We start from the raw sequence: 45,419 nt of genomic DNA on the forward strand, positions 1-45,419 counted from the left end.
CGCCGCCGGGCTGGTACGGCGCCGTGGTCGTCGCGCCGGTGGTCGTGGCCCCCGCGCGGGTCGACGTGCGCCCGGCCCGGGTCCGGGCCGGCGTCGAGGTCCACGTGCCGGCGCCGGTGCTGCGGGTCGAGATCGGCGTCCCGTCGGTGCAGATCGGCATCGGCGGCGGCGTCGTGGTCCACGAGCACCGCGGCCACGCCAAGTACAAGGGTCGCAAGCACGGGCGCGGTCACCGATGATCGACCGCGCGCGCCTCGGCGCGCTGCTCCTGCTCGTGGCGACGGCCTGCGGCGGCAGCGAGGCCAAGCCCGCCATCAGCGACGACGCGCTGGTCGCGGCGTGGCGCGCGGACAAGCTCGAGGTGTCGGCGCTGACCACGGTCGACGGCGAGGCCTACGCGTCCAAGGCCTGCCGCGGCGGCACGGTCAGCGGCGTCGACGTGGTGGTGTGCACCTACGGCAGCGGCGAGGACGCCCAGGCCGCCGAGGAGCTGGGGCTGGCGGTGGTCGCCGACGCGACCGGCTCGGCGATCGCGCGCGGCACGCGGCTCCTGGTCGTCGTCGACCGGCGCAAGGCCGACCCCAGCGGCCGCACGATCGACGCGATCACCCGCGGCTTCCGCAAGTAGCGCGGGCCGGCCCGCTCACCGCGGCCCGAGCAGGTCCTCGAGGAAGAACGCCGCCAGCTCGGCGCGGCCCGCCAGGCCGGCCTTGCGGTAGAGCGACGTCGCCTGCTGGCGCACCGTCGCCTCGGACGCGTCGCGCACGCCGGCGATCTCCTTGTGCGACAGCCCCTTGAGCAGCAGGCGCGCGACCTCGGCCTCGCTCGGCGTGAGCTGCCACGCCGCGAGCTGGCGATCGATCGCGTCGGCGAGCCCGCGCACGAGCTCGCTGGCCTCGGCCCGCCAGCGCGCGGCGTCGGCCTGGGCGGCGGCGACGTCCCGGGTGAGCCCGACGACCGCCGCCTCGGCCGCGTGGATCCGGCGCCCGAGGCGCCACACCCGCCGCGCCATGACGCCGGCGCCGGCCGCGCCGATCACCGCGATCGAGCCCTCGACCACGACGTGCAGCGCGGTGGTGCCGGCGCGCAGGTCGCCGAGCAGATCGAGCGCGGCCAGGACCGCGACCGCGGCCAGCGCCGCGCCCGCGATCAGCAGCGGTCGCCGGGCGGCGCGCGGGTCGAGCGGCGCCGTGCCCCCGCGATCTTCCTCGTCATTCACGGACGTGACCCGCCCGATCACGAACGTCCGATGGACAGCATGGGGCCACGGCCGCATCGTCGCTCGAACACAAGGAGCTCATCGCCATGGATACGCTGCCACTCCATCCCAAGCTCGTCCACCTCCCCATCGCCCTCGCGGTGCTGATGCCGCTGATCACCATGGTCGTGCTGGTCGCGTGGTGGCGCGGCCGATTGCCGCGGGTCGCGTGGTGGGGCGTCGTCGGCCTCCAGGCCGTGCTGCTGGCCACCGGCCTGTACGCGCGCGAGACCGGGGAGGAGGACGAGGAGCGGGTCGAGGCGGTCGTGCCCGAGGCCGCGATCGAGGCCCACGAGGACGCCGCCACCGGGTTCGTGATCGGCGCCGGGGTCGCGCTGGCGCTCGCGGTAGCGGCCGGGGTGGTGCGGCCGCGCGGTCCAGCCCTGGCCGTCGCTGGCGCGGCGGCGCTCGGCACCATGGTCGTGCTCGGCCTCGGCTACCGGGTCGGCCAGGCCGGCGGCGAGCTGGTCTACCGGTACGGGGCGGCCGCGGCGTGGGCGGCGCCGACGACGGGCTCCGGCCCGGGGGCGCCAGGGGTCGCCGCCCCGCGCGACCGCGACGACGACGACGACTGATCCCGGAGGGCCTGTCGCCAGCCAGCGCCCAGGTTCGTGGGTTCAGGTCGGCACTTCGACAGGCGAGCCTCGATCGGCCACGACGCGAGACTCCGGCGCGGGGACCGGTGCTCGACCGAAATACTCGCAAGCGCTGAGGGCCCGGCCGGCGCGGTGCCCGTGGTATGCGATCGCGATGGGCCGGTCGTCGCGCGCCTGGCTCGCCACCCTCGCGGTCACCGTCGCCTGCGGCGGCGGCGGCGCCGCAGGCGATCCGGTGGCCGAGGCGATCCGGCGCGACCTCGAGCGCTCGCTCGGGCAGCCGCTCGCGTCGGTCCGGTGCCACGCCGGCGCCTGCGTCGCGACGACGGCCGCGGGCCTGGCGGTGCCGGTGGCCGTCACCGGCACCGCGCCGGTGACCTGGACTACGGCCGAGCTGCTCGATCCGGCGCCGATCGCCGCCGAGGTCCACGCCGCGCTGCGCACGCTCGACGCCGACGGCAGCGTCGACTGCGGTCCGCTGCGGCTGGCCGCCGACGTCGGCCCGGTCGTCGAGTGCGCGCTGGCCGACGGCGGCGTCGCGTTCGTGCGGATCGAGGCCGACGGCACGCTCGACGTCGAGCTGGCGCTGACCGCGACCATCGCCGCCGAGCGGCGCGCCGGGGCCGCCGACGACGAGCTCGAGCGCACCTCGCGGGCGCTCGACAGCGACGAGGCCGAAGGGGACGACGACGACACCGACGCCGGGCCCGCCGACGACGGTGGCCTCGACGCCGGCCTCGACGCCGCCGGCCCCGGCCCCGGCGGTTGATGACGATGCCGCGCGCGACGATCATGGGGGCGCGCTACCATCTCGACATGCCAGCTCGCCCTCGCGGCGGTATCGCGCTCGCCCTCGTCACCGTGGCCTTCGTCGCCGCCTGCCCGAGCGGCCAGCGCGCCCCCGTGGACCGACCGCCGCCGCGGCCGCGCACCGGGACGATCACCCTGTCGATCCTCGGCACCAACGACCTGCACGGCGCCATCGACCGGCTGCCGATCCTGGCCGGGTACGTGGCCAACCTGCGGGCCGCGCGCGCCGACGACGGCGGCCAGGTGCTGGTCGTCGACGCCGGCGACATGTTCCAGGGCACGCTCGGCTCGAACCTCAACGAGGGCGTCGCGGTGGTCGCGGCCTACAACGCGATCGGCTACGACGCCGCCGCGATCGGCAACCACGAGTTCGACTTCGGCCCCAGCGGCCCGGCGGTCACCGCCAGCGGCCCCCACGACGATCCGCGCGGCGCCCTGCGGGCCCGGGCCGCCGAGGCCGCGTTCCCGTTCCTGATGGCCAACGTCCTCGACGTCGAGACCGGCAAGCGCCCGACCTGGGACAACGTCCTGGGCTCGTTCATGCTCGAGAAGGGGCCGGTCGTGGTCGGCGTCATCGGCGTGACCACCGAGGCCACGCCGTTCACGACCATGCCGGCCAACTTCGTCGGCCTCGCCATGGCCAAGCCGGTGCTGGCGATCGCCGCCGAGGCCGCCGATCTGCGCAAGCGCGGCGCGCAGGTCGTGGTCGTGGCGGCCCACGTCGGCTCGAAGTGCGCCGACCTCCACGATCCCTCCGACCTGTCCTCGTGCGATCAGGAGGAGGAGCTGTTCACGATGGTCGACGCGCTGCAGCCGGGCGCGGTCGACGTGATCGTCGCGGGCCACACCCACGCGGCCATGGCCCACCGGCTCGGCGAGGTCGCCGTGATCGAGTCCTACTCCAGCGGCCGCGCGTTCGGGCGGGTCGACCTGCGCATCAACGAGCACGGCGTCATCACCGGCAAGACCATCCACCAGCCGCGCGATCTGTGCCCCGAGGCCGGCGGCGAGCCGGTGCCGGCGGCGGCGTGCGTGGTCGGCGACTACGAGGGCCGCCCGGTCATGCCGTCGGCCGCGATCGCCGCGCTGATCGAGCCGGCGCAGCGCACCGCGGCCGAGGTCGAGCGCAAGCCCCTCGGCGTCACCTTCACGACCGCGATCCCGCGCGCCTACGATCTCGAGTCGGCCGAGGGCAACCTGTTCGCCGACCTGATGCGCGCGGCGGTGCCCAAGGCCGACCTCGCGCTGACCAACGGCGGCGGCCTGCGCGCCGACATGCCCGCCGGCCCGCTGACCTACGGCGCGCTGTACGAGGCGATGCCGTTCGACAACCGCTTCGCGCTGGTGACGCTGACCGGCGCCCACGTCCGCAAGATGATCAGCAACAACCTGCAGTCGGGCAGCGGCATCTTCTCGTGGTCGGGCCTGCGCGTGACCGCGAGCTGCACCAGCGGCACGCTCGAGGTGTTCATCAAGGACGAGCGCGGCAAGCCGATCGCCGACGACCGCACGCTGACCCTGGTGACCAGCGACTTCCTGGCGTCGGGCGGCGACGGCGTGATCGGCCGGCTCAAGCTGCCCGACGGCGCCGTGACCCTGACCGACACGATCATCCGCGACGCGATCGCCGCGCAGCTCACCGCGCGCGGCGGCGCGCTGGCGGCGTTCGACGTGTTCGACCCCGACCACCCGCGCCTCGCCTACCCGCCGCCGCGCCCGGTCCGGTGCGGGGCCGCGGCGCGCCCACGGCCCTGATGGTCCCGTCGCTGTCCGCCTGGCTCGCCGGCCTGGGACCGCCGGGGCCGCAGCCGCTCGATCGGCTGACCGCGTGCTTCCTGCGGTTCGTGCGCCGGCACGCCGGCCCGCTGCGCGAGGCCCGCTCGGCCGGGCTCGATCGCTCGGTCGCCGGGTGGCGCGCGACCCTGACCGACGCGCTGCGCCTGGTGCTGCGCACCACCGTCGCCTCGCTGGCGCACCTCGAGAGCCGCACGCCGCTGGAGATCCTGTGGACCCGGCTGCACGCCGGCCTGCCCGAGCGCCCCGACATCGCCGCGGTGCTGGTGGCGCGGGTGTGCGCCGACGCGCTCGACGAGGCGGTCGGGCACCAGTTCGTGGCCGCGTTCCGCGAGCGGCGGCAGTGGCACGTGCCGCCGGGCGAGCCGTTCCCGATCAGCGAGCCGCCGCTGCGCGAGGTGTTCGGGCGCCACCTGACCACGCACCCCGACACCCGCGATCTGCCGATCGATCGCACCACCCGGCTGGCGCTGGCGCCCGACGCCGACGGCGTCGAGCTGGTGCTCGATCTCGACGGCGGCATCGCCGCGCCGGCGCCGAACGCGACGATCGCGGTGTGCCTGCCGATCGGCGGACCGATGACCGAGCTGGCGTGGGACACCGACCGCGCCGCCGGGCGCTTCTTCGGCGTGCGCCCGCGCGATCCCGGCGCCGCGAGCGCGGCGGTGCGCGCGCTCCTGGCCGAGGCGCTGTCGGCCGAGGCGGCGATCGTCGTGTTCCCCGAGCTGGCGGTCGACGGCGCCGCCCTCGCCGACGTCGAGCGCGCGCTGGCCGACGCCGAGCACCGGCCGCTGGTCGTGGCCGGCACCCGCCACGCGCTGGTCGACGGTCAGCCGCGCAACCGCGCCACGGTCGTGTGCGGCGACGCGCGGTTCGAGGCCGACAAGTTCAACCCGTTCGCGCTCGGCGACATGGTCGAGGGCATCACCAGTGCGCCGGCGCGGCTGGCCATGCGCGGCGCCGTCGACGGCAGCGGCCGGTTCGCGTGGTCGGTGGCGGTGCTGGTGTGCAAGGACTTCCTGTCGCTGGGCGCGCACCAGCTGCTGACCGTGGCGCGGCCGTCGCTGGTGATCGTGCCGGCGATGACCGAGCGCACCGCGGTGTTCGAGACCGACGCGCTCGGCCTGACCGGCACGACCCAGGCGACCTGCGTCGTCGTCAACCAGGTCGACGCGCGCGGCGCCGAGCACGAGGACGCCGCGGTCGCGATCGTGACGCGGCCGGTGCCGTGGGCGCTGACCGAGGTGGTGCGGCGGTCAGAGGTCACCCCGCCGGTGTGCCTGCTCCTGTCCTTGCGGCCGGATCCGCCGTGACCGCGCCGGCCGTGACGCGCGCCGCCGCCGCTCGTGCCGCCGTGACGCGCGCCGGCGACGCTCGTGCCGCCGTGACCGCGCCGGCCGTGACGCCCGCCGCTGACCGCGCCGGCCGTGACGCCCGCCGTCGCCGGATCCGGCCGGCCCCGACCGAACAACCATTGCGCAACCGTTGCATCGCCGCTAGGTTGATCGTGAGCGCATGGACCTCACCGAGCTGATCGCCTGGTTCGAAGAAGCGCCGACCGACGTCGCGCGGTTGCGGGCGCTGGGCGGCTCGCTCGGCCTCGAGCTGACCCGACGCCGCCTCGATCACCTGGCGCGCGCGATGGCCGCGCTGGCCGACGCCGCCCGCGCGCCGGCGCTGGCCCGGGCTCAGCTCACCGCCACCGCCGACCCGACGTTCCAGGCCGGCTACCTCACCGCGGTCGAGGACATGGTGCGCGCGTACCAGGCCGAGCTCGGCGAGGAGGACACGGAGCGCGAGATCCTCCACTACGCCAAGACCGAGCCGTACAAGAGCGCGCTCCTCGCCCTCGCCGACGGCGCCGAGACCCCGACCGAGGTCGCGCTGACGATGGGCCGCCACAAGTCGAGCGCCAGCCGCGCCCTCGCCGCCCTGCGCGAGGCCGGCCTCGTCGCCGGCTACGCCGCGCCCGACAGCAACGAGCGCCAGCGGCCCCACGCCCTCACCCGCCGCGGCAAGAACATCGTCGAGGGAGCCCGCGCCGGCGGCGCCCGGCGCGGCGACGTCACCCGCTCGCGCTCCAGCTCCAGCGAAAAGGCCGCCGCCAAGAAGCGCACGCCCGGCAAGGGCAACCGCGCCCCCGTCGCCGCCCGCCGCACCGGCCGCTAGGGGACTGGGTCCCAACTGCATGGGATTGCTATTGATTTTCGGGGCGCCGGCCGCCAGCGCGGCGAGCTCCATCGCCTATCGCGTCAGAACTTGCGACGCAGCGAGTCACGGATCCTGACGCGGTAGCTCAAGATTCTGCAGCAATTCCAGTCCTCTAAGACCCAGGATCCGGGCCCCCACGATCTGGGCGCCGCCACCAGCCGCTGATCAAGGGGACCGGATCCTGGGTCCCAACTGCATGGGATTGCTTGAGATTTCTGGCCCACCGCGTCAGAATTCATGACGCGGCGAGTCACGGATCCTGACGCGGTAGCTCGAAATTCTGGAGCAATTCTAGTCTCCTAAGACCTAGGATCCGGTCCCCGGCGAGTTCTGGGCGGGGATGTCGTCATGTAGGTGACGAACGCCGTCGACGACTCGACAGGGGATGGGCGGTAACTAGCTGAGATGCCGCTGGTCGAACCAGTGGCATGCGGGGTGCTCATGCTGGGGGCATGGAGACACTTCACCAGCTTCGTGTGCGGCTCAAGCCGCTCGCCGGCGCCGCGATCGGCGGCCTCGCGGGCACCGTGGTCGACGTGGTGATCCTGTCGATGCTCTGTCATCGCGGGGTCGCGGTGGCCTACGCCGCGTTCGCCGGCGCGATGGCCGGCGCGGTGCTGTGCTTCGTCGCCAACAAGTACGTCGCGTTCGGCGATCGCCGGCGCCCCGATCTGCGCCAGGTGGCGGCGTTCGGCGGCGTCGCGCTCGCGACCGCGGTGCTGATGGCGGTCGCGATGCACCTCGCGTGCGACCGCGCCCACCTGCCGTACCTGACCGCGAAGGTCGTGTGCGCCGCCGTCATCTTCGTCTGCTGGAGCTACCCGGCCCAGCGTCGCCTCGTGTTCGCGCCGGCCTGATGCCGCGCCGCACCGTCCCCCAGGAGCCTGTCATGTCGATCCTCACCACCGTCCTCGACCTCTCGATCGTCATCCCCGCCTACAACGAGGAGCTCCGCATCACGCCGACGCTCGAGGCCACCGCGCAGTTCCTCGCCGCCCACCCCGGCACCTGGGAGATCGTCGTCGTCGACGACGGCTCCAAGGACGGCACCGTCGCGCTGTGCGAGCGGCTGGCCGCCGAGCGCATCCCGCAGCTGCGGGTGATCGCGTCGAAGCCCAACCGCGGCAAGGGGGCGGCGGTGCGCACCGGCATGCTGGCCGCGCGCGGGCGCATCCGCGTCATGTGCGACGCCGACGGCTCGATGCCCGCCACCGAGCTGCCCAAGCTGATCGCGCCGGTGCTGGCCGGCGCCGACGTCGCGATCGGCTCGCGCTACGCCGCCGGCGCCGCCACCAACACGACCCAGCCGCTGTACCGCCGGCTGTGGAGCCGGCTGTGCAACCAGGTCATCCAGAAGACGCTGGTGCCGGGCGTGCGCGACACCCAGTGCGGCTTCAAGGCGTTCACCGCCCGCGCCGCCGATGATCTGTTCGCGCGCGCGACGATCGACGGCTGGGCGTTCGACCTCGAGATCCTGGCGCTCGCCAAGCGGCGCGGCTACGACGTGCGCGAGTGCGGCGTCGTCTGGCACGACGACCAGCGCTCGAAGGTCTCGCCGTGGAAGGACATGTGGAAGGTCATCCGCGAGGCGGTCGTGATCAAGCGCAACCTGCGCCGCGGCCGCTACGGCGAGCTGGCGCCGATCGCCGGCTGAGCCGCGGACCTGGTCATGCGCCGAGCGGTGCCGAGCGCATCGGCGAACTCGATCAGCCGCTCGCCTTCGAGTCGGCGATCCCGGCGGTCGCGGCGGCGTTCCTGTCCGAGTCGGTGCGGGCCGCGGCTCACGCGGCCGGCGGCGGCTCGTCGGCGGGCGGCGGCGGCGGGTCGAGCATCTCCTGGCGGTAGATGATCCGCGCGCAGCGCTCGCAGGTCTCGATCGTCTCGAGCCGCGCCAGCTTGTTGTTCTGCTGCGGCAGGATCCGCACCCGGCAGCCCTGGCAGATGCCGCCGAGCACCGGCGACACCGCGACGCCGCGCACGATCAGCGCGTCGTAGGCCTTGCGCCAGTCCTTCTCGATCCTGGCGCGGATCTCCTCGCGGCCGGCGCTGGCCGCGGTGATCTGCTGGTCCAGCTCCGCGAGCTGCGTCGCGATCCGGGCCTCCTCGGTCGCGAGGTCGTCGCGCAGCTTCTGGATCGACGCGTCGCGCTCGCCGATCAAGGTGGTCGTCTGCCCGAGCCCCTCGGCCATCTTCTTGACCTCGGCCTCGCGCTCGCTGATCGACTTGCGCTTGAACTCGACCTCGCGGGTGGCGGCGTGGAACTCCTTGCCGGTGCGCGTGCCCTGCAGCTTCGACTTGGCGGTGCGCAGGAGCTCTTGATCGCGCTGGATCATGGCCTGCTGCTGCTTCTGCCAGGTCTCGGCGTCGACCAGCTTCTGGCGCTCGACGTTGAGCATCGACTCGAGCTTGGCCAGGTCGTTGCGCAGCGGCTCCGTCCGCGCCGGCAGGATCTTGCGCGCGGAGGCGAGCTCCTTGACCTTCATGTCGATGGTCTGAAGTTCAAGCAACAACAGGAGCTGATCTTTCACGGCGTCCTCGCGAGGCATCGAGACCAAGTTGTCAACCACGGGTCGTGGGCCCACCTGGGTTTGAACCAGGGACCCACCGGTTATGAGCCGGCCGCTCTGACCGCTGAGCTATGGGCCCGTGTGGCGGAAGTTACAACGCGCGGCACGTTAGCCCCGTGCGCCGGGGACCGCAACCGCGGAGGTGGTACCTTTGCCCCGATGCCTGCCCCCGCCACCGCCGCCCGCGTCGCCCTGGCCGCCCTGGCCGCCGCTGTCCTCGCCGCCTCGGCCAGCTCGAAGAGCACCGCGCCGCCGCCCGCCACCGCGGGCGCCTGGAACGCGGCGCCCCCGGCGACCCAGACGATGGCGACCAGCGACGCCGCCGGGTTGTGGAAGACCACCTTCGGCGCGGTCAAGATCGAGGACGACGGCGCCGGCGGCCTCCACGGCGCGTGGGTCTACCAGAACGGCGGCAAGGACGTCGTCGGGTACTTCGGCGGCACGCTCGACGGCAACGTCCTGCGCCTGTCCTGGCGCGAACCGGCCCAGGCGCAGCCCGGCGAGAGCCAGCTCGCCGGCGAGGGCTGGCTGGTCTTCGACGCGGCCGGCGGGCGCTTCTCGGGGCGCTGGTGGACCAGCAACCGCGATCGCCAGGGCGACTGGAGCGGCTCGCGCGATCAGGCGGGGATGGCGCCGGCGATCGATCAAGGCGGCGCCGGCTACGGCGGCGCGCTCTACGGCGGCGCGCTCTACGGCGGCGTCGACTACGACGGCGACGGCGTCCCGGACCCGCGCTGATCGCGCGTTGCGGCCCCGCTGATCCGCGCTGATCGCGTGCTGCGCGCCGGCTGCCCCGCGCTGATCGCGCGCGGCGGACCCGCGCTGATCGCGGGCTCGCTCAGGCCGGGCCCTCGGCCGCGGGGTAGCAGCCGAGCACGCGCAGCTCGACGGTGAGCTCGCCCAGCTCGGCGAGCACCGCCTGCACCGCCGCCCCGGCGGCGTGGCCGAGCAGGTCGAGGTAGAAGCGGTACTGCCAGCGGGTGCCCCGTAGCGGGCGCGACTCGAGCTTGGTCAGCGACAGCCCGCGCGCGGCGATGCGCGACAGGATCTCGCCCAGCGCCCCCGGGCGATCGGCCAGCGCGAACGTCAGCGAGGTCTTGGCGGTCGTCGCGTCGGGCACCGGGGTCGGCCGCAGCCCGACCTCGACGAACCGGGTCGCGTTCGAGCGCTCGTCCTGGATCGTGGCCGCGACGATCGCGAGGCCGTAGGTCGTGGCCGCGGCGGCGCTGGCGATCGCCGCCTGGGTGACGTCGCCGGCGTCGCGCACCGCGCGGGCGGCGCCGGCGGTGTCGAGGTCGACGACCGCGCGCAGGTGCGGGTGCGCGGCGAAGAACTGGTGGCACTGCGCCAGGGCCTGCGGGTGCGAGCGGACGATCGTGAGCTGCGCGAGCGCGACGCCCGGCAGCGCGAGCAGGCAGTGCTCGACCGCGCTCACGACCTCGCCGGTGATCGTCAGCGGGCCGTGGGCCAGCAGATCGTAGGTCTCGTTGATGCTGCCGGCGGTGGAGTTCTCGATCGGCAAGAGCGCTAGATCGGCCGCGCCGTCGATCACCGCCGCCGCCGCCGCGCGGAAGCTGTCGTGGCCGGTGAGCAGCGCGCCGCCGCCGCGGCCGCCGTAGCGACGCTGCGCCGCGAGGTGGCTGTAGCTGCCCTCGACGCCCTGGTACGCGACCCGGCGCGGCACGTCGGCGCGCGCGCGCACCGCGGCCTCCTGGTGCGCGACCGACATGTCGAGCACGACCCGGTACATGCGCTCGACCTCGTGCGGGTCGAGCCCGAGCCGCACCGCCTGCCCGCGCAGGCGTCCGAGCAGGAGCTCCTCGCGCCCGCGGTCGCGCACCGGGCTGGCCGCCGCCAGCTTGGCGGCGAGCACGTCGTCGACGATCGCCAGCCGCGCCGCCAGCAGCGCCAGGAGCTGGTGATCGATCGCCTCGATGCGCGCGCGCAGCGCGGACAGGTCGGCGGGCGCGGACATCGCGGACGGCGCGGACGGCGCGGACGGCGCGGACGGCGCGGACGGCGCGGACGGCTCGGCGGGCGCGGACAGGTCGGCGGGCGCGGACAGGTCGGCGGGCGCGGACAGGTCGGCGGGCGCGGACATCGGCGCCATCGTGCGCGCTGTATCGGACGGCTCGGACGGCTCGGGCGGCTCGGACATCGGCGCCATCGTACGCGCTGTAACCGCGCCGCGCCGGCTCGCCACTACCCGACCATGCGCCGCCTCCTCGCTCTCGCGCTGGTCACCTCGGCCTGCGCCCACGCCGCCCCGCCGCCGCCCCACGCGCTCCGCCTCGATCGCGTGGTGCTGTTCCAGAACGGCATCGGCCACTTCGAGCGCCGCGGCGCCCTGCCCGACCGCCACCTGCGCCTGGTGCTGCGGCCGCACGAGGTCGACGACGTCATCAAGACGCTGACCGTGGTCGATCGCGACGGCCAGGCCCAGCAGGTCGCGGCGGTGCTGCCGACGCCCGACCAGGCCACCGGCGATCGCGTCGTCGTCGACATCGAGCTGTCTCGGCCGGTGCGCGATCTGATCGTGTCGTACGCGGTGCCGACCGCGGCGTGGAAGACCACCTACCGCGTCGCGATGCCCGAGCGCGCCGGCGGCCCGCTCCTGTTCCAGGCCTGGGCGATGATCGACAACGTCTCCGAGGAGAGCTGGGACCACGTGCAGCTGGCGCTGGCCACCGGCGCGCCGCTGTCGTTCGCGACCGACCTGCGCACGCCCCACTTCGTGCCGCGCCCCGACGCCACCGGCGCGCTGGTGGCGCCGACGGCGACCGCGGTCGTGACGGCGGCGCGCACCCGCGGCGGCGCCAGCGACGAGGACCACGACGGCATCGCCGACGTCGACGACCAGTGCCCGCTCGGCGCCGAGGACCGCGACGGCTTCGATGAGGACGACGGCTGCCCCGACCCCGACAACGACCGCGACCGGATCCCCGACGTCGACGACCGCTGCCCCGACGAGCCCGAGGTCTGGAACGGCTACGAGGACGACGACGGCTGCCCCGACCGCGGCCGGGTGATCGTGACCGACGCCCAGATCCAGATCCTCGAGCGCATCTACTTCGGCGCCGGCGCGACGACGCCAGCCCCGTCCTCGGCGCCGATCCTTGACGCGATCGCCGCGACGCTGGTCGGCAACCCCGAGATCCAGACGGTCCAGCTAGCCGGCCACGCCGCCGCGGGCGAGGCCGATCCCTGGGGCCTGTCGGCCCGCCGGGCCGCGGCGATCCGCGCGGCGCTCGCCGACCGCGGGGTGCAGCAGCAGCTGACGGTGCGGCCGTTCGGCGACACCAGCCCGATCGATCGCGATCCCAGCCACAACCGCCGGGTCGAGTTCGCGGTGATCGAGCGCCGCGCCGAGCGCGGGCCGTCGGCGCCGACGCGCACCCTCGACCAGCGGGCGCTCGCGAGCACGGCCGGCGCCGCCGGGACCTCGGTCGAGGTCGCCGGCACCGCGCGCTGGCAGCTCGCGGATCGCGTGACCGTGCCGCGCGGCGCGTCGACGCTGGTGTCGGTGCTGTCGCGCGAGGTCACCGGCGCCGGCGTGCTGCTGTTCCGCCCCGACGCCGGCACGCCCGGCTCGGCCCGTCACCCGTACCGCGCGGCGCGGATCGCGCTGCCGGCCGAGCTCACGGTCGAGCCGGGGCCGGTCGCGGTGTTCGCCGAGGGCAGCTTCGCCGGCGAGGGCGTGCTCGCGCGCACCCCCGGCGGTCAGGTCACCTACGTCCCGTACGCGGTCGACGGCGGCACCAGCGTCACGGTCGAGGTGTCGGGCGACGAGCGGCCGCAGCGCCTGGTCGCGGTCGCGCGTGGGATCGCGCGGGTGCAGAACGCGCGCGTGCGCACGACCCGCTACACGATCGCCGCCAGCGCCACCGCGCCCGCGACGATCTACCTGCGCCACGTGCCGACCGTCGGCTACCAGCTCGGCGAGCTGCCGCCTGGCAGCGAGCGCGGCGACGACGACGTCCTGATCGCGCTGCCGATCGTGCCCGGCGGCGACAGCGTGCTGGTGGTCGAGGAGCGGCAGCCGGTGACGCGCGAGCTGCAGCTGCTCGACGCCGCCACCGACCTGGCGGCCTACGTCGACGGCGCCGACCTGCCGCCGGCGGTGCTGGCCGCGGTCGGGGCCGTGGTCAGCGCCCGCGCGGCGCTGGCCGACGCCGAGGCCGCCACCGCCGCGGCCCAGACCGCGCTGGCCGACGTCACCGAGCACAACGGCGACCTCGAGCGCTCGCTGACCACCGTCGCCAAGCTGCCCGGCGCCGAGGCCGCGCAGCTCCGCGCGCGGCTGCTCAAGAGCCTGACCGAGCTCACCGCGCGCGCCGATCAGCTGGCGCGCACGATCGCCACCCACCGCGCGGCCGAGGTCGAGGCCCGGGTCCGGCTGCAGACCGCGATCGAGGCGCTCGGCCTCGAGCAGCTGACGACGCCGTAGCGATCACGGCGCGGGGCGATCGACGACGTCGATCAGCCACGACTCGCAGCCGCCGGGCCCGCGGGCCGGGCCGATCTTCGGCGCGCCCGGGCAGGTGGCGTCGTGCAGATCGGTGCGCAGCACGGTCGCGCCGACCGCCGCGAGCGCCGCGATGACCTCGTCGTCGGGCAGGCGCACGCCGCCGTAGAGCTTGGGCCCGGCGCTGACCAGCGCCAGGGTCGGCGACACCGCCGCCAGGAACGCCGCGCGGCTCGAGGTCTTCGAGCCGTGGTGGCCGACCTGCAGGATGTCCGCGTCGATCGCCGCCGCGAACTCCTCGACCAGGTGCGCCTCGATGTCACCGAGCGCGGCCGACGGATCGGCCCGCGGCCCCGACTCGGCGTCGCCGGCCAGGAGCAGGCGCGTGCGCCCCAGCTCGACCGCGAGCACGATCGTGTTCTCGTTGGGATCGGGCCGAGCCTTGGCCTCGGCGTGCAGGATCGTCATGGCCGCGTCGGCGCCCAGGACGATCCGATCGCCCTCATCGAACACCTCCCAGGTGACCGTCGTCGGGATGATCACCGGCAGGCCCTTGACCTCCAGCGTGCGGTCGGCGGGCGGCAGCGCGGCGGTGTGGTAGCGCGCGCCGCTGGCCTCGGCCACGCCGGTCAGGAAGTCGCGATAGAACACCGCGTCGTTGATGCGCCCCGAGTCCCAGATGTCGTCGACCTGGTAGCAGTGCAGCACCAGGTCGAGCGCCGAGCCGTGATCGAGGTGCGGGTGGCTGAGCACGACATGATCGATCGTGCGGCGGGTCGGCGCGGCGGAGCCAGCGCTGGCGCACTGCCCGTCCCCTGACGGCCCGATCGCGGCCGCGAGGTAGTCGAGCACGCGCACCGGCCGCTCGCCGGGGTCGCCCGAGCCGGCGTCGTACAAGAGCCTGAAGTCGGCGCCCTGCACCAAGAGCGCGAGGCCGGTGCCGACGTCGATCAGGTGTACGCGCCAGGTCCCGGGCGCCGGCGGATCGCGCGGCAGGTCGGCGACCTGGGTGATCGGCCGCCACGTGACCGCGGGCGGCAGGTCGACCGGGCCGGGGCCGTCAGGCCCATCGGGGGCGTCGGGCTCGTCGGGGCGGTGCGGCGCGACGACGACCGACGGGCCGGGGACCGTCGGCGCCGGCGGCCGACACGCCGCGATCATCGCGAGCGCCGCGCCCATCAGCGGCCCGCGCGGGTGCGTCGTCACCGCCGCATCATGCCACGCGCGCGCGTGCGCGACGTCGCCGCGACCGATCGCCCGGCGTCACCCCGCGGCGGTGATCGCGAGCGCGCCGGCTCCGGTGGTATCCATGACCTCCACCTGGAGGACCCATGTCGATCACGACCGGACTGGGCGATCGCCTGCGCGACGCGCTCGACGCCGCCGAGGCGCGCACGCCCGGCATCAAGCACGAGGTCTCGGCGCTGTTCGCGGCCGCCCACGCCGAGGCCAGCGCGGTGCTCGACGGCCAGGCCGAGCACGCCGGCCTCGCGTCCGCCGCCGGCGCCTGGGCCGCGCTCCACGACGACGTCGCCAGCCTCGATCAGCGCGCGGCCCTGACCGGCGCGCGCGTCGAGGGGCGGCTGCCGGTCCACGTCAGCGCCGACGGCGAGCTCTGGGGCGTCGGCACCTACGAGAACCTCGATCCGGGCTGGACCGAGGCGCTGATCCACTACCTCGAGCACCGCCACGACCGCGCGCCGTTCGTGCGCGCGCCGCGGGTGGTCGACATCGCCGACGACGCCACGCTGGCGATCGTCGGCGACTGGGGCACCGGCTACTGGCGCGCGGGCACCGGCGCCGAGGGCGTCGCCCGCCAGGTCGCCGCCGGCGCCCCCGACTACACGATCCACCTCGGCGACGTGTACTACGCCGGCACCAGCGACGAGGAGCGCGCCAAGCTGGTCGCGCTGTGGCCGAGCGGCCGCCTCGGCTCGGTCACGCTCAACTCCAACCACGAGATGTACGACGGCGCCCGGGCCTACTTCGCCGCCCTCGCGGCGCCGGCGCCGTTCGCGCTGCAGGGCGGCTGCTCGTACGTGGCGCTGCGCAACCGCGCCTGGCTGATCATCGGCCTCGACACCGCGTACTTCTCGACCAGCCACCTGTACCTCGACGGCGCGCTCGACGAGGGCCAGCTCGCGTTCCTGCGCGCGCAGGCCGCCGCCGCCGGCGATCGCAAGATCGTCGTGGTCTCGCACCACGAGGGCCTGAACCTCGCGGGCACCGCGACGACCGCGCTGTGGCAACAGGTCGTGCTCGGCCTCGGCAAGCCGCCGGTCGCCTGGTACTGGGGCCACCAGCACAACGGCGTGGTCTACGCGCCGCACGAGGGCTGCCGGCCGCGCTGCGTCGGCCACGGCGCGATCCCCTACGGCGACGCGACGATGTTCCACGGCTCGAAGGCCGCGCTGTGGTCCGAGTCGGTGTCGGCCCACGACGCCGACCTGCCCGAGCGCGTCACCAACGGCTTCGCGCGCGTGCGCCTGGCCGGCCCGACGCTGACCGAGGAGCTGGTGGCCGAGGACGGCGCGGTGCGCTGGGCCGGATCGATCGGCGGCTGACCGCGCCGACGCGGCGACGGCTCCGCGCGGCGCGCGGGTCCGGATCGAGCGGCGCCTGACCGCGCCGACGCGGCGGCGGCTCCGCGCGACGCGCCGGTCCGGTTCGAGCGGCGCCCGCGCTGCGGCGAGGCGACGCGCGGCGCGCGGGAGCTACCCCGCGCCTCACCCGCGATCACCCCCGCGCGGTGCATGGTCGACGGGTCGCCGCGTCCAACGCCCGCGCCCCACGTCGACGGGGGCCGGTGCTCGACCGACGCAACCGTCGACGCAGGCGCGCACGCCCCGCGCCACCGATGTCTCGACGACAACTCGCGCCGGGCTCATAACCGACGCTTACCCAGGTTCACCGCGACGCTCACGCCCCTGGGGTGACTAGATAGGAAGCAGCCTCGATCATGGTCTTCGATATCGACGCCACCCCGCTCCCACCGCCGCCGGTCGACCTCGCGCGCCCGGTGGTCGCCGGGCGCTACATCCTCGACGGCGCCCTCGGCGAAGGCGGCATGGGCCGCGTCTACCGCGCGTACCACCGCAAGCTCGGGCGCGCGTTCGCGCTCAAGGTCATGGCGCCGACGTTCCGCGAGGAGGAGCGCCTCCGCGCCCAGTTCATGGACGAGGCCCGGCTCGCGAGCTCGATGACCCACCCCAACATCGTGTCGGTGACCGACTACGGCGACGACGTCGAGCTGGGCGCGTTCATGGTCATGGAGCTCCTCGAGGGCGCGCCGCTCGACCCACGCGCGCGCCTGCCGTTGATCCGCGCGTGCGAGTACCTGCGCCAGATCGCAGATGCGCTCGAGCACATCCACCAGCGCGGCGTCGTGCACGGCGACCTCAAGCCCGAGAACATGATGGTCGTGACCGAGACCCACGACGGCCGACGCCGCGCCGTCGTCAAGCTGCTCGACTTCGGGCTGGCCCGTCGGATCGGCCGGAGCGATCGCGACGAGCCGCTGTCGGGCACGCCGCCCTACCTGGCGCCCGAGCGGATCACCGGCGGCCCCGCGACCGTCGCCGCCGACGTCTACGCGCTCGGCGCGGTCGCGTTCGAGCTGCTCACCGGCGCGCCGCCGTTCACCGGTGAGCTGCGGCAGGTGTTCGAGGCCCACCTGCAGCAGCCGCCGCCGACGCTCGCGGACCGCCGCGGCGAGCCGGTCGACGAGCGGCTCGAGGCGCTGGTCGTGCGCGCCCTCGCCAAGCGCCCGACCGCGCGCCACCAGCGCGTCAGCGAGTTCCGCTACGAGCTCCAGACCGCGATGGCGATGCTCGGCCTGCGCCAGCGGCGCCACACGCCCGGCGCGGGCGCGCAGCCGTTGCTCGACGCGTTCTTGCAGTCCGCGGTCCCGCTGGCGGTGATCTCGCTCGATCACAAGGTGACCGCGGCCAACGCGGCGTTCTGCAAGATGCTCGCGGTCCCGGCCGAGCAGATCGAGCACCTCGACCTCACGACCTCGACCCTGGGCGAGGCGTTCCCCGACCTGGCCGAGGTGCTGGACCAGGCGCTGGCCGCGCCGTACCCGGTCGAGCGCCGCGCCATCGTCGGCACGGGCCGGGCGCGCGTGCAGGTCGTGCTTTGGATCAGCCGCGGCACGATCCCCGACCGGGCGCTGCACCTGTTCGCGCGGCTCAACCGGGTGTGACGGCGGGCGACGACGCATGAGCCGCCGCAGCCGCACCGCGTCGACCGTCCCGACCGCGCACCGCGACCGCGCGGCCTCCGCCGCGCCCGACGACGACGCCGCGCCACCGCCCGGGGAGCCCGGCACCGGCTGCGGGGTCTGCCGCCGCGACCTCACGGGCGCGCTGGTGTGCCGGCGCTGCCTCCGTCGGCTGACCGTGCCCGCCGGCATGTCGAGCGAGCAGATCGCGGTCGTCCACGCCGAGTCGACCGGCGCCGCGCTGGTCGACGTGTGGGGCAACCACCACGCCCTCGCGCGCACGACCACCATCGGGCGCGCGCTCGCCGCCGAGCTCCAGATCCTCCACGGCACGATCTCGCGCTACCACGCCACGATCGCGTGGACCTCCGGCGGGTGGTGGCTGACCGATCTCCGCAGCACGAACGGCTCGGGGCTCGGCGCGACGTCGGTGACCGGCCCGGTCCAGCTGCGCCCGGGCCAGCGCGTGGCGTTCGGCGACGTCGCGATGTTCTTCGTCGAGACGGCCCGGTCGACCGCCGGCCTCCCCGGCAACCGCGACCACGCGACCGCGACCTTGCACGCCGCGGCGCCGCCCGAGGCGCTCGGCGATTCGCTCGAGCTGGTCGAGACGCCCAGCGGCGCGGGCCTGATCGTGTTCGCCGATGGTCGGCCCGAGGTCTGCCTGACCTGGATGCAGCTCGAGCTCCTGCGCGCGCTGTGCCGCCGTCGGCGCGAGGACGCGCAGGCCCCACCCGAGCGGCGCGGGTTCGTCGCGACGACCGCGCTCCTCGGCGCCCTGCCGTGGGACTCGGTGCGGCCCCACGCCGACCACGTCAAGCAGCTGGTCCGACGGGTCCGCCGGCTGCTCGCCGACGCTCGCGCCGATCTGGAGATCGAGTCGCGCCGCCACCTCGGCTACCGGGTCGGTCCGCGCGGATGATCGGTTCTGTGCGAGCCCCACACGCGCTGGCGCCCGCGCTGGCCGGGCGCGTGACGGTCGTGCGCGTCCGGCGTTGTGCGCCGGGCTGTGTCAAAGCGCCTCACGTGGGGCGCGCCTGCCGGCGCTCGCTGGCCGCGGCGGACGAACCTTGTGCCCGCATGACCTCGTGATGGCGCAGGCCTTGCGCGCGAGGCCACCTCGCCGCGTCAGGGCTGCGCGGGCCCGTCCGCCACGATGTCGCGAGGCCCGCTCGACCGAGCGGCATGCGCCGATGCGCCCGGCCCACGTCGTGCTTACGTGTGTGGCTGCACCATGCCAGCGTCGCCGTTGATGATGCCCCCACGCGAGCGACGCCCGCGGCGACCGTCGAGGGCGCCGACGTGAGCGACCCGCCGAGCGGCTCGCGGGACGCGCGCGGCCCGGCCGTCGCCGACGTGCTCCAGCTCGAGGACCTCGTCGGCCTGTCGGAGGCGGACGCGCGCGCGCGGCTGGAGCAGGACGGACCGAACGAGCTGCCGGCCCAGCAGCACCGCAACCTGCTCGCCATCGTGCTCGAGGTGGTGCGCGAGCCCATGTTCCTCATGCTCGTCGCCGCGGGCGTCGTGTACCTGCTCCTCGGGGAGCCGGCCGACGCGCTGATGCTGCTCGGCTTCGTGTTCGTGGTCATGACGATCACGATCGTCCAGGCCCGCCGCACGGAGCACGCGCTCGAGGCGCTCCGCGATCTCTCGAGCCCGCGCGCCCTCGTGATCCGCGACGGCCACCGCCGGCGGATCGCGGGGCGTGAGGTCGTCGCGGGCGACCTCGTGGTCCTCACCGAAGGCGATCGCGTGCCGGCCGACGGGCTGCTCCGGCAGACGCTGCACCTGGCCGCGGACGAGTCGCTGCTGACCGGTGAGTCGGTGCCCGTCCGCAAGGTGGCTGCGGCCGAGGCGCGCGCCCTCGAACGCCCTGGCGGTGACGACTTACCCTCGGTGTTCTCGGGGACGCTGGTGACCTCGGGCCAGGGCATCGTCGAGATCGCCGCGACCGGCCCGCGGACCGAGCTCGGCAAGATCGGCAAGGCGCTCGCGCAGACCACCGAGGAGCCGACGATGCTGCAGACCGAGACGCGGCGCATCGTCCGGATGCTCGCGATCGCCGGGCTCGGGGCCTGCGGCGTCGTGGTGGTGGCCTTCGCGCTCACGCGCGGCGGCGGCGCCGGCGCGTGGGAGCAAGGCTTCCTCGCTGGCATCGCGATGGCGATGGCCATCTTGCCCGAGGAGTTCCCGGTCGTGCTCACGATCTTCCTCGCGCTGGGCGCCTGGCGCCTGTCGCGCAGCCGGGTGCTCACGCGCCGGATGCCGGCGATCGAGATGCTGGGCGCCGCCACCGTGCTCTGCGTCGACAAGACCGGCACCCTCACGCAGAACCAGATGACGCTGCGCACGCTCGCGATCGGCGGCGAGGCCACGGATCTCGCCGGGCTCGCCGCGGAGCTGCCGGAGGAGCTGCACGGGCTCCTCGAGCACGCGATCCTGGCGAGCAAGCGCGACCCGTTCGATCCGATGGAGCGCGCGCTCCACGAGGCGGGCGATCAACTGATCAAGGACACGGAGCATCTCCATCCGAGCTGGTCGCTGGCGCGCGAGTACCCGTTGACGCCGGGCCTGCTGGCGGTCAGTCACGCCTGGAGCAGCGGCGACGGCGACGACGTCGTGGTGTCCACCAAGGGCGCGCCCGAGGCCATCGCCGACCTCTGCCATCTCGGGCCCGCGCAACGCGACGCGCTGGCGGGCCAGGTGCTGAGCCTCGCCGCGCAGGGCCTGCGCGTGCTCGGCGTCGCCCGCGGCGCGACCCGCGTGGACCGCCTGCCCGACCAGCACCACGATCTGGCCCTCGAGCTCGTCGGCTTGCTGGGCTTCGAGGACCCGCTGCGGCCGGCGGTGCCCGGCGCGGTCGCCGAGTGTCTGACCGCCGGGGTCCGCGTCGTGATGATCACCGGGGACTACCCCGCGACCGCCCAGAGCATCGCGCGCCACGCGGGCCTCACCGCCTGTGAGACGGTGCTCACCGGCGCCGATCTCGACGGCATGGCTGACGACGAGCTCGCGCGGCGGGTCGCGCACGTCCAGATCTTTGCCCGCGTCGTGCCGGAGCAGAAGCTGCGCATCGTCAACGCGCTCAAGGCCAACGACGAGGTGGTCGCGATGACCGGCGACGGGGTCAACGACGCCGCCGCCTTGAAGGCGGCGCACATCGGCATCGCGATGGGCGGGCGCGGGACCGACGTCGCCCGCGAGGCGGCCTCGCTGGTGCTCCTCGACGATGACTTCTCGTCGATCGTCGCGGCCGTGAAGCTCGGACGGCGCATCTACGACAACATCAAGAAGGCCATCGTGTTCATCGTGGCCGTGCACGTCCCCATCGCCGGCCTGTCGATGCTGCCGGTCTTCTTCGCCGACTGGCCGCTCCTGATCCTGCCGGTGCACATCGCCTTCCTGCAGCTGATCATCGACCCCGCGTGCACGCTCATCTTCGAGGCCGAGCAGGCCGAGGCCGACGTCATGCGCCGGCCGCCGCGCGAGCGCGACGTCGGCCTGTTCTCGCGCGAGACGCTCGGCATCGCCCTGCTGCAGGGGTTCAGCGTCCTCGCGGTGTGCCTGGGCGCCTTCCTGCTGGCGCGGCGGGACCACGCGGATGACGCGGCGCGCGCGCTGACGTTCGTCACGCTGGTGGTCGCGCTCGTCGTCGTCATCCTCGTCAACCGCTCCTGGGTCCGGTCGGCCGTGGCGATGTTCCGGGTCCCGAACCCGGCCGTGCGCTGGGTGCTGCTGGGCGCGATCAGCTTCCTCGGCGTCGCGATCCTGGTCCCGGTCGCGCGCCGCTTCTTCCACTTCGCGCCGTTGCACCTGACGGACCTGCTGCTCAGCCTCGGCGCCGGCCTGGTCTGCGTGCTCTGGTTCGAGGTCGTCAAGCAGGTCCGCCGCGCGCGCGCCGGCCACGGCGTCGCGCCGGCGTGATGCTCACGTCGCTGGCGGGTGTCCGCGTCAGCCGCCGTAGTGGGCCAACCACCGACGTGCATCGAGTCGCTGCTCGAGGACGGTCGCGCAGCACAAGGGGTGAGCTTGATCTGCTTTCGTGGACACCCCTTGCTCGCCGTGAACGCCGCGCGCACGTGCGTCGTGAGCACCTGGTCGCGCCGGGCGCGGTCCGAGACCGGGCGCGCGCGCCACTCGTAGTAGCCCGACGGAGCCACGCCCAGCACGCGGCACATGAACGCGACGGCGTACTCGGCGGCGCACGCGGTGATGACGGCGTACTTCACGATTGGTTCCTCGCGAAGTACGCAGCCGTGTTTTTGAAAGTCGCGCTCCATCTCGACAGCGCGCAACTCGCGTCGCAAGCGTGTCAGCTCAGCGCGCTCGTCGGTCGTGAGCGCACCACGCGGGTCTTGCTTCTCGTCGACCCCAGCCTGCTGGACCCAGGCGCGCAGGCAGGTCTCGTGAGGTCGAGCTCGCGGGCCACGACGTGCACGCTCTTGCCGGTGGTGCGCACGATGCGCACCGCCTCGGCCTTGAACTCGGGCGTGAACGCGCGCCGCGGGCGCTTCTGCTTCTTGGTCGGGCTCATGGACACCTCATGCATCATGGCGGGAGAGGGATGATGGGTGTCCACAAGATCGGGGGAGGCTCACCCATCACCCGCTCCCATCTCGCCCAGCCAGCGTGTAGACCGCGTTCTTCCGCGCCCCGCGCTTGGCGAGCACCCCGTCGCTGACCAGCTTCTGCAGCCGCCGCTGCACGGTGCGCAGAGGCGGCGCGTTCTTCCCGAGCCCCGCCACGATCGCCGCGCTGCCCGCCTGCCCGAACCGCTCGACCACCTCGTAGAGATGCGCGTCGAGCGCGTCGGGCGGCGCGACGACCTTCCATGGCAGGTGCGCTTCGTTGTCCCGCACGCGCCCGAGCGCCTCGAGCCGCTCCCTGAGGACGCGCAGCAGCGCCGAGGTGAACAGCTCGAAGTACTTCGTGAGGTCGCCTTCGTCAGTCTCGAGCAGATTGATCCGCGCCGTGTCGAGAAGCTCGCGCTGCGCCACCGTCGCTTCGGTCAGCATCAAGAGCCCGTTGGCGTCGACGCGCCCCGCGCGTAGCTCGTGGTGCAGGACGACGCCGACGGAGCGCCACGCGGGATACAGCAGCTTCAGCCCCCAGTAGAACGTCGCGGCGCGCAGTACGGCCGACCTGGACACGAGCGGGTCCTGGTTCGTCCAGTCGAACATCGCCTTTATCGATGGCGGCACTTTGCTCGCATCCTTGTTGAGGTCGAGGAGCTTGCCCCGCTCACGCATCGAATACGCCAGCCAACGCGCCTCCCTCAGACTGGACGTGCCCTGGCTGGCGCGCTCGTACGCCATGGCTAGCTCCGGCGTGAGCCGGTTGTCGGAGCTACCTCGCGCTGTCGAGTAGTGGGCGAGCGCATCCTCGACGATCGCTGCGCGACGGATCGCCTCGGCGATGGGCTCGCGCTTGTCGACGAGGCGCGCGCCGCCGAGCACAGCCTCGACCTCTTCGGCCTTCACGCTCCTCCAGCTCCAACCGACGACCCAGAGGATGCGCATCGCCTTGGCCCGCGCCTCCAGCTCCTTGCGCCGGTAGAACGAGAGCGGGGCCGCCGTCATCTGGCCCGCGGCGTCCGCGATGCGGACCAGGCTGTCGACGAGGTTGGGCGTGATGGTGTACCGCCAGGGCTGCGGTGGCAGCTCGGTCGGCCGCGTGAGGAGGCGGACCTCCTCCTCCGAGAGGGTGGACGGAAGGCGTCGATCGCGCGGGCGAGTCACAGCCCCAGCTCCCTGCCGAGCACCTTCGTCACGAAGCGCTCGCCCGCGCCCTCTGCCGCGACCATCTTTCGAACGCGCTCCCTCACCTCGGCCGCGCTGCCGTGGCGCTCCGCGGCCGCGAGCGTCGCCCGGTACGCGTCCCACACGTCGACGCTCGTGATCTCGTAGCCGTATCCCTGCACCAGCCAGTACAGCGACAAGAGCCCCGCACCGACCGCGAAGGCCGGCTGCTTCTCGGTGTAGTCGCGTGCAGCGCGCGCGAGCGTCTTCGGATCACACGGCGTGCGGCTCGCGAGGGCGAGCGCCTCGTCGTAGAGACCCGCGTCCTTTGCCGCCGCGAACCACTTGCCCTCGTCACCAGGCGTGGTCTTCACGAGGTCGGCGAGGACTTCACCCGCCGCCTTGTGCGGGTACTTCTTCGAGACGGCGCGGAACGTCGCGAGGTACGTGCCGCCTTGGTTCGCGCGGACGCCGTAGCGGGTGTAGGCCTCGTCAATCAGGCCCGACGAGAGGAGGATGTCCTCGCACACCGAGTCGACCTCGTAGTCGCTCGCCCAGGGGCTTCGGCAGGACTCGGCGTAGCGAAGGGCCTCGGCCTTCTTGCCGCTCGCAGCCATCGCCCGCACCGCCCACTGCTTGTACGGCCAGATTGTGTCGACGCGCAGCAGCTCGACGAGCTCATCGAAGCGCTCGGCACGGTAGAGCGCGCTCAGGCACGCCGAGGTCCCGTGGAAGTGACCGCGCAGGTTCTTGTCCGGGCTCAGCGCCATGCGCGTGATCCCGACGAGCTTGTCCGCCCACGCGGACGCGACCTCCTTCGAAGCGCACAGCTCGCCCCAGTGATCGGCGAGCCGCTCGATGTACGGGATCTGATCGGCTTGATGCGCCTCGAACAGCCGCTCGAGCCAGGCGTCGCGGGTCTTCGCGTCGGCGGGTGCGTCGGCGATGATCGGCACCAGCTCCCCGATGGCGTTGCCAACTGCCGTACCGATGGAGCCCGACGAACTGTCGACGTGCTCGAGCGCGGGCGACACGCGCTCGAGGAAGGCGATGGCCCCCTCGGCGGCGAGCACAGGCTCCTTCTTGGCGACCTTCTTGATCTCGGCGACCGCCTGCTTGATCCGCGTGATCGCCGGCTGCGATTTCCAGCCGAACGCGTGCCGGCGGAATCGCGCCTTGAACTCCCACTTGTGCGGCTCGGCACCCGGCGTCGATCGCTTCGCGCTCATGGTGCACCCAAGGCTCGGTCGAGCTCGGCGCGAAGAGCAGGGAACCTCTTGTGCTCGGCCCTCAGCGCAGCAACCCAACGAGCCGTGTCCGTCGAGGGGTCACACGAGACGCAGGCCCCGACGAGCTCGGCAGCGTGGCCATAGTGGCGGCGCCGCTTCTGCTCTGTGACTCCAGCCAGCCGACTCTCCGCGGCCTTTCGCATCGCCGCGACGACGGCGCTCCGGGTCTCGAGGTTCGGGACGGTGGAAATGCCCGCCAGTTCCAGGAGCTTGTCGACCTCCGGCGCGGCGAGACGCGGCTCGTTCTCGTCGGCCGACATGGCCTCGAGTTCCTCGAGCTCCATCCCACGGTACCCCATCAGCTCTGTGCGCCGTGAAGTCGCCTTCTTTCCGCCCAACAGCCGCGTGAACAGCGGAAACAGCAGATGCCCAGGATGCTCGCCATCGGACCAACCCAGACCGGGCGCCGCTGCCAGGAGCTTCGCCGCCGGCTCGAACTCGCCTTGAAGAACGTGGAGGAACGCACGCTGCCGGGCCGCTTGCTTCGGGCACGCGAGAAGCGCCTCCGACGCCCGCCTTCGCAAGGTCGCCTTGCTGCCCGCCGAACCGAGCCAGCGGCGAAGGCGCAGCATGCTCGGCCCCGCGCGACAGGCACGCTCGAGCCATGTTGAGAGGTCTTTGCGCCCGAGGTGCTGCGCCGCCAGCGCGGCGCCGTCGAGCAACTCGCCTCGCGCGTAGTCCTTGTCCGCCACGAGCCCGGCAGCCTCCTCGAACGCCGGAAGCGCGGCCTTCCAGTCGCCGGCGTCGACCAGGCTCTTGCACCACGCACGGAGATCGTCGGCGCGCTTCGTTGTCCGCGCGATCTTCGCCAGCCCCTCGGAGCCGTCCATGCGTTGGACGACCTCGCGGAGCCATCGGTCCTCGTCCGTGTCCCAGTCGCGATTGCGGTTCTCGGAGGGCTTCTGCGCAATGAGCGTACGCCACCCCGGCATGAAGTCCTTGAGGCCGGGAAGCGGCTCCACGGCTACGCGCTCCAGCTCCTGGATGGGCTCCCAGAAGTGACCTAGCCCCTGCACCTCGGCGATCGCGGCTCGGACCGCGGCGACGCGCTCTGCCGGAGGCGAGAGCATGTAGGTCGAGACAACGTACTGGGCTGCGCACGCGGTGGTGTCGGCGCCGAGCACCTCGTCGACCATCTCGTGCTGCCCGAGGTCGATCTCTCCGTCGCCGATGGGTCGCAGCAGCGCACCAAAGATGCGGTGGGCCGCAGAGTAATCCTTCCGGAGGAACGCGCCGGACGCACGGCGAAGGTGCTCGTCCACCTCGGAGGGATCCGCGTGCCCGACTCGCTCGGCCGCTTTCGCGAAGGCGAGGGCCTCGGCCACCTTGTCGTCGCTGAGCGCCGCTGGCGCCCATCCAGAGCCGGCGCGCGCCGCACGCTGAATCATGGAGCTGATTGCGCTGCTGTGAGCCTTGTCGTCCAGCTCGAGCAACATGTCGCGCACGACCTCGCGAAGAGCATCAGCGGACAGTACGGCCAGCGCCGCGTCGACGTCGCTCTGCGCGGGCTCGGCAGGCGCGGGTCGTCGTTTCATCGCGACGACCCCGAGCCTTTGGCATCGCCGTTCACACTCGCCTCGAGCCGTAGCGCGCGCTCCGCAGCCTCGCGCTCGCGGGCCAGCTCGACGCGCAGCTCCTCCTCCGTGGGCAGGTACATCTGGTAGCGCGCGGCGAGGATCTGCTCGTTGTTCTCGGGCAGGGTGATCTTCGCCATCGCGTCGTTCTTCTCCGAGCAGAGGACGATGCCGATGGTCTTCGCCTCGTGCTCCGCGCGCTGGAAGCGGTCGAAGAAGTTCACGTACATCTGCATCTGCCCGAGGTCCTGGTGCGTGAGCTTGCCGAGCTTGAGATCGACGAGCACGAAGCAGCGGAGCAGGCGGTTGTAGAAGACGAGGTCGACGTAGAAGTGATCGCCCTCGAGCGTCACGCGCTTCTGCCGCGCGACGAAGCAGAAGCCCTTGCCCAGTTCGAGGAGGAAGCCCTCGATGCGATCGATGATGGCCTGCTCGAGATCTCGCTCGCGCCAGTGCGCCCGCTCGTCGAGCCCGAGGAACTCGAGCACGAACGGGTCCTTCAGGACGTCGGCGGGCACCTCGACTTCGTGTCCGCGCCGCGCGAGCGCGAGGACCTTCTCCTTGTCGCGGCTCTTGGCGAGCCGCTCGAAGAGGAGCGACGCGATCTGCCGCTCCAGCTCCCGGCTCGCCCAGCTCTCGCGCGCGGCCTCGATCTCGTAGAACGCGCGCGCGGTGGGGCTCGTCACCCGCAGCAGCACGAGGTAGTGCGTCCAGCCGAGGTGAGGAGGAAAGGGCGCGGGCACGCCCGCAGATTTGGTCAGCGCCGCTGTCCGAATCTTCTCGGGCTTTGATTTGGACAGCGCCGCTGTCCGTTTCGCCGGCCCACCCAGCTCGGGCGGCAGCGCGGAGCCTTCGGGGTAGGTGACGTAGAACTGCCGGATGCGCCGCAGGGTTCGAGCGCCGAAGCCCTGGCCCACGCTCGCGGCGAGGCGCTGCGCGAGCCGCTCGATGACCTCGTCGCCGTAGCCGGCGCGCTTCTCGCCGTGCTGCTCGACCTCGACGATCTCGCGCCCGATGAGCCAGTACGCCTGCACCGTCGCCGTGTTGACCGAGCGCGCGACGTGACCGCGCGCCGCCTCGATGATGTCGACGACGCGAGCGAACAGCGCATCCTCGTGGCTCGCGGTCGCTGGCTTCGTCGCCGCGACGGCCTTCTTGCGAGGCGGCTTCTTCACGACGCCACCCGGCTCGCCGCGACGCGCGCGTGGTGTTCTTCCGGTGCTGGACGGTGCTCGCTCATGCGCTGGTGACCCGATGGAGAAGGCCCCGCGCAAGTCCCCGAAAGACCGAGCGTTGGGCGTCGTTGCGCTCTTTGTTTCTCTCTCTTCGTCGACTTTATACGCCACCACCGTGGCGGACACCAGACGGAAAGAGCGCGAACGACGTCGCAGAGGGGACCTCGCGCGCGACGACGGAGAGCCTGTCGGCGCTCTCGCGGGGGTGGTCAGTTGAACGTTCGCCGACCCGTCCCGCCCGAAGGGGCCGATCTGTTAAACGCGCTCGGTCTCTCTCTCCCCTGTGGACAGAGTCCGACGCCGAAACGCTGTCCCGCGCGGGAGAATCGAGCGCTCGCGAGCGCGCTCTTCGCTCTCTGCGCGAACGCTGTCCACGCGCGCGTCGTGGTCGTCGAACGCGCAAAGCCGCGGAACTGTCGGGGAGAAGAAGAAGCGGCCTCGAGGATCGCTCCGCGAGGCCGCTGTTCACTGTCCAGTCGGCGAAGTTCGCACGACCGATGAAATGGCTCCGCATTCGGCGCTGCTTGCTAACCCGTTCGCACTGCTCTCGGCGGGACGGGCTCGCTCCGCTCGCACCGTCCCGAAAATGCGAATCGATGCGAATCCGAGAGGTTCCGTGCGGCGGGCCGGGACACTCCCCCGGATTCGCTCCGTCCCGCGACGAATGCGGTCGGCACTCGCGCGCTCAGGTAGTCGCGATCTCGGCCCGAGGCGGCTGGCCGAACTTGCGCGCGTACTCGCGACTGAACTGCGTCGGGCTCTCGTAGCCGACCTCGTACGCCGCACCCGAAACAGTGTAGCCCTCGGTCCGCAGGAGGCGGCGGGCCTCGAGGAGGCGCAGGTCCTTCTGGTACTGCAGGGGTGAAGTCGCCGCGATCGAGTTGAAGTGCTTGTAAAAGCTCGACGTGCTCATGCCGGCAAGCTTGGCGAGATCGCTCATGGCCAGGCTCTGCTTGAACTCGCGACGGATGTGTTCGATGGCACGCCCGACACCGCGCGCTTGACTGTCGTGGGCGATCACCTGATGCAGCATGGCGCCGTGCGGCGCGAGCAGCAGCCGAACGTGGATCTCGTCGAGGACCCGAGGCGCGAGCACACGCGCCGCGATCGGCTCGTCGGCAAGCGACAGGTAGCGAGCGAAGGCGTCGAGCAGCGCGAGATCGGTCTTGCCTACCTCGAGGGAACGCGCGCCCGCAGGAGTGAGAACGACGTCTCCGAGCTCGTGATGAAGGCTGCGTAGGCGGGACAGGTCGATCGACGAGATCAGTGCGAGGTAGGGAACGGCGCTGCTGGCCTTGGTGATCCGAGACACGACCGGGAGCGTGTGGCTGACGATCAGGGACTCGCCGGCACCAAAGCGAACGCTACGTTCGCCGAGGATCGTCTGTTTCTCCCCTTGCAAGATCAGGCAGATCACGGGCTCATAGATCGTGGCCTCGAGCGTCGTCGGCCGGAGGTGGCGTAGGAGCAGCAACCCGGGCATGGGGCTCGCCACATCCACGCCGGATTCTGAGTGCTCCCGAGCTGGCAGGTAGCGCTCGGCCCGTAGCGCGAGGTCGGAGGTGTTCACGTGGCGCAAGCTAACACGTGGCCAGTCGGCCGGATAATAGTCCGGAGCCTCGTACGATCGGGCAGATCATTCGTGGGATCTGGCACGGCGGCTAACGCCAACTTGGGTAGGGTCGTGACCCATGACCACCACCGTTCACGCCTACGCAGTCCAGGAGCCGGGCGGCCAGCTCCTGCCCTTCGAATACGCGCTCGGCCCGCTCGGGCCACACGACGTCGACCTGAACGTCAAGAGCTGCGGCATCTGCTTCAGCGATGTCAGCATGATGGACAACGCTTGGGGCTTCACTCCTTACCCGCTCGTGCCCGGGCACGAGATTGTCGGCGAGGTCCGTGAGGTCGGCGAGCACGTCCGCCACCTGGCGGTCGGCGACGTGGTCGGCATGGGATGGCATGCCGGCTACTGCATGATTTGTCGTCAGTGCATGAGCGGTGATCATCACATGTGCGCGGATGCGGCGAGCACGTTCATCGGCCGGCACGGTGGCTACGCAGACGTTGTCCGTGCCCAGGCCAGCGCCGTCTTCAAGCTGCCCAAGGGCGTCGATCCCCGAACGGCCGGCCCACTGATGTGCGGCGGCATCACGGTGTTCAGCCCCTTCGTGCAGTACGGGGTCTCTCCGACGGACCGCGTCGGCGTGATCGGCATCGGCGGGCTCGGCCACATGGCAGTCAAGTTCGCCCGGGCGTGGGGATGCCACGTGACCGCGTTCACCTCGACGGAGGCCAAGCAACAGGAGGCAGTCGAGCTGGGCGCCCACGTGGCACTAGACTCTCGTGACAAGGATGCGATCGAGCGCGCGGCGAAATCCTTCGACTTGCTGTTGTCCACGGTCAACGTCCCCCTCGACTGGGGGGCGTACATCGGCAGCCTCGCCCGGCGTGGGCGCTTGCATGTCCTCGGCGCCGTGCTCGAGCCGATCTCCGTGCCCGCGACCTCGTTGATGATGAGCCAGCGCTCCGTGTCGAGCTCGCCCGCCGGCAGTCCCTCCGACATCGCGAAGATGCTCGACTTCGCCGGCCGACACGAGATTCAGCCGACGACCGAGCACTTTGGCTTCGACCGCATCAACGAAGCGGTCGACCACCTGCGCAGCAACAAGGCTCGCTATCGGGTTGTTCTCGATCGCTGATCCGCTCCGGAGCTGGGTCTCGCGCCTCGAGAGCAACAAGGGTGCGACGGACGTCGCGAGCCTCAACGATGCGATGAGGTCTGGCTGTGCACGTGCGCGGCACGGCGCGCCGTCGTGAGCTCCCCTACGACGGCCACGACGAGTGGTCGGCGTGGCCGCTATTTGATGCTTGGCCGACTTCGTACCCGGGCGGCGACGTACGGGTTCGCCGTGCGCGTGCTCGCCCGGCCGCGTCCACTCAGCGGCGGAAGTCGGATCTCGTCTCGAGATGAAACGAGCCCCGCCTCGAAGCATGTCGATTTCGTGTCCCGTCTCGACCAGGGAGACCGCGTTTCCCTCTCAAAAGGACACGACCATGCCCCGACCCCGCAGCAAGAAGCCCGTCCACCTGGAAGTCACCGACCTCGCGCCGCTCCCGCTCGCCCTCGAGGAGTGGGAGCGCGCCCTCATCGAGCCCGTACTCGCCCGCCTCTTCGACGCGCCGAAAGCGCCGACCACCGAGCCGAAGGAGGTGCGCGATGGCGAAGCGCGCTGAACGCACTCGCTGGGTCAGCTACCTCCGCGTCAGCACGGTCGAGCAGGCCGAGAAAGAACTGTCTCTCCCTGCGCAGCGGCGATCGGCGGAGGAGTTCGCTGCGCGCCACGAAGCCGTCATCGATCATCACTACGTCGAGCCCGGCGCGTCGGGCACCGACGCTCACCGCGCCGTGTTCAACGAGCTGCTCGGCGACGCGCTCCGACCGGGCAGCACGATCGCGGTCATCGTCGTGCACCACACCTCACGCTTCACGCGCGACGCCACGCACGCGCGCGTCGTGAAGAAGGAGCTGCGCCGCGCCGGAGTGCGTGTCGTCTCGGTCACGCAGGAGCTCGCGGACGACCCGATGGGAACGCTGATGGAGGGCTTCTTCGAGTGCATCGACCAGTACGAGTCGGAGGTGAACGGCCTCCGTACCGCGGCGGCCATGCGCGAGGCCGTCCGCCAAGGCTTCTACCCGGGCGGCCTCACGCCCTACGGCTACTGCAAGGTGCCCGTCGAGGCGCACGCAGGGAAGAAGCCCCGATACCACCTCGCGCTGCAGCCCGACGAAGCCGCGATCCTTCGCACGATGTACCGGCTCTACATCACGGGCAGCGGCGCGCTGAGAGGCGACGGTCGGCGGGTTGGGCTCGGGTTGGATTCTCGTCGCCGCGTCTTCGGATCGGCCTTGTTGCGGGCCGCCCACCACTCGACGAGCCTGGTCCAGCGCAGTCCCTCATCTCCGATCGGCTCGTCGTAGACGAGGCAGTGCTCGGCGTGTCGAAGGATCACGATGTCGTTGTTCACGGCGTCGGCGAAGCCCAGTTCCGGCTTCGGACCGGTGGACGCGAAGATCAGGTTCTTCGGCCTGCCCGCGACGCCCGTCGTCGCAGGTCTGACCTTGAACACGGGGTGACCAGAGAGCTGCTCGACGGCAAACAGCTCGCAGCGATCGGCGGCGAGGACGGAGTTCAGGATCGGCGGGGGGGGGTTGCGCGGGGGGGCGGGGGGCGCGGCAGCTGCGGAAACCGAAGGCGTCCAAGGCGCGGGTGGTTCGGGGTGGTGGCGTCGGCCCGGCGTGCCGCACGTCCATCTCGACTTCGACAAGCCCCGCATCCTGCGCGCAACACCCGGGGGGCGGGGGGGGTGGTCGCGCGCGCGACGCCGGGGCGTTTGGGTCCCCGGGGGTGAAGGCGTGGCGGGCGGGCGGGCGGGCGCGTGGGTGGGCGGCCGTTGCGGGGCGTCTGGGGACGGTCCGCGTCGCTCTGGCCGATGCGGGCCGCGCGGCGGGGGGTCGTTGGCCGGCGGGGCTCAGGGGGTCTGCGCGCCGCCCGGCACTCGGTGTCGTTTCCGGTGCTCAGGGCGGGGGCGCGCGCTGGGCTGCCGGCGCGCGCGCGTCACGAGTCACCGCGCCCCCGGGTTTCGTGTGCGGTGCGGCGTCGAGCCGGCTGGCCGGGCGCTTTTTCTTGCGGAGCCGCTTGTGCATCGCGATGGACCGGAGCAGCCGCCTACGCCGGTGCGCTCGTCGTGATGGTCGGGACCCAGATCGCGCCTTCCCATTCCTTCACGAGCCGCTCTTGCCACGTCGGGTCGGGCGCGAGCACCGGGCGACAGCCGTTCTCCGCGTGGAGGATGGCCGTGCAAAGCGCGACGAAGGCGTCGGCCACGTCGTAGTCGGGCGTCCTCGCAGTGCCCGAGCTGTAGCGGCACGCGAGGGCGACGAGCCGGAGATCGACGTCGAGCCTGATGCCTGCGGCGGCACACGCGGCGATGCCGAGACGCACCGCTTCATCGGGCCTCGACTTGTAGCTCGCGAGCCCCATCGTGCGCAGCGTCGCGCCCGGGTAGACCTCGATGATCTCGCCCGCACCGCGACCGCCAGGAAACGGCAGCACGCGGTACTGGTGCGACTCCAGCTTCGAGAGCAGCGCGTTCCCGAGGAGCGTCATCTGGAACGTCGCCTGGAACTTGTCCTTGAGCGGCGGCTGCCCACCGGCGGCGATGTCCGTCGCGCGCCTCGTCCAGAGCCGCGCGCGCTCAGCGGGTCTCGCCAGGGGCGAAGGGCGTGAAGTCGAGCGGGTCGCCGAGGGGGGGCGCTGCGATCCACCAGTTGAAGGAGCGCCACCCGAGGAACGCGCCGTCCTTGTAGCCGATGTCCGCGGCGAACTTCGGGTCGCGCAGGAGCGCGTGCGGGACGCAGAACGGGAAGTCGAACCCGACGACGCGGGCCGGTCGAGCCGTGATCTCGTCGACGAGCTCCTTCGCGGTCCAGCCCGGAGGGGCGTTCGCGAGGAGCCGTGTGTTCATCCCGGTCGCGTCGATGCGGTAGGAGTGCCAGCCCGTCGAGTGCGCGGCGATGGCGATGATCTTCCGCCGCTGGTCGCGCGCCCGCTGCGGCGCACCGAAGTCGACGCCGACGATCATCTCGACCTCGGGTGCGCGGCGAAGGAGAAAGGGGCTCGGCGCCGCGGCGGGTCGGGCGCGCGCGGCGGGGGGGGCGGTGGGGGGGGGGCGCGCCGCGGCGGGCGGGCGGGGGGTCGCGGGGCGCGGGGGGGGGGGGGGGGGGGCCCGGGGGGGGGCGGGTCGCGTCGCTTCGGGGGGGGAGGAGGGCGGGGGAGGGGCTGTCCCGCGGCGCTCATCGCGCTCGCCGGCGCTCTCTGCGAGCAGCGCGAGAGCGGCCGCAGGGCGCGCGCGCGAAACGCCCGGAGTACCAAGGGAGAAACGGCGAAGCCGGATCGCTCCGGGGGGCTCCTGTTACCCTCGCCGTTGGTTGGCGACCCAGAAAAATGGCTCAAGAAGGGGTTCGAACCTGCGACCCGCCGGTTAACAGCCGGCTGCTCTACCACTGAGCTACTTCGGAAGAGCCGGCACGACCGGCGGATGCAAGGGATGCCTCAGGGATGGGGGGGGTGTCAAGTACCCTCGGCGATTACGCGATCCAGACGGTCAGGGAGGTCACCCGGGGCCCAGGGCTGTGGCTGGGCGCGCGGGGCCCTACCGCCGGCGCGCGGGGGCGGCGGCGACGAAGGCGGCGAGGTCGGTGAGGAATCGGGGATCGACCTGGCGGTCGGGATCGGCGTAGGCGGCGGGGTCACCGGTGGCCGAGGCGGCGAACAGGTGATCGAGGCCGGGGTAGCGCCGGTCGACCACGGCGGGGTTGCCGGCGGCGCGGGCGGCGGCCACGAGGGCGTCGGCGTCGACGGCGGCGACCTGCTGATCGACCCCGCCCTGGGCGACCAGCAGCGGCCGCGAGCCGAGCGCCGCGATCGTGGCCAGGATGTCGCGGGTCATGTGCGAGCGCAGCCAGCGCTCGCCGCCGCGCCACTCGGCCGCCTCGGGCGTGTCGGGCAAGGGGGCGCCGGCGCGGATCGCGACGAAGGCGGCGCGGTGGCGGTCGAGCGCGGCCTCCGCCTCGGCGGCGGTCAGCCCGGCCCGGCTCAAGGTGAGCGCGACCTGCTCGAGCAGCACCTGCTCGACCGGGCGGCCGGGGCCGGCCAGGAGCGCGACGGCGGCGACGCGGGGCTCGACGGCGGCGACCGCGGCGGCGACGACCGCGCCCTCGGAGTGACCGATCAGCGCCACCCGCGCGGGGTCGAGGCGGCGATCGGCGCGGACCGCGGCGACCATGGCCCGGGCGTCGTCGATGAACGTGTCGACGGTGGCGGCGCCGAAGTCGCCGCTCGAGCCGCCGACGCCGCGGTCGTCGCAGCGCAGGGTCGCGACCCCAGCGAGGCCGAGCGCGCTGGCGACCGCGCGCAGGAGCCCGAGCTTGATCCCGCCGGGCCCGGTCGAGTCGGAGTCGCGATCCTGCGCGCCCGAGCCGGTCAGCAGCACCGCCACCGGCAGCGGCGCCGTCGCGGCGGCCGGCACGACCAGCGCGCACGCCAGGGTCGCGTCAGGGCGCGCGATCGTGCGCTCGAGCTCGATCAGCCCCGGCGCCAGCGCCGCCTTGGTCGGCGTCGGCAGCACCAGCGGCGTGACGTCGTCGGTGCGGTCGGTGCGGATCGCGGTCAGGGCCATGGTCGGCAGCTCGACGGCGAGCAGCCGGCCGGCCTCGCAGGTCACGACCGCGCGCATCGTGCCGGCGAGATCGACGGTGCGCCGGGTGACGCCGGCCAGCGCGGTCGGCTGATCGACGCCGATGCGCACGTCCATGCCGGGGAACCCGACCCGCACGGTCGGCGCCGGCAGCGCGCAGGCGGGCGCGAAGTGCGCGAACGTGTTGTCGCCGAGGTACAGCTCGACCGCGCGGCTGGCGGTGCGCTCCGACGACGGGCCCAGCTGCGAGCGCGTCCGCAGCACCAGCGGCGCCCCGGTCAACGCCACCGTCGTGCCGCCGTCCTTGACGTCGCGGCCGGTGGCCGCGCGCGGTCGCCAGGCGCGGTCGGTGGTCAGGACGCTGTCGAACAGCCGCAGGGTCGAGCCCGACTCCAGCCGGACCTCGGACCGGATCACGTAGCCGTCGGGGTCCGCCTCGATCGTGAACACCTCGGCCCCGGCCGGGCGCCCGCGGATGGTCAAGGTCAGCTCCCCGCGATCGATCTCGACCGGGCCGCGTGGCGTTGGGGCCGACGGCGACGCTGACGGCGCCGGTGCGACCGCGGTCGGCGCGACCGGCGCGGGCCGCGCGGTGGTCGCGCAGGCGCCGGCGAGCCCGACGACGACCACAGGGGACCAGCGCGGGCGCATCACCCCAGCTAGACACCGTCGCGCGGCAGCGGTTGCGGCCACGGATCCGGCGGCGCGGGCGTGAGCTCGGCGGGCGTGAACGACTCGTCGTAGAGCTGGTCCCCGGTGGCGCCGAAGGCCCGGAACCGCAGGCGCGGCTCGGCGGTGATCTCGATCATCCCGAAGTTGAGCTCGGACACCCGGGCCAGCACGCCGTCGGGCAGCGGCGGCTGCTCGAGCAGGTAGTGCGCGAGCGGCCCGACCTGGAACTCGCGGATGCCGTGGCGGTGGCGGTGGGCGGCGAACCAGTGCTGGTCGGCCGACAGGAACAACAGGCCCGCCACGCCGGCCGCGGCCAGCTCGTCGAGGATGCCGTCGCGCTCGACCGCGAACGTGGCCCAGTGGTCGACGCCGACGCCGTAGTCGAGCGGCACCGAGGTGAACACCAGCTTGAACGTCGCGGTCGACGCGCGCAGGCCGTCGACCAGCCACGCCCGCTGCTCGGCGCCGAGCATGGTCTTGGTCGGCCCGTCGGGCGCGTCGTTGGCGCTGCGGTAGGCCCGGCAGTCGAGCAGGAAGCACTCGCACAGCAGGCCCCAGCGCCAGCTGCGGTAGCGCGGGCCGTCGCCGCGGTGCGGGAACCACGCGTCCCAGGCGGCGAGCGCGGCGGCGTGGCGATCGGGATCGAGCGCGCGCGCGGCGCCGTCCCAGTCGTTGGCGAACTCGTGGTCGTCGTAGATCGCCCGGAACGAGCTGGCCCGCATCCACGGCTGGAACAGCGCGGTCAGGTGGCCGCGGGCGTGGCGCGCGTCGTACTGATCGCGCGTGAACGCGGTGTCGCCGTGGTCGGCGTAGGGCCAGTCGCCCAGGCACACGAACAGCTCGGGCGCCGCGGCGGCGATCGCGTCGAAGATCGGCGAGCGGTGATCGCGCGACTCGTCGACGTCGGCGCTGACCGCCAGGCGCAGCGGCCGCGGATCGTCGTCGGCGGGCGCGGTCACGAACGCGATCGGCCCGTGCTCGGCGCCGGCGTCGGTGCGGACCTGGGCGCGGTAGGCCGTGGCCGGGCTCAGGCCGTCGACGTCGACGTGCGCGTGGCCGTGCTCGTCGAACGCCAGCGCCAGCGCCGCGACCTCGGCGCCGGCCGCGGTCGTGACCACCAGCTCGCCGCGGTCCGCGTCGGCCGCCCACGCCGAGACCAGCGCGCGCGTGGCCTCGACCTCGAGCACCATCGCGGTGACCGCGGGCGGGGGGTCACCGCAGCCGCCGAGCTGGGTCGCGGCGCCGGCGGCGCCGACCGCGAGCAGCCACTGGCGGCGGGTGAGCGTCACCCAACGACGATAGCACCGCGGGTCGGCGCGCGCGGTTGTGGCCTGACGACCCGCCCGCGTCCGCGAGCACGGCCGCTCGTCGGCGAGGTCGCGCTACGGCACGACCATGGCCTCGAAGTACCGCGGGATCGTGGTGACGGTGCCGGGCGCGCACCCGGCGACCTCGGCGACGAACGCCTGCAGGTCGGCGGACGGCGGCGCGTCGATCGGCGCGGCCTGCCAGTCGTCGAAGTGCGTGGTGTAGACCCGCGGCGGCGCCCCCACGGCGCGCAGGAGCCGACAGGTGTAGTCGTGGAGCTCGTCGCGCAGCCCGGTGGCGACGATCGCGACGTCGGGGCGCAGGCCGACCAGCTCGCGCTCGATGAAGTTGGCGGTCGACAGGATCAAGATCTCGTGGCCGCCGAGGCGCACCAGGTACGCGAACGTGCCGCCCTCGGGGTAGCCGGCGAAGGTCAGCGGCAGGGTCGGCGGACCGGCGAGGACGCCGCCGAGGGTGTGCTTGTCGTCGAGCGCCGAGTGCAGGCTGGGGAGGACCTTCACCGACCAGCCGTCGAACTGGTAGTCCTCGCCGCCGACCACCGGCACGAGCTGATCGTCGGGCACGCCGCTGGCCCGGGCGATCGCGGCGGTGGTGGCGCTGCCGATCAGCTGCGCGCCGGTGGCGCGGGCGATCGTCGGCGCGTCGAGCAGGTGGTCGACGTGGCTGTGGCCGATCAGGATCGCGTCGACGCGCGGCGGGGTGCGCGCGGCGATGGCCGCGGCGTCCGGGACGATCGGCCCGTCGAGCGCCGGCCGCGAGAAGTACGGATCGATCAGGAGGACCTTGCCGTCGGCCTCGAGCTGCCAGCCGGCGACGCCGAGGTACGTGAGGGTCAGCGGCGCGCGCGCTGGCTGCGGCGCGGCGGCGACGGGCGTGGGGGTCGCGCGACAGGCGGCGAGCGACAGCGACAGCGACGACAACAGCAGGAGGCGATGCACGGTCGGGCTCAACGCCCAGGCGCGCCTGACTATTTCTTGCTGGCGTCGCCCGCCGGCGCGGTGCCGACGTACTGCCAGCCGAACCGGCCCTTGACGCACAGGTTGCCCTCGGTGACCGACGAGTCGAGCGGCGAGGTGACCTTGACCACCTGCTCGCCCTGGGTGTGGAGCGTCAGCGCGCAGCCGACGCCGCAGTAGGGGCACACGGTCGTGGTCTGGCGCTGCGCGGCCTCGTCCCAGGCGCCGGCCTGGCGCAGGTCGAACTCGCGGCTGAACACCAGCGCGCCGGTCGGGCAGGCGTTGATGCAGTTGCCGCAGAACACGCACGCCGAGTCGGGCAGCGCCGTGGCCAGCTCGGTCGAGATCCGCGCGTCGAAGCCGCGCCCGGCCACCGCGATCGCGAAGGTGTTCTGGGCGTCCTCGCCGCAGGCCTCGACGCACTTGTAGCAGAGGATGCACTTGCCGTAGTCGCGCACGAACAGGTCGTTGTCGACCTTGGGCGGCTGCGCGACCGTGGCGGCGGTGGCGCCGTCGCCGCGGTGGTGGTGGCCGGCGACCGCGGCGTCGCGCTCGTCGGCGGCGGCCGGCGGGGCCGCCGGGCCGAACCGGTCCGGCGCGGCGCCGTAGCGCGCCATCCAGCCGGCCACCAGCGGCGTCGCCGACAGATCGACCGACGAGCCCAGGAGCTCGAGCACCAGCTTGCGCGAGGTGCGCACGCGCGGCGAGTCGGTGTGGATGACCATGCCGGCCTCGGCCTTGCGCGAGCACGACGGCACCAGCGTGCGCGCGCCCTCGAGCTCGACCACGCAGATCCGGCAGGCGTTGACCGGCGTCAGGTTGGGCGCGAAGCACAGGGTCGGCACCTCGACGCCGAGCGCGGCGCAGGCGTCGAGCACGGTCGCGCCCTCGGCCACGGCCACGCGCTGGCCGTCGATGGTCAGCTCGACGCGCGCGGGGGCCGGGGGGGGGGGGGGGGGGGGGGGGGGGGGGGGATCGGCAGGCGGATCATGGCGTGGCCTCGTCAGCGAAGGCGCCGAGGCGCGCGACCGCGCTCTCGATCGCCGCGGACGCGGTCTGGCCGAGGCCGCAGATCGACGCGTCGCGCATGCACCTGGCCCAGCTCGGCGAGCAGCGCGCGCTCGTCGGCGACCGCGCCGCGCGGCGCGCCGCGGGCCAGCCGGGTGATCAGCTCCTCCTGGCGCACGGTGCCGACCCGGCACGGCACGCACTGGCCGCAGCTCTCGTCGCGGAAGAACTGCGCGATGCGCGCCAGCACCGGCGCGATCGGCACGGTGCGGTCGAGCACCAGCACCACGCCCGAGCCGAGCGTGGCGCCGACGGCCCGGGTGTCCTCGAAGGTCAGCGGCACGTCGAGCTCGGTCGGGCCGACGAAGGTGCCGGCGGCGCCGCCGAGCAGCACCGACGCGACGTCGGTCGCGCCGGCCAGGTCGAGCAGGTCGCGCAGGCGCGCGCCGAACGGCAGCTCGTACAGGCCCGGGTGCGCGACCCGGCCGCTGACGCAGAACAGCCGCGTGCCGGGCGAGCCGGCGGTGCCGATGGCGCGGTAGGCCGGCGCGCCGTGCTCGATGATCGTCAGCACGTTGACGAGCGTCTCGACGTTGTTGACCACGGTCGGGCGCCCGAACAGGCCGGCCTCGACCGGGAACGGCGGCTTGGTGCGCGGCTCGCCGCGGAAGCCCTCGAGCGACGCGCACAGCGCGGTCTCCTCGCCGCAGATGTACGCGCCGGCGCCCAGGCGCAGCTCGAGCTCGAACCGCGCGCCCTTGCCGAGCACGTCGGCGCCGAGCAGGCCGCGCTCGTAGGCGGCGGCGATCGCGCCGGCGAGCCGCGCGCGCGCCAGCGGGTACTCGCCGCGCAGGTAGATGAAGCCGTGCTCGGCGCCGACGGTCGTGCCGGCGATCGTCAGCGCCTCGATCAACGCGAACGGATCCTCCTCCATGAGCACGCGGTCCTTGAACGTGCCGGGCTCGGACTCGTCGGCGTTGCACACCACGTACTTGGGTCGACCGGGCTGCGCGGCGACCGCGGCCCACTTGCGGCCGGTCGGGAACGCCGCCCCGCCCCGCCCGACCAGCCCGCTGTCGGCGACCTCGCGCAACACGAACGCCGGGCCGCGCTCGAGCGCGCGTCGGAGCGCGCCGTAGCCGCCGGCGGCGCGGTACGCGTCGAGGCTGGTGGGATCGACGGTGCCGACGCGCGCGAGCAGGCGCTCGGGGTAGCGACCGCCGTCGCGGCCGCGCTGCGGCACCAGCGCCGGGGCCGGCGTCGGCGCGCGGCCCGAGGTCACCGCGTCGACGCACGCGGTCGCGTCGACCGGGCCCCAGGCCCCGGCCCGCGACGTCGGCCCGGCGATGGTGAGCATCGCGGCGGGCGCGCGCTCGCACAACCCCAGGCACGGGCTCGGCAGCCACGTGGCGCCGGCGCGGGGCTCGCCGCTGGGCCCCAGCCGCGCGGTCAACTCGCCGACCAGCGCCGGCGCGCCGGCGGCGTGGCACGCGAGGTCGTCGCACACGTGCAGCGCGGTCGGCGGCCGCGCGGCCAGCGCGAACAGCGCGTAGAACGACGCCACGCCGTAGGCCTCGGCCGGCGGCACGTGCAGGCGCTCGCACAGGTAGCCGAGCGCGCCCGGCGACACCCAGCCGCACCGATCCTGGATCGCGTGCAGCCCGGGCAAGAGCAGGTGGCGGCGGCCCCGGGCCTCGCGCAGCTCGCCCGTCACCGGCGCCGGCGCTCCGAGCACCGCGTCGATCGCGGCGCGCTCGTCGTCGGAGGGGGGCGTGGTGATGGGGCGGAGATCCACGGGCGCAGCCTATCAGGCCAGCCGATCGATCCGGACCGCGGCGGCCTTGAACTCGGCGGTGCCGGAGCGCGGATCGGTGGCGTCGATCGTCAGCAGGTTGGTGTCGACCTCGTCGGAGAAGTGGAACGTCATGAACACCAGGCCCGGGCGCAGGCCGGGATCGATCCGGACCGGCGCGCGCACGGTGCCCCGCCGCGGCGACGACCGCACCCGCTCGCCCGTCGGCGACGCCGAGGCGCGCGCGTCGGCGGGCGACAGGTCGACGGTCTCGCCCCGGCGCAGCGGCGAGCGGAAGCTGCCCGACTGCACGCCGGTGTTGAACGAGTCGAGGCGGCGCCCGGTGGTGAGCCGCAGCGGGTAGCGCTCGTCGAGCGCCTCGACCGGCGGCGCGTCGTGGACGACGTGGAACGGCGCCGCCGGGCCCTGGCGCGGCTCGGCCCACAGCCGCCCGTGCAGGAACGGCGAGCCCGGGTGACCGTCCTCGGGGCACGGCCACTGGATGCCGCCCAGCTCGTCGAGCCGGGCGTAGCTCATGCCGGCGTGCATCGGCGACATCGACCGCAGCTCGTCCCACAGCTCCTCGGGCGTGGGGTCGCCGAGGTCGCGCCCGAGCCGACGCGACAGCTCGGCGATGATCGCGATGTCGTCGCGCGCGCCGGGCGGCGGCGCCACCGCGCGCCGCACCCGCTGGACCCGGCGCTCGCTGTTGGTGACGGTGCCGTCGGCCTCGGCGAAGCTGGCGCTCGCCGGCAAGACGACGTCGGCCAGCTCGGCGGTCGGCGTCAGGAAGATGTCCTGCACGACCAGCACCTCGAGACCGCTGAGCAGCTTGGTGGTGCGGTGGCCGTCGGCCTCGGACCGGGCCGGGTTCTCGCCGATGACGTAGAGCGCGCGCAGGTCGCCGCGCTCCATCGCCGCGAACATGTCGGTCAGGTGCCAGCCCGGCTCGGGCGGGATGGTCACGCCCCAGCGCGCCTCGAACTTGGCGCGCGCGACCGGATCGTCGACGTCCTGGAAGCCGGGCAGCTTGTGCGGCAGCGCGCCCATGTCGCCGCCGCCCTGCACGTTGTTCTGCCCGCGCAGCGGGTTGAGCCCCGTGCCCCAGCGGCCGACGTGGCCGGTCAGCAGCGCGAGGTTGATCAGCGCCAGGACGTTGTCGACGGCGTTGTGGTGCTCGGTGATGCCGAGCGTCCAGCAGATCATGCCGCGATCGGCCTTGGCGTAGGCGTGGGCGACCTGCTCGATCACCGCGGCGTCGACGCCGGTGATCGCCGCGACCCGATCGAGCGGGTACTCGGCCAGGACGTGGGCGCGGTAGGCGTCGAAGCCGGTGGTGGCGCGCGCGATGAACGCGCGGTTCTCGAGGCCGGCGGCGAGGATCGCGTGGGCGACGCCGTTGGCGAGCGCGACGTCGGTGCCGACCGTCGAGGCCGAGCCAGCCGTCGGCCCACGCGGCCGACGCGGTCCGGCGCGGGTCGACCACGAACAGCCGCGCGCCGCGGCGCACCCCCTTGAGCACGTGGTGGAAGAAGATGGGGTGCGTCTCGCGCGCGTTCGATCCCCAGAGGAACATGACGTCGGTGTCCTCGACCTCGCGGTACGAGCTGGTGCCGCCACCAGCGCCAAAGACCGTCGCCAGACCGACGACGCTAGGGGCGTGTCACGTTCGGTTGCAGCTGTCGATGTTGTTCGAGCCGACGCCCCCGGATGAACCATCGCCATGTAGTCCCCCTCCGGGCCCGGCGACGAGCAGAAGCCGCCGAAAGGCCTTGGGGCCGGGGGGCGGCGACCGACCCGGCCGGCCGGCGCCGCGGCGGGCCCCGCGCCCCCGGCGCCAGGGGGCGGGCCGGGGGGCGGTCGGCGGGGGCCGCGCGCGGACCAGGGACCGGGGGCGGGGGGGCGGCCGGCGCGCCGGGCCGCGCGCCCACCCCCAGGGCTCGCGGGGGTTGCCCGATCCGCGCAGCATCTTGCGCGCGGGCCCGCCCGATCCGCGCGGCAAGTTGCCCCGGGTCACCCGAGCGCCGCGAGGCCGCGCGCGACCCGGTCGCCGTAGCCACCGCCGAACAGGAGCGCGTGGACCGCGAGCGGATAGAGCTGCCACAGCGCGACGCGCGCTCGCCACTCGGCCGCCAGCGGGAACGCCTCGGCGTAGGCGGCGACGGTGGTCGAGGTCAGCCCGCCGAACAGCGCCAGCATCGCCAGGTCGACCTCGCGGTGACCGCCGTAGACCGCGGGATCGATCAGGGTCGGCCGGCCGGCGACCGCGACCACGTTGCCCGACCACAGATCGCCGTGGAGCCGCGCCGGTGGCTCCGGCGGGCCGAACCGATCGCGGCGCGCGGCCAGACGATCGAGCGCGGCGTCGAGCGGGGGCAGGCGCGCGGCGGCGGTGGCGCGCGCGCACACCGGCCGCAGCCGCTGCTCGATCCAGAAGATCACGCCGTCGTCGGCGAGCCCGCCCGGCTGCGCGATCGTCGCGAGGTAGCTGGGGCGATCGTGGCCGAACCCGGGCGCGCCCAGGCGATGGAGCGCGGCCAGGCCGCGGCCGAGCGCAGCGTCGAAGCCCGGGCCGGGCCCGCCGAGGTCGAGCCACGCCAGCGCCAGGAACCGCGCGCCGACCGCGACCACGGTCGGCACCGGCAGCGGGCCGGCCGCGAGCCAGGTCAGGCCGTCAGCCTCGGCCGCGTACATGCCCGGCGGCGGCGCGGCGTGGGTCTTGATGAACAGCGCGCGCCCGTCGACGAGCTCGACCCGGTAGGCGTCGTTGATGTCGCCGCCGGCGACCGCCGTGGCCCGCGCGATCGGCGCGCCCACGGCGGCGGCGAGGTCGTCACGCCAGGTCGACACCCGCCGACGATAGCGTCACCGCGGCCACGACGCTTGCCGGCGGAACAGGTAGCCGCGCTCGTGGCCACACGTGGTCGCCGCGATCAGCGTCAGGCCGTGGGGCGCGAACAGCCGCGGCGCCAGGTCGACCGCCCACGGCACCTCGTCGGTGTAGATCCACTTGCCGACCGCGCGCAGCGCGGCGCGGAACGAGCGGTAGCGCCAGGTGTCGACCGGCACCAGGATCGCGAGCAGCCCGCCGGGCGCGACGGCGCCGGCGTGGGCGCGCACGACCCGGACGAGATCGCCGTCGTGGAAGTGCTCGACCACCCCGCCGGAGTGGACCAGATCGAAGCCGCGGCCGTCGTAGGCGAGCAGATCGCCCTCGACGTGGGTGACGTCGGCGCCGTGGCCGCGCGCGCGCCACAGCCGCTGCGACAGCGCCAGCGCGGCGCGGTTGCGCTCGACCAGCGTGGCGTGGCCGCCGAAGGTCTCGACCAGGCGCAAGGACGCGTGGCCGGTGCCGGCGCCGAGCTCGAGGATGCGCGGCGCGGTCGGCAGCGCGACGTCGGCGAGCAGGCGCCGGTACGCGCCGAAGACCTGGCGGATGCGGATCGACTCGACCAGGTTGTGGCGACGGCCGATGGTCGCGAAGTGATCATCCCAGTTGGTGGCAGTGAGCGAGGTGGTCATGACGGCTCCTTCAGGCGGCGCGGGCGGCGCGGGCGGCGCGGGTGAGCGGTCGCGCGACGCGCGCGAGCTCGGCGAGGGTGAGGCCGACGACGGCGTCGGCGGCGCGGGGACGCCCGTGACGCGCGGCCGCGGCGGCGAGGCGCGCGCAGGTGCGGCTGGGTCAGCACCGCGGTCAGCGCGGCGCAGGCGGTGGCGGGGCCCGAGGCCCGGACGGCGGCGCCGGTGCGCTCGAGCCAGGCGGCGTTGTCCTCCTCCTGGCCGGGGTACGGATCGACGACGATCATCGCGCGCCCGAGCGCGCACGCCTCGGCGACGGTGGCGCCGCCGGCCTTGCCGACGAGCACGTCGGCGGCGGCGAGCCACGCGGGGAACCCGGCGGTGACGCCGACGACGCGGGCGCTGACGCCGGGCGCGAGGCGCGGCAGCCGCGCGGGGTGACAGATCACCAGCTGCGCCGGCGTGGTCAGCCGGGCCAGCGCGTCGACCACGCGCTGAGCCCGCGGCGTCGGCTCGGCGCCGGCGGCGACCACGACGACCGGGCGCGCGTCGAGCCCGTGGCGGGCGCGCACCGCGGCTCGGGTGGCGGCGACGTCGACGTCGGTGACGCACGCGCGCACCGGCAGGCCGGTGACGATCACCTGCGCCCGCGCCGCGCCCAGCGCGTCGAGCGCGGCCGCGGCGTCGTGGGTCGGCACGCAGATGCGATCGACGCCCGCGCGCAGCCAGTGGCGGTGCGGCGCGTAGTCGGTGGCGACCACGACGTGGGGCACGTGGGCTGGGCGCGCGCCGCCGAGGAGCGCGGCGGCGCCGCTGAAGGTCGAGATGATCGCGTCGGGATCGGTGCGCGCGATCAGCGCCGCGGCGCGATCGAGCCCGGCGCGGGCCAGCGCCCGGGTCGCCGCGGTGGCCGCGGGGCGGTTGGTGTGCCAATAGTAGGTGCGCCACAAGGCCGGGGCGTGGCCGAGCGACCAGCGATACAGCGCCTGCACCGGCCCGCGCTGCCACGACGGGATCAGATCGTCGTAGTCGGCGAGCACCGGCTCGGCGCCGCGGCGGCGGCACGCCCTCAGCCACGGCTTCGGCGGCGCGGGTGTGACCTCCGCCGACGGAGGCATGGACGA

37 protein-coding genes, 1 tRNA gene and 2 pseudogenes (1 of these 40 running past the window's edge) are annotated in these 45,419 nt (G+C 73.7%); 17 read left to right on the plus strand and 23 right to left on the minus strand.

What is annotated here, in order from left to right; all coding sequences use genetic code 11:
- Positions 1-239, plus strand: partial view of a hypothetical protein gene (locus IPL61_06320; protein ID MBK9030944.1) — the end only. Its footprint begins 514 nt before the window's first position; the window shows 239 of its 753 coding nt (coding positions 515-753); its start codon lies off the left edge, out of view; the stop codon is at positions 237-239.
- On the plus strand, positions 236-628 hold the full coding sequence (locus IPL61_06325) for a hypothetical protein (GenBank protein MBK9030945.1): 393 nt from the start codon (positions 236-238) through the stop codon (positions 626-628). Before IPL61_06320 ends, IPL61_06325 begins: the two co-directional genes overlap by 4 nt.
- A 15-nt stretch (positions 629-643) precedes the next feature.
- Here IPL61_06325 and IPL61_06330 read toward each other — a convergent pair whose 3' ends face one another.
- The gene (locus IPL61_06330) at positions 644-1,219 is read right to left on the minus strand and encodes a helix-turn-helix transcriptional regulator (protein MBK9030946.1); all 576 of its coding nucleotides are present in this window, start codon (positions 1,217-1,219) and stop codon (positions 644-646) included.
- A gap of 86 nt (positions 1,220-1,305) precedes the next feature.
- Here IPL61_06330 and IPL61_06335 point away from each other — a divergent pair, with 86 nt between their 5' ends.
- From IPL61_06335 to IPL61_06365, 7 genes are all read left to right on the plus strand, one after another.
- The gene (locus tag IPL61_06335; protein ID MBK9030947.1) at positions 1,306-1,833 is read left to right on the plus strand and encodes a hypothetical protein; all 528 of its coding nucleotides are present in this window, start codon (positions 1,306-1,308) and stop codon (positions 1,831-1,833) included.
- A gap of 175 nt (positions 1,834-2,008) precedes the next feature.
- Positions 2,009-2,623, plus strand: a complete 615-nt coding sequence (locus tag IPL61_06340) for a hypothetical protein (protein ID MBK9030948.1) — start codon at positions 2,009-2,011, stop codon at positions 2,621-2,623.
- A 47-nt stretch (positions 2,624-2,670) separates the two neighbouring features.
- Positions 2,671-4,419, plus strand: coding sequence for a 5'-nucleotidase C-terminal domain-containing protein (locus tag IPL61_06345; protein MBK9030949.1), 1,749 nt, complete (start codon positions 2,671-2,673; stop codon positions 4,417-4,419).
- Positions 4,419-5,771 carry a hypothetical protein gene (locus IPL61_06350; GenBank protein MBK9030950.1) on the plus strand — a complete coding sequence of 451 codons (1,353 nt, stop codon included), beginning with the start codon at positions 4,419-4,421 and terminating at the stop codon, positions 5,769-5,771. The genes IPL61_06345 and IPL61_06350 overlap by 1 nt, the downstream gene beginning before the upstream one ends.
- Positions 5,772-5,973: 202 nt before the next feature.
- Positions 5,974-6,627: a MarR family transcriptional regulator gene (locus IPL61_06355; protein MBK9030951.1), complete on the plus strand. Its 654-nt coding sequence runs from the start codon at positions 5,974-5,976 to the stop codon at positions 6,625-6,627.
- A gap of 494 nt (positions 6,628-7,121) precedes the next feature.
- Entirely contained in the window at positions 7,122-7,526 is a 405-nt protein-coding gene (locus IPL61_06360; protein ID MBK9030952.1) for a GtrA family protein, read from the plus strand.
- Positions 7,527-7,558: 32 nt separating this feature from the next.
- Positions 7,559-8,323 carry a glycosyltransferase family 2 protein gene (locus IPL61_06365; protein ID MBK9030953.1) on the plus strand — a complete coding sequence of 255 codons (765 nt, stop codon included), beginning with the start codon at positions 7,559-7,561 and terminating at the stop codon, positions 8,321-8,323.
- A gap of 127 nt (positions 8,324-8,450) precedes the next feature.
- On the opposite strand, the gene IPL61_06370 is transcribed toward IPL61_06365, so the two are convergent.
- On the minus strand, positions 8,451-9,215 hold the full coding sequence (locus IPL61_06370; protein ID MBK9030954.1) for a hypothetical protein: 765 nt from the start codon (positions 9,213-9,215) through the stop codon (positions 8,451-8,453).
- A gap of 27 nt (positions 9,216-9,242) precedes the next feature.
- Positions 9,243-9,315: transfer RNA gene (locus tag IPL61_06375), tRNA-Ile, on the minus strand.
- 80 nt (positions 9,316-9,395) lie between these two features.
- Here IPL61_06375 and IPL61_06380 point away from each other — a divergent pair.
- Entirely contained in the window at positions 9,396-9,974 is a 579-nt protein-coding gene (locus IPL61_06380) for a hypothetical protein (GenBank protein ID MBK9030955.1), read from the plus strand.
- 100 nt (positions 9,975-10,074) lie between these two features.
- Here the strand turns inward: IPL61_06380 and pheA are convergent, their stop codons facing one another.
- The gene (gene pheA, locus IPL61_06385; protein MBK9030956.1) at positions 10,075-11,211 is read right to left on the minus strand and encodes a prephenate dehydratase; all 1,137 of its coding nucleotides are present in this window, start codon (positions 11,209-11,211) and stop codon (positions 10,075-10,077) included.
- Positions 11,212-11,448: 237 nt separating this feature from the next.
- Between pheA and IPL61_06390 the strand changes: the two genes are divergently transcribed.
- A complete protein-coding gene (locus IPL61_06390; protein MBK9030957.1) occupies positions 11,449-13,683 on the plus strand; it encodes an OmpA family protein in 2,235 nt (744 codons plus the stop codon).
- A 3-nt stretch (positions 13,684-13,686) separates the two neighbouring features.
- Here the strand turns inward: IPL61_06390 and IPL61_06395 are convergent, their stop codons facing one another.
- A complete protein-coding gene (locus IPL61_06395; protein ID MBK9030958.1) occupies positions 13,687-14,862 on the minus strand; it encodes an MBL fold metallo-hydrolase in 1,176 nt (391 codons plus the stop codon).
- 170 nt (positions 14,863-15,032) lie between these two features.
- On the opposite strand from IPL61_06395, the gene IPL61_06400 reads away from it, so the two are divergent.
- From IPL61_06400 to IPL61_06415, 4 genes are all read left to right on the plus strand, one after another.
- The gene (locus IPL61_06400) at positions 15,033-16,265 is read left to right on the plus strand and encodes a metallophosphoesterase (GenBank protein ID MBK9030959.1); all 1,233 of its coding nucleotides are present in this window, start codon (positions 15,033-15,035) and stop codon (positions 16,263-16,265) included.
- Between the two features lie 395 nt (positions 16,266-16,660).
- Positions 16,661-17,905, plus strand: a complete 1,245-nt coding sequence (locus IPL61_06405) for a protein kinase (GenBank protein ID MBK9030960.1) — start codon at positions 16,661-16,663, stop codon at positions 17,903-17,905.
- 16 nt (positions 17,906-17,921) lie between these two features.
- On the plus strand, positions 17,922-18,845 hold the full coding sequence (locus IPL61_06410) for an FHA domain-containing protein (protein MBK9030961.1): 924 nt from the start codon (positions 17,922-17,924) through the stop codon (positions 18,843-18,845).
- Positions 18,846-19,108: 263 nt separating this feature from the next.
- Positions 19,109-21,847, plus strand: a complete 2,739-nt coding sequence (locus IPL61_06415) for a cation-translocating P-type ATPase (GenBank protein MBK9030962.1) — start codon at positions 19,109-19,111, stop codon at positions 21,845-21,847.
- 388 nt (positions 21,848-22,235) lie between these two features.
- On the opposite strand, the gene IPL61_06420 is transcribed toward IPL61_06415, so the two are convergent.
- The 6 genes from IPL61_06420 to IPL61_06445 form a co-directional block, all read right to left on the minus strand.
- Entirely contained in the window at positions 22,236-22,457 is a 222-nt protein-coding gene (locus IPL61_06420) for a transposase (protein MBK9030963.1), read from the minus strand.
- Positions 22,458-22,524: 67 nt separating this feature from the next.
- Positions 22,525-23,661, minus strand: a complete 1,137-nt coding sequence (locus IPL61_06425) for a hypothetical protein (protein ID MBK9030964.1) — start codon at positions 23,659-23,661, stop codon at positions 22,525-22,527.
- Positions 23,658-24,890, minus strand: coding sequence for a hypothetical protein (locus IPL61_06430; protein MBK9030965.1), 1,233 nt, complete (start codon positions 24,888-24,890; stop codon positions 23,658-23,660). Before IPL61_06430 ends, IPL61_06425 begins: the two co-directional genes overlap by 4 nt.
- Entirely contained in the window at positions 24,887-26,485 is a 1,599-nt protein-coding gene (locus IPL61_06435) for a hypothetical protein (GenBank protein ID MBK9030966.1), read from the minus strand. The genes IPL61_06430 and IPL61_06435 overlap by 4 nt, the downstream gene beginning before the upstream one ends.
- Complete coding sequence (locus tag IPL61_06440) at positions 26,482-27,699, minus strand: DUF1016 family protein (protein MBK9030967.1); 1,218 nt, start codon at positions 27,697-27,699, stop codon at positions 26,482-26,484. Before IPL61_06440 ends, IPL61_06435 begins: the two co-directional genes overlap by 4 nt.
- Before the next feature lie 745 nt (positions 27,700-28,444).
- Positions 28,445-29,242 (minus strand): AraC family transcriptional regulator, encoded by a 798-nt coding sequence (locus tag IPL61_06445; GenBank protein ID MBK9030968.1) that lies wholly within the window; start codon positions 29,240-29,242, stop codon positions 28,445-28,447.
- 208 nt (positions 29,243-29,450) lie between these two features.
- Between IPL61_06445 and IPL61_06450 the strand changes: the two genes are divergently transcribed.
- Together IPL61_06450 and IPL61_06455 are read left to right on the plus strand one after the other, a co-directional pair.
- Positions 29,451-30,461 (plus strand): NAD(P)-dependent alcohol dehydrogenase, encoded by a 1,011-nt coding sequence (locus tag IPL61_06450; protein MBK9030969.1) that lies wholly within the window; start codon positions 29,451-29,453, stop codon positions 30,459-30,461.
- A gap of 355 nt (positions 30,462-30,816) precedes the next feature.
- Positions 30,817-30,996 carry a hypothetical protein gene (locus IPL61_06455; protein ID MBK9030970.1) on the plus strand — a complete coding sequence of 60 codons (180 nt, stop codon included), beginning with the start codon at positions 30,817-30,819 and terminating at the stop codon, positions 30,994-30,996.
- 585 nt (positions 30,997-31,581) lie between these two features.
- Here IPL61_06455 and IPL61_06460 read toward each other — a convergent pair.
- The 12 genes and pseudogenes from IPL61_06460 to IPL61_06515 form a co-directional block, all read right to left on the minus strand.
- Positions 31,582-32,097, minus strand: coding sequence for a hypothetical protein (locus IPL61_06460; GenBank protein ID MBK9030971.1), 516 nt, complete (start codon positions 32,095-32,097; stop codon positions 31,582-31,584).
- Positions 32,098-32,489: 392 nt separating this feature from the next.
- Positions 32,490-33,035: a DUF429 domain-containing protein gene (locus IPL61_06465; GenBank protein MBK9030972.1), complete on the minus strand. Its 546-nt coding sequence runs from the start codon at positions 33,033-33,035 to the stop codon at positions 32,490-32,492.
- Entirely contained in the window at positions 33,019-33,405 is a 387-nt protein-coding gene (locus tag IPL61_06470; protein MBK9030973.1) for a hypothetical protein, read from the minus strand. Before IPL61_06470 ends, IPL61_06465 begins: the two co-directional genes overlap by 17 nt.
- A 570-nt stretch (positions 33,406-33,975) precedes the next feature.
- Positions 33,976-35,670, minus strand: a complete 1,695-nt coding sequence (locus IPL61_06475; protein MBK9030974.1) for an alpha/beta hydrolase — start codon at positions 35,668-35,670, stop codon at positions 33,976-33,978.
- Positions 35,671-35,678: 8 nt separating this feature from the next.
- Positions 35,679-36,980, minus strand: a complete 1,302-nt coding sequence (locus tag IPL61_06480; GenBank protein ID MBK9030975.1) for an alkaline phosphatase D family protein — start codon at positions 36,978-36,980, stop codon at positions 35,679-35,681.
- A 93-nt stretch (positions 36,981-37,073) separates the two neighbouring features.
- Positions 37,074-37,958: an MBL fold metallo-hydrolase gene (locus IPL61_06485; GenBank protein ID MBK9030976.1), complete on the minus strand. Its 885-nt coding sequence runs from the start codon at positions 37,956-37,958 to the stop codon at positions 37,074-37,076.
- Between the two features lie 29 nt (positions 37,959-37,987).
- Positions 37,988-38,983 (minus strand): (2Fe-2S)-binding protein, encoded by a 996-nt coding sequence (locus IPL61_06490; protein ID MBK9030977.1) that lies wholly within the window; start codon positions 38,981-38,983, stop codon positions 37,988-37,990.
- Positions 38,964-40,779 (minus strand): annotated as a pseudogene (locus tag IPL61_06495) (NAD(P)H-dependent oxidoreductase subunit E). The gene IPL61_06490 and the pseudogene IPL61_06495 overlap by 20 nt, the downstream one beginning before the upstream one ends.
- Before the next feature lie 12 nt (positions 40,780-40,791).
- Positions 40,792-42,745, minus strand: a pseudogene (locus IPL61_06500) (molybdopterin-dependent oxidoreductase).
- Positions 42,746-42,789: 44 nt separating this feature from the next.
- A complete protein-coding gene (locus IPL61_06505; GenBank protein ID MBK9030978.1) occupies positions 42,790-43,626 on the minus strand; it encodes a fructosamine kinase family protein in 837 nt (278 codons plus the stop codon).
- Positions 43,627-43,641: 15 nt separating this feature from the next.
- Positions 43,642-44,298, minus strand: coding sequence for a class I SAM-dependent methyltransferase (locus IPL61_06510; GenBank protein MBK9030979.1), 657 nt, complete (start codon positions 44,296-44,298; stop codon positions 43,642-43,644).
- Positions 44,295-45,335 carry a hypothetical protein gene (locus tag IPL61_06515; GenBank protein ID MBK9030980.1) on the minus strand — a complete coding sequence of 347 codons (1,041 nt, stop codon included), beginning with the start codon at positions 45,333-45,335 and terminating at the stop codon, positions 44,295-44,297. The genes IPL61_06510 and IPL61_06515 overlap by 4 nt, the downstream gene beginning before the upstream one ends.
- Positions 45,336-45,419 lie beyond the last annotated feature (84 nt).

The sequence above is a fragment of the Myxococcales bacterium genome (genome assembly GCA_016717005.1).
Lineage (GTDB): Bacteria > Myxococcota_A > Polyangia > Haliangiales > Haliangiaceae > UBA2376.

Bases quoted from the DNA above. Each gene is read 5' to 3' on its own strand.
- IPL61_06335 (MBK9030947.1), top strand. From the start codon at position 1,306: ATGGATACGCTGCCACTCCATCCCAAGCTCGTCCACCTCCCCATCGCC.
- IPL61_06475 (MBK9030974.1), bottom strand. From the start codon at position 35,670: ATGCGCCCGCGCTGGTCCCCTGTGGTCGTCGTCGGGCTCGCCGGCGCC.
- IPL61_06325 (MBK9030945.1), top strand. From the start codon at position 236: ATGATCGACCGCGCGCGCCTCGGCGCGCTGCTCCTGCTCGTGGCGACG.
- IPL61_06450 (MBK9030969.1), top strand. From the start codon at position 29,451: ATGACCACCACCGTTCACGCCTACGCAGTCCAGGAGCCGGGCGGCCAG.
- IPL61_06460 (MBK9030971.1), bottom strand. From the start codon at position 32,097: ATGCGGGGCTTGTCGAAGTCGAGATGGACGTGCGGCACGCCGGGCCGA.
- IPL61_06410 (MBK9030961.1), top strand. From the start codon at position 17,922: ATGAGCCGCCGCAGCCGCACCGCGTCGACCGTCCCGACCGCGCACCGC.
- IPL61_06355 (MBK9030951.1), top strand. From the start codon at position 5,974: ATGGACCTCACCGAGCTGATCGCCTGGTTCGAAGAAGCGCCGACCGAC.
- pheA (MBK9030956.1), bottom strand. From the start codon at position 11,211: ATGTCCGCGCCCGCCGACCTGTCCGCGCTGCGCGCGCGCATCGAGGCG.
- IPL61_06435 (MBK9030966.1), bottom strand. From the start codon at position 26,485: ATGAAACGACGACCCGCGCCTGCCGAGCCCGCGCAGAGCGACGTCGAC.
- IPL61_06345 (MBK9030949.1), top strand. From the start codon at position 2,671: ATGCCAGCTCGCCCTCGCGGCGGTATCGCGCTCGCCCTCGTCACCGTG.
- IPL61_06415 (MBK9030962.1), top strand. From the start codon at position 19,109: ATGCGCCGATGCGCCCGGCCCACGTCGTGCTTACGTGTGTGGCTGCAC.
- IPL61_06365 (MBK9030953.1), top strand. From the start codon at position 7,559: ATGTCGATCCTCACCACCGTCCTCGACCTCTCGATCGTCATCCCCGCC.
- IPL61_06390 (MBK9030957.1), top strand. From the start codon at position 11,449: ATGCGCCGCCTCCTCGCTCTCGCGCTGGTCACCTCGGCCTGCGCCCAC.
- IPL61_06360 (MBK9030952.1), top strand. From the start codon at position 7,122: ATGGAGACACTTCACCAGCTTCGTGTGCGGCTCAAGCCGCTCGCCGGC.
- IPL61_06420 (MBK9030963.1), bottom strand. From the start codon at position 22,457: ATGAGCCCGACCAAGAAGCAGAAGCGCCCGCGGCGCGCGTTCACGCCC.
- IPL61_06395 (MBK9030958.1), bottom strand. From the start codon at position 14,862: ATGATCGCGGCGTGTCGGCCGCCGGCGCCGACGGTCCCCGGCCCGTCG.
- IPL61_06405 (MBK9030960.1), top strand. From the start codon at position 16,661: ATGGTCTTCGATATCGACGCCACCCCGCTCCCACCGCCGCCGGTCGAC.
- IPL61_06400 (MBK9030959.1), top strand. From the start codon at position 15,033: ATGTCGATCACGACCGGACTGGGCGATCGCCTGCGCGACGCGCTCGAC.
- IPL61_06455 (MBK9030970.1), top strand. From the start codon at position 30,817: ATGCCCCGACCCCGCAGCAAGAAGCCCGTCCACCTGGAAGTCACCGAC.
- IPL61_06340 (MBK9030948.1), top strand. From the start codon at position 2,009: ATGGGCCGGTCGTCGCGCGCCTGGCTCGCCACCCTCGCGGTCACCGTC.
- IPL61_06470 (MBK9030973.1), bottom strand. From the start codon at position 33,405: ATGATCGTCGGCGTCGACTTCGGTGCGCCGCAGCGGGCGCGCGACCAG.
- IPL61_06430 (MBK9030965.1), bottom strand. From the start codon at position 24,890: ATGAGCGCGAAGCGATCGACGCCGGGTGCCGAGCCGCACAAGTGGGAG.
- IPL61_06350 (MBK9030950.1), top strand. From the start codon at position 4,419: ATGGTCCCGTCGCTGTCCGCCTGGCTCGCCGGCCTGGGACCGCCGGGG.
- IPL61_06510 (MBK9030979.1), bottom strand. From the start codon at position 44,298: ATGACCACCTCGCTCACTGCCACCAACTGGGATGATCACTTCGCGACC.
- IPL61_06445 (MBK9030968.1), bottom strand. From the start codon at position 29,242: ATGCCCGGGTTGCTGCTCCTACGCCACCTCCGGCCGACGACGCTCGAG.
- IPL61_06380 (MBK9030955.1), top strand. From the start codon at position 9,396: ATGCCTGCCCCCGCCACCGCCGCCCGCGTCGCCCTGGCCGCCCTGGCC.
- IPL61_06370 (MBK9030954.1), bottom strand. From the start codon at position 9,215: ATGCCTCGCGAGGACGCCGTGAAAGATCAGCTCCTGTTGTTGCTTGAA.